This window comes from Pantoea sp. SJZ147, assembly GCF_007828605.1.
GTDB classification, from domain to species: domain Bacteria; phylum Pseudomonadota; class Gammaproteobacteria; order Enterobacterales; family Enterobacteriaceae; genus Pantoea; species Pantoea allii.
In genome coordinates, this window is sequence record NZ_VIVB01000014.1 from 57,672 (window position 1) to 115,342 (window position 57,671).

Consider the following 57,671-nt stretch of genomic DNA (forward strand, 5'->3'; position numbering starts at 1 on the left):
TACCCAACGTATTTTAAATTTTCTTATTGAAAAACAGCTTGAATTGCCAGTGTACGAGACGGGCTATTCAGAAGTATTAGATAAAGCGAATGAGATGATTCGAGCAGGCACAAAAATAATTATTAGTCGTGGCGGGACTGCCGCGCTGCTTCGCAGCAATGTGACCATTCCGGTGATCGAGATAGCCCATGATTTTCATGGCATTTATCGTATTCTTAAGCAGGCAAAAAATAAATCGCAAAAGATCGCTGCGATAGGTTTTCCACAGTTTTGTAACGCGCTTAAGCATTACCAAAACATGACCAATGAAAATTTAAAAATCTGTCAGGTCTATAATCACTATGACATTGAAAGTGTCGTAAAAAATCTTGCAGAAAACAACTACAAAGTGGTCATAGGCGGCCTGACGGTTGCAGAGATGGCAAGGAAATATGACCTTAATGTTGTGATGGGTGACACGGATAATAATTCAATTGAGCAAGCCATCAATGAGGCCTTCAGTTTATTAAAATATATCCATCAGGAAAATCTGAAGCTGGATATGAGCTATTCCGCGATGAATCAGTCTCGTGAGGGCATTATGTGCATTGACCAAATGGGGGAGGTGGTGAGCATTAACAACAGAGGTAAAACCCTTTTTCAGTGTCATGCTGGCGATAAAATTTACCGTAAAGAGGCTTTCAAAGAGATTTATCGCTCAATTATCGACGAGTCAGATGTAAACGAAATGATTGTTGAACTCGACGGTGATTTTATCTGTACCTCAATAAAGCATTATACAAAGCGCCAGGATGGCTATTCCATCGTGACCGGATTCATTCAGAGCAAGAGCCAGTGGCGAAACAGTGCGGACAAAAAGAAAAAACAGCAAGGCTTTTATACCCGCTATGCTTTTGATGACATTATTGGTCATTCAGCAAGCATTAACATCGCGATTAATCAAGCGAAGCTGTGTGCGCGTCATGATGCCCCCGTCCATATTTTAGGTGATACCGGCACCGGCAAAGAACTCTTTGCGCAGAGTATTCATCATCACAGCAGCAGAAAACATGGCCCCTTTATCGCCATCAACTGCGCCGCCATTCCTGAAAACCTGCTGGAAAGCGAGCTGTTCGGCTATGCCGACGGTGCCTTCACGAACGCGCGCAAAGGCGGAAAGCCCGGTGTCTTCGAGATGGCAATGAAGGGCACGGTTTTTATCGATGAGATCAGCGAAGCACCGCTCAATGTCCAGATCAAATTACTGCGCGTCCTGCAGGAAAAGCAGTTTGTCCGTCTGGGGGGAGAGCAGCTCATTGCAGCCGATTTTCGGCTGATTACCGCCAGTAATAAAGATCTGCACAGGTTAGTGGAAAAGGGCGCTTTTCGTCAGGACCTTTACTACCGTATCAATATTCTGGCGCTCAGGCTTCCTGCGCTGGCTGAACGGGACGGCGATATTGAATTACTCGTCCGGCATTTACTCCATCAGCAGGGAAAAAACATCACCTTTACGCCAGATGCGCTGGCGGTCTTAACCCGTTACCCCTGGCCTGGTAATATCCGCGAACTACAGTCGGTCATCTACAGGCTGACCGTTTTTCACGATCGCGATGTGATCGACAAAGACGCACTGCTGCAGATCGCTCGCCTCGGCCATGAGGACGGCCCTGCCAGCCATCAGTCTCTGCCCTGTGAGCCTGTGGCTGATGAAACGGGTCTGTTAAAGAAGCAGGAAAAGCAGCTGATCAGGCGCGTCATGGCGACAACCCAGGGGGATAAGGCCAGAGCCTCAACCATGCTCGGCATCAGCCCGACAACCCTGTGGCGTAAGTTAAAAGAGTACGAGCTTAACGGCTGAACGCGGCTGACGAAGCGGCTTTGATGTAGTCAACAAATGCCCTTAACGCCGAGGACATATAATGGCGGCTGGGATAGTAAAACTGCAGGCTGGGCTGTTCGGGTAACCACGCCTCCAGCACCGGAATCAGACGACCGTCCGCCAGGTAAGGTTTAACCTGTTCGTGATAAAGATAGCCCATTCCCGCGCCGCACAGCACGGCATCAAGCTGAGAGTCCATATCATCCAGTACGATATTACCGCCCGGAAGTATCTCAAGCCTGCCTTCCGGGCCGCCGAATTCCCATTGATAAATGCGACCGCTGCCGTGACGAAACATCACACATTGATGATTAACGATGTCACGTGGGTGCGCCGGGGGCGCATGGCGGGCGAAATAGTCCGGCGTGGCCACCACAACCAACTTAATTTTGGGGCCGACAGGAAGGGCGATCATGTCTTTTTCAACCCTGCTGCTGAGACGAATGCCTGCGTCAAAACCCTCTTTAACGATATCCACCAGCCGGTCTTCTGTGGTGATTTCCACGCGGATATCCGGGTAAAGCCGACTGAATGCGGCCACCAGCGGGATTAACACCATGCGCGAGGCCAGACGCGAGGAATTAATTTTCAGTGAACCCATTGGCGTCTGACGAAAACAGTTAGCCTCATCAAGTATCACATTGATTTCATCAACGGCCGGGCGCAAACGTTCAAACAGATTTGCACCCGCTTCCGTGAGTGCAACGCTTCGCGTCGTACGGTTGAACAACCGAATTTTCAGCCGCTGCTCCAGCTGCTTTATGGCATGGCTAACCGCCGAGGGCGACAGGCCCAGCTCGTCACCGGCCGCGCGGAAGCTTTTGTGGCGGGCGACCGCGATAAAGGTCGCGAAGTCATAAACGTTCAGTTTCATTAGTGAAAATCTCTCATTAACCCATCTCAAATCATAGGTTTCACACAGTAATGTGGCGAGCGTAATGTGAGTGCCTCAACACAAGATGAGGTGAAAGATGAAACCAGCAAACCTGTATATCGTTTGGTCACATCCCCGTGCCGATTCACTCACCGCACAGATGGTGGCGAGCCTGCGCCATCGGGCGGAACAACGGGGTGCGCATGTTAAAACGCTGGATCTCTACCGCAGTGGCTTTGATCCGGCGATGCGGGAAGAGGACGAACCAGAGTGGGAAAATCCCGCTAAATGCTACTCGCCAGAAGTCCATCGCCTGTTCAGCGAGCTTAACGATCGGGATGCCATTATTTTTGTCTTCCCGTTATGGTGGTACAGCTATCCCGCCATGTTAAAAGGCTATCTGGAACGCGTGTGGAACTATGGTCTGGCCTACGGTGAAAACAGCGCGTTGAAAGATAAAAAAATACGCTGGCTGGTGCTGGTCGGCGGTTCTCAGCAAACCTTTATTAAATACGGCTGGGAGAAAAACATCACGGATTACATGATGGGCGTTACGGGCTATCTGGCGATCGGTGACGTGGAGGTCCATTTCCTCTATAACACCCTGGGGGTGGAGGAGACGATTGAGGACAGCCACTCGCATTATGAGCAACTGTTTGCACAAGCGCGGGCGGTCGTAGACAGTACCATTGGATAAAACATGGCAGGGCGAGCGCTGCCCTGCAAAACGGCGTACGTGACAGCCTGGCCTGTATCGGCGGTCGGGCGTCGACAGGAGATGACCAAAATGAAAATAGCCATAGCGGGCCTGTTACTGATATCCGGCTCTGCCATTAGCGCGGTGGGCAGTTGCGATGTTATTGGTGGTGGGGCGCAGTATCAGGATCGTCTTACGCCGGATAACGTCGCCCACTATGTTACTGTCCGCACTTTCGATGCGTTGAAACAGGCTGTCGACAGCAATCATCCCTTCATCTATATCCCGGGTGATGTCACCATCACGGTGCCGAATCAGCCACAGGCTTTGCGCATCAAAGCCGGGCAGACGCTTTTTAGCAATCGTGGTGAAAAAGGCAGTCGGGGCGCTTTATTACAAACGCCGTGGCTCAATGACGGACTTAATCAATATCCTGTGTATGTTGTTGAGGCTAAAGCAAGGATAACCGGGCTGCGTATTGAAGGCCCCTCTGGACAACCGGACACGCCGAATAAAACGATTGGTATCCAGTTTTTACCCGGCACCGATCATATTGATATCGACAACAATGAGATTTATCACTGGCCGTGGGCCGGGATTAGCGTAAAAACGTCCGTCGACAATAAAATTCATCACAACGTTATCCACGATAATATCCGTACCCAACTGGGCTACGGTGTGGTGGTACAAAATGGCCATGCCCAGGCCGATATCTACTGCAATACCTTTAACGCTAATCGTCATGCTATTGCCGGAAAAGGCGATGACGGTGAGGGCTATCACGCTTATAACAACCTTGTGCTCAATGGCGGAGCACGGGGCGCTTACCATCAGTTTGATATGCACAAGGGCGCACAGGGCCACGGCGGGAAAAACATCATCATAAACAATAATCTGTTTGATTATGGGCGCAGCGGGACGTCAAACCGAGGCAGTGTTTATATTCGAGGTGTACCGACCGACGGGCCGGTTAGCGTTAACGACAATCTGTTTACCCAGCCCTGGACGGTAGGCTCGCAAACCGCAGTGGGTGGTGTGCCTGGCTCAATCCCGCCGGTTGAGGAGATTAAACGCCACAATCGTTTCAGTGTGGCGGCACATTACAGCAAAGATGCGGCCGGATTTTGTGTTGTCTCCGTGACAGAGCACAGGATGCCGGTGAACTGTGAGTCGGTTGCCTCTGTGCTTGCGAAATAAGCGATGGCGAGGCAGCACAGAAAACCGGTCATCGGTTGCTGCGGGCCACATTGTGATGTGGCAGATGGAAACGCACTGAACGACTGAACCTCACCACGGGCGTTTCGGGTTCCTCCCCATAATATCCTGCGGAGGAACCTGTCCAGGATCAGTCATAACAGGTTTCGGGGTCAGCGCGCACGGCCATTCATTGTGCTTCAGCCTCGGACGTTTCCGGCACATCGGCGGGGTTTTTTTTGCCTAATAAGGCCAGCGCGTGTTGCTCTCCCCACTGCTTTAACAGCCCAAGCAAGGGCGCAAGCGAAGCGCCTTCTTCGGTCATGCTGTACTCCACCTTCGGCGGAACTTCAGCATACACTTCGCGATGAATTAACCCGACGTTTTCCAGTTCCCGAAGTTGCCGCGTGAGTACCCGCGGCGTGATATCACCCAGCCGTCTTCTTAGCGCATTAAACCGCAGCGTTTCGTTTTGCAGGTGGTAAAGAATCATCCCTTTACCCTTGCCGCCAATCAGTTCCAGCGTGGCTTCAACCGGGCAGGCCACCGCATCGTAATTTTCATATCTGGGGGTTTTTACAGTATCCAAAATGTACCTATATCACCTAAATGACCGTATTTAATAAAATGCACATATGGTCTATGTTTAGCAACTGCTGATTAAGACATCCCTCTTTTAACGGAGAAAAGCATGAAAGCACTTACCCTTAAAGCACCAGGCGGACTCAACAATATCCATGTGTCGGACATCGCCGATCCGGGCCAACCGGGCAAAGGTGAGATTCGGGTCGCTATCAAAGCCGGCTCCCTGAATTTTCACGATCTGATTGTCGCTACCGGGCAGTTTCCAACCGAAGATGGCCGCATCCTGCTGTCTGATGGTGCAGGCGTTGTAGACGCCGTTGGCGAAGGCGTTAACGATTTCCGTGTGGGCGATAGCGTGGTTTCGACGTTCTTTCCTGTCTGGCTGTCCGGCAAACCCACGGCAGACGTCGGTGGCTTCGCCCACACGCCAGGAGACGGCATTGATGGCATGGCCAGCGAATTCGTGGTGCGTTCTGAGAATGCCTTTACCCATGCCCCGAAAGGCTGGACGCACACCGAGTCAGCCACGATCACCACATCTGGCTTGACAGCCTGGCGCGCCCTGATCACCGAAGGCAAACTGCAGGCCAACGATACCGTGCTGGTGCAGGGAACGGGCGGCGTGTCCATTGCCGCCCTGCAGATCGCCAAAGCGATGGGTGCCAGGGTGATCGCCACCTCCTCATCAGATGAAAAGCTTAAGTACGTTAAAGCGTTAGGTGCCGATGAAACCATCAACTATCGGACCACCCCGAACTGGGGCGATAGCGTCCTCGCACTGACCAACGGCGTGGGCGTGGATCATGTTGTTGAGGTGGGCGGCCCGGCGACGCTGGGCGAGTCACTGAAAGCGGTCAAAATCGGTGGGCACATCACCCAAATCGGTATCATTTCCGGCGATGAAGCAACGCTGTCCATTCTGTCTGTTCTGGCGAAGCAGGTCACCATTAAAGGCGTGATCGTTGCCAGTCGTCAGGACCAGATTGACTACGTGAAGGCGCTGGAAAGCATGAACCAGAAACCGGTTATTGACCGGACGTTTAAATATGACGATATTGCCGAGGCCTTCGCCTGGCAGCAGAGCGGCTCGCATCTGGGCAAAATCTGTGTTGAGTGGTGACAGGTAGATAAAGTGGGCAGGTAAGCCATGTCCTAAAGGGCGAAAACCTGCATGTCGTCTGTCAAAAAAGGGTGCATATGCTGTGCACCCTTTTCAACAAAACCCCCTGCACAGCAAGGGGAAATGAGCGGTGTTGTCATCCAACGGCTCGAACCTTGTCTGACTTGCAGGCTCAGCCCCTCTTCATCATCTTTTAGTCATTATCATGAATATAATACGCGGCATCAGCAGGCTGAAAATCGGTCATTTCGCCTGTGGCGATGCCCGTGGCTAATGCCTGCTTGTTGTCCAGCAGCTTATGGTTATCTTCACTGTAGGTGATCTTTTCAATCTGCTCGTCAGTGAGGTGGGTGCAGGACTGATAAATCGTTTTTATCACGTTCCGGTATCTGCTGGTAAATTCGCTTTTCTCGTCCAGCATATTTTCACTGACATTGCTACGCGGCGGGTTTCCAACGGTTGGCGCATGCAGTAAGAAAATGCTGTCACCCATAACCTGCCTCTTTTGTGCGCCGCAGTAGATCATCGTCGCCGCGGATTCCACGGAGGAGGCGTTTACGGTCGTAACGGGAATGGGGGAGTTTTTAACGACCTGATAACCAATTTTCCCGGCATCAATGTCACCACCGGGACTGCTGATATAGAGCAGCACCTGCGTGGCTGATTTATAATTCTGACCGATCTCATCGAGCACGGATGAAAGCGACATCACCTTGTTAAGCGTGACCGCGCCGGTAAAAAACACCTTTACGGATTTAACCGTATTTGGCGGGCGTTTGCCGTCAACGACTCTGTTGATAGCAGCCAAAGAGGGTGCACTAAGGGTAATAAACAGGGCCGCTATCAAAGCGTTATATTTCATTGTTGAATCATCCCTCCGTTTTTTTCATTTCTTATCAGCCACAGGGATTTTATGCAATGCCGATTCGTTTGTTGCAGGGCTTTGTTACCCTTTACTATATTTCTCATTATTATTTATCAGGCATTTTTAATTATTAGGGTGCGAATTGTTTTTCCTCGCGATATTAATAGTAATAGCGTGAATCCCGGAATACCTGATGCTTAACACTGTTTTGAATATCGCGAAACCTGTTATCAGTGAACACCTGCGCCTCTGAACGGAGTGCTGTCACCTGAAAGCAAATGGCGGCGCATGGAGGATAATCCAGCTGTCGGGTGATTGCCGGATAACCGTGAATGCGTTGACCAGGCACGTTCGACGCATGCACTGAAGGCGCTCTCAACACAAAACGCTATCGGTGTCGGTCAGGTCATCGATTCGCGCCTTATCCTGGGTGTATTTTCGCCTGTCTGCGCTCGCGTGCAATGAAAACATGAAGAGACCTTCGCGCGACATCACGTTTTTAGTGGCGGTGTATTGAGGCGCAAAATGAAACTGATAAGATGCCTTTTTTGGATTGTTACTGCTGCGGCAGGCAAAACCTGATTTCCTGGCCTGTGCCGGAAGTCGGGTTTTTTTGTTTCTGGGGTTCTGATGAAAATCGCCAAAATACTTAATAACAATGTGGTGGTTGTTCTGGATGAGCACGGGCGTGAGCAGGTTGTTATGGGCCGGGGGCTGGCGTTTCAGAAACGTGTGGGTGAAGCGCTGGACAAGCAGCGTGTAGAAAAGGTGTTTGCGCTGCAAAACGATGAGCTGGTTCATCGCCTCGGGGAGTTACTCAACCAGATTCCGCTGGAGGTGATGACGACCTGCGACCGCATTATCGAACGGGCAACGCAACAGCTGGGGAAATTGCAGGACAGTTTGTACATCACCCTGACCGATCACTGCTACTTTGCGATTGAGCGACAGAAGAAAGGGCTGGCGATTAAGAACGTTCTGCTGTGGGACATCAAACGGCTTTATCCCAGGGAGTTTGCGTTAGGGCAGGAGGCCAGGCAAATCATTGCCAGCCGTCTTCATACCGCGCTGGACGAGGACGAAGCCGGTTTTATCGCGCTGCATCTGGTTACCGCGCAGCTCAACAGTGAAATGCCAGAAGTGATGCACGTGACGCATGTTATGCAGGAAATCCTGCAACTGGTGAAATATCAACTGAAGCTGGATTACCAGGAAGAGTCGCTGAGTTATCAGCGTTTTGTGACGCACCTGAAATTTTTTGCTCAACGCATGTTAACGCGCACCGTGGTGCCGGATGATGATGTTTCACTGCATTCGGCAGTCAAAGACAACTATGCGAAAGCCTGGAAATGCGCGGAGAAAGTTTCACAGTATCTACAGCAAAGCTATCAGCGCGAACTGACAACGGAAGAGATTATGTTTCTTGCCATTCATATCGAACGGGTAAGAAAAGAGGCGCATTAAGCCTTATTAACACAGGATTGTAACTGCATTGCGCAGGCAAAACCTGAGCGCGGCCCATGACACACAAGGGGGCCGTTCTCAGGTTTTTTTATTTTTAACAGATGCCAGCGGCATCGCTCTGAGGACATCAACATGAAATATCAACCGTTGGCCAGGGATATTCTCAGCCACGTCGGCGGCAAAGAGAACATCATCAGTCTGGTGCATTGCGCCACGCGTCTTCGCTTCCGGCTCAAAGACCATCATCAGGCGGATGTTGAAGGGCTCAGGCAGCATCCCGATATCATCATGGTTCTAGAGAGCGGTGGACAGTTTCAGGTGGTGATCGGCAACCACGTTCACGAGGTCTGGCTGGCGGTATGTGATGAAGCGGGACTCACTGACGAGACGCACGACCACAGCGATGATAAGGCTGAAAAGGGGCATTTTTTTGGCCGCCTGATTGATGTGATCTCCGCTATTTTCACGCCGTTTATCGGCATTCTTGCCGCCTCCGGTATTTTGAAAGGGCTGCTGGCTCTTGCGGTGGTGTGCGGATGGCTGACTACCGACAGCGGCACCTACAAAATCTGGTTTGCCGCCAGCGATGCGTTGTTCTTCTTTTTCCCGTTAGTGCTGGGTTATACGGCCGGTAAGAAGTTTGGCGGTAATCCTTTTATTACCCTGGTCATTGGTGGCGCGCTGACGCATCCGATGATGCTTGAGGCTTTTCACGCCAGTCAGCAAGCCGGGGCGATAAGCGAGTCATTTCTTGGCATCCCGATTACCTGGTTCAACTATAGCTCGTCTGTGATTCCCATTATTCTTGCCGCATGGGTCAGCTGCTGGCTGGAAAAACAGGGCAACAGGCTGTTGCCCTCATCGATGAAAAACTTCTTCGCGCCGCTGATCTGTATTGTGGTGACCGTGCCGCTGACCTTTCTGGTTATTGGCCCGGTGGCGACGTGGCTCAGCCAGTTGCTCGCGAATGGCTATCAATGGATCTACGAACTGGCACCGTGGCTGGCTGGCGCGGCAATGGGCGCGCTATGGCAGGTTTGCGTGATTTTTGGTCTGCACTGGGGCCTGGTACCGTTAATGATCAACAATCTGGCGGTGCTCGGTTATGACTCAATGCTTCCGATGTTACTGCCCGCCGTGATGGGCCAGGTGGGCGCCACGCTGGGGATTTTTTTACGCACCCGAGACGCTCGTCAGAAAATGCTGGCGGGATCGTCGATCATGGCCGGCATCTTCGGCATTACCGAGCCTGCGGTGTATGGGGTGAATCTGCCCTTGCGGCGTCCGTTTATCTTCGGCTGTGTCGCAGGCGCGATTGGCGGAGCCATCGTGGGATTCAGTCATGCGCACGTTTATTCATTTGGCTTTGCCAATATTTTTACCATCGCGCAGATGATCCCGCCTGGTGGCGTCGATATGACGCTGTGGGGCGGCATCGTCGGTGCGCTGGTGGCATTCGTTCTGAGCGGTGTGCTGACCCTTGTGGCTGGCATGCCCAACACGCTGGCGCCCGATCTTCCAGGCGCGCTGTCTGTCGAGAAGAACGAGGTGCTGGCACCGATGACGGGGACGGTGTTAGCTCTCGATCAGGTGCCTGATGCCACGTTCGCCAGCGGCGTGATGGGTAAAGGCGTCGCCATTATTCCAGCCGATAACCAGGTTATTGCGCCCTTTGCGGGCGAAGTCGCCTCGCTTTTCCAGACGAAACACGCCATTGGCCTGCTGAGCGATAGCGGTATTGAAGTGCTTATTCATGTCGGCATCGACACCGTCAAACTCGAAGGGAAACCTTTCACCGCCCACGTAAACGTCGGCGACAAGGTGCAACCTGGGGACATTCTGCTGACGTTTGATCGTCAGGCCATGCTTGCTGCCGGATTTGATCTGGCAACGCCCATCATTATCAGTAACAGCGACAGCTTCGACACGGTGACCGTTTTGTCCTCTTCCGCTGTGGAGGCGGGAATGCCGTTGCTGCGCGTCAGTGACCACTAACAGGAGAGTCAGATGAAAACATTTCCAGAGACATTTTTGTGGGGCGGGGCGCTTGCCGCTAACCAGGTAGAAGGCGCGTATCTCAAGGATGGTAAAGGCTTGTCCACCTCTGATGTACAACCACAAGGGGTTTTTGGCCCGGTTGTCGAACGCGTGGCGGGAGACAGCGGCATCAAAGATATCGCAATCGATTTTTATCACCGCTATCCCCAGGACATCGCGCTGTTTGCCGAAATGGGGTTTAGCTGTTTACGCGTTTCCATCGCCTGGACGCGCATTTTTCCCCATGGCGACGAGGCGCAACCTAACGAGGCGGGCCTGGCTTTTTACGATAAATTGTTTGATGAACTGGCAGCACACAACATTACGCCTCTGGTCACGCTGTCTCATTACGAGATGCCGTGGGGGCTGGTTAAACAATACGGCGGCTGGGGCAATCGCCAGGTCATCGGCTTTTTCGAACGTTATGCCCGTACCGTTTTTACCCGCTATCAACACAAGGTGAAGCTATGGCTGACGTTCAACGAAATCAATATGTCGCTGCATGCGCCGATGACAGGCGTGGGACTGCCGGAAACCAGCAGCAAAGCGCAGGTTTATCAGGCCATTCACCATCAGTTAGTGGCAAGCGCGTTAGCCGTTAAAGCCTGCCACGAGGTCATCGCAGACGGCAAAATTGGCAATATGCTGTTGGGTGGACTGGTGTATCCGCTCTCCAGCAAGCCCGAAGATGTTCTGAAGGCGCTGCAGGAAAACCGCACCTGGCAGTTCTTTGGAGACGTGCAGTGCCGGGGCGCGTATCCCGGCTACATGTTGCGCTATTTTCGTGAAAACGCGATTGAGCTGGATATCACCGACGCAGACCGCGATGCGCTGATGTCGACCGTGGATTTCATCTCCTTCAGTTACTACATGACCGGTTGCGTGACCACCGATGAAGAACTGAACAAGCAGGCGCGGGGCAATATTCTGAGCATGGTGCCCAATCCTCATCTGAAGAGTTCAGAGTGGGGCTGGCAAATCGATCCTGTCGGCTTGCGCACCTTGTTGAATACCTTATGGGATCGCTACCAGAAACCGCTGTTTATTGTGGAAAATGGTCTGGGTGCCAAAGATACGCCGGATGCGAACGGTATGGTTCAGGATGATTACCGCATCAATTACCTCAATGACCATCTGCTGCAGGTCCGTGAGGCGATTGAAGATGGCGTGAATGTGATGGGTTATACCAGTTGGGGGCCGATCGATTTGGTGAGCGCGTCTAAGGCAGAACTGTCTAAACGTTATGGTTTTATCTATGTTGATCGCGATGATTCCGGGGCCGGGACATTGGCACGCAGTCGTAAAAAGAGCTTTTATTGGTATCAGAACGTGATTGCCTCTAAAGGTGCCTCGCTGAAAGCATAACGACCTTCAGGCTGGTTGAGGCTCATCCATCGTGTCGCCTCAACTTGCCTGCCATTCTTCGCGCCGCTGGTGGCGAGCGTTAACCAGTAGGCCATTCTTTCTGTCGTATTATCCCGCGCGGAACCAAACCCCATTTGCGGGAAGGCTCTGCCTGCTTTTTCTCTGCGGCTTATCCCCAAGTAGCCACAAGATCACCGCCTGAAAACTCCTGCAGCGTCACATATCACAACTCGTGCAGCTACCTTTTTGTGACAAATCACACAACCTCATAACATTTGCCTGCACAGGGAAAGGTTTACCCAGATAATGATTGTACTTTGTACACCGTAGTTTTACAGGGTAAAACAGTGATTGTGTCCCGGCGTAAAACCATGACAATTCTGCGAGGAACACCATGTCTGAAAAGATGCCGAATGGCGCTTTAACCTCCGAGATAGAACAGCAGACCGTAAAGCGCGTTATACGACGGATCCTGCCGTTCCTGATCGTCTGTTATCTGATCGCGATTATCGATCGGGGCAACATCGGGATGGCAGCGTTGCAAATGAACGAGGATCTTGGCTTGTCCAGGGCGGTCTTTGGTCTGGCAAGTAGCCTGTTTTTTGTCGGGTATTTCCTGTTCGAAGTGCCCAGCAACTTAGCGATGCAAAAGATTGGCGCAAAGATTTGGATATCACGCATCATGGTGACATGGGGCATCGTGTCCGTCTGCACCGCGTTTGTTTCAAGTGCCGAAATGCTCTATTTCCTGCGCTTTCTGCTGGGGGCTGCCGAAGCAGGGTTCTTTCCCGGCGTTATCCTTTATTTAACCTACTGGATTCCGGGTAAATATCGCGCCCGCGTCATTGCCACCTTTATGGTTGCGATCCCGGCGGCAAACTTTATTGGTTCACCGATCTCGGGCGCAATATTGTCACTGGATGGATGGTTCGGATTACGCGGCTGGCACTGGCTGTTTATTTTAGAAGGCGTTCCCGCCGTGCTTTTAGGTGTCGCCGCCTTTTTCCTGTTAAGCAATCGCCCTGAAAATGCGACCTGGTTAACCGAAGAGCAGCGTAACTGGCTCAGCACCACGCTTGCTGCAGAAAATGCGAAACGCAAAGTGATTGGCCATATTTCGTTGTGGCAGCTTCTGCGCCATAAACACATCTGGGTGATGGCACTGATTTATGCGGGTGCTTCGGCTGCCGGTTCTACATTGAGCGTCTGGTCGCCACAGTTGCTCAAGTCGTTTGGGCTGGACAACTTCACTACCGGTCTGGTTAACGCCATTCCTTATGGCCTGGCGTCGGTGCTGATGATTATCTGGGGACGCAGCTCTGACCGCACCGGTGAACGCCGCTGGCATACTGCGTTGACGCTTTTCCTGATCGCGGGCGGTTTGCTGTCAGCGTTCCTCACGCAGTCGCTGGCGGGAAGTGTGGTCATTCTGTCGCTGGTGCTGATTGGTGCTTACTCCATGAAAGGGCCATTCTGGGCGCTGGCGTCGGGCTGGATGTCTTCCACCACCGCAGCGGCGGGCTTAGCCGCTATCGGCGCAATGGCGAATCTGATTGGTGGTGGCCTGATGGTTAACGTCTACGGCATTATCAATGAGCAAACCGGCAGTCATGCATTGGCGATGGTTCCACTGGCGGTACTCTGCAGTGCGGGAGGCATTGCGGTGCTGATCATGGGCCGCAAAAGCGCGGCGAAAATCGAGGTGGATCAAAGCCTGTCGACCGCAAGCAAATAGTGGGTTCGTCTGAACATCGGTAAAGCGCCTGAGGGCGCTTTTTTTATGCCAGACACGTTTACAGGGCAGATAAAGGGCGAGAGGAGGGCGCAGGAAAGGAAAGAGGCGCCCGGAGCGCCTTGTTTTTCTTATAAAAGATAAGTTGCCGATTGCGCTACGTTTTGCGGTAAGGATCGTTGATTAACGCCACGGTGGCGGCACCTGTCATTAACACAGCGGACACTGCCAGCAGCGCCCACATAAATCCTCCGCTTGTCTGGCGCACATAGCCAACAAGAGAAGGCCCGACAAAGCCGCCCAGATTTCCGACAGAGACAATCATCGCTAAACCCCCTGCGGCGGCGCTTCCTGTGAGAAAACCTGAAGGCAATGCCCAGAACGATGCCTGAAAAGCCAGAATGCCGCTCACGGTAAAGCACAGTGCAAGCATCTTCACCACGGGGTCATCCACCACGGCGCTGCAGGCCAGCGCGATGGCGGCGATCACCAGCGCAGCGCTGATCCAGCGAATGCGGTGGCCGGATGCATTTGCACGCTGCGCCCAGAACAGCATGCTTAACGCGCCGCAGACGTAAGGTAATGCGGTCAGGAAGCCGGTCGCGGTATGGCTAACGCCAATCTGCTTGATGATCTGCGGCATCCACAAGCCGACACCGATAGAACCCACAATGCCGCAAAAGTTAATGAAAGCCAGCAGGTAGAGCAGCGGATTACGCAGTGCATCACGCAGGCTGGAACCGTGCGCCTTTTCTATCTGCTGTTGCTCGTCTGCCAGTCGCCTGCTCAGCAACGTTTTTTCCGTATCGCTTAGCCAGTTTGCTTTTGCTGGGCGGTCATGCAAAAAGAACAAGCATATTATGCCCAGGATAACGGCTGGAAAACCTTCCAGCAGCAACAGCCACTGCCAGTTACGAATATGTTCGTGTCCGGTGATTTGCATCAGCATGCCGGATAGGGGCGCGCCGATGATGTTTGCCACGGGAATCCCGACCAAAAACGCCGCCGTAATTTTTGCGCGCCAGCTTCCGGGAAACCAGTAGGTGAAGAACAGGTAAATACCGGGTGTGAATCCTGCTTCGGCCACGCCCAGACAGAAACGGGCAAAGGCAAAACTGGCTGGGCCAGTGACGAAGGCAGTCGTCATGGAGATGATGCCCCACGAAATCATAATGCGGGCGATCCAGATACGGGCCCCCACTTTTTGCATGATCAGGTTACTGGGCACTTCAAACAGGAAATAGCCGATGAAAAACATCCCGGCTCCAAACCCAAACTGTTCAGCCGTGATGCCCAGATCGGCGTTCATGCCCAGTGCGGCGAAGCTGACATTGGTGCGATCCAGATAACTCACGACATAACAGAGGAAGATAAAGGGCAGGATACGGCGGAACGCTTTACCCGCCGCTAACTCGCTTTGTTCAAAATCTGTTTGATTCATTTCTTCACGAGATGCGGACACGGCTTGCGGCTCAACAGGTGAGCCGGCGCTTGCAGAATGCAGATTCATGGTTGCCTCCGCTGCGTTCAGTAAACGCAGAGTTGTTCTCAGAGAAAAGCAGTGGAAAGGAAGGGCAGTGGGTGGCCTGGTGTTTTCATTGAACAGGTAAGAATGCTGCCGCTGACGGATTCGGTAATAAACAGCTGCTGTAAATTTTCTCCACCAAAACAGAGATTAGTGGTGGAGCGTCCGGCGGGGCTGGTGAGGATTTCTGCAGGCTCAGCCAGATCGTTGAGCAGCCAGACGCGGCCCAGGCCCGGATTGGCAATCAGCAGCTCGCCGCGCGCGTTCATCGCTAACCCGTCGGGACCGCTGGGTCCGTGCGAGGTAAAATATTGACCGACCTTGCTGATCGAACCCTCTCGCTGAAGCGGCACGCGCCAGATTGAGTTACCGCGCGTCATGGCGACATACAGCACCTTTTCATCTGGCGACAGAACCAGCCCGTTTGGGCTGGGGCAGTTATCCAGCAGGATATCCAGTCGGCCGTCCTGGCTGAGTCGGTAAACCCGTCCGGTGGGATCGTGCAGCCCGGTTTGCCCTTGATCGGTGAAGTAAAGATTTCCGCGACTGTCAGGCGTTAAATCGTTAACGCCACGAAAACTCTCGCTATTGCGGCGCGACAGCCAGGGGGTGATCGTTTGCGTTTTAAGACAAAGCTTCATTAACCCGTGACGATAATCCGTAATCAGAAGCGTATCCGGGTCGGTGAGTTTCATGCCGTTGGGTTCGCCGTCGTACTGCACGACGATCTCCCAGTTGCCTGCCATATCGACCCGGAATATCCGGCCAAAGGGGATGTCGGTCAGGTAAAGACAGCCCGAAGGATGCCAGACCGGCCCTTCCAGAAACGAATCGGTAAGCTGGCCGCCGCGATTGGCGGCAGCCCAGGCATTGTTGCTGTCGGGTACGCGGAAACGGTCAGGCAGCCGGGTGAAAATCGTTGTCTGCCTGACTTCCGCTGTTGTCAGGCACATCATACGGTGGCTTCCTTTTGCGCTAAGACCTTGAGCAGATTGGTCACGGAGGCGGTGCCCATTTTCACATAAGAGTTATCGCTTACGCCGCCGATGTGCGGGGTAATGATGACGTTTTCGACAGACTGCCAGATGTGCGGCGCAGTAAGAGGTTCAACGGTGAAACTGTCCAGGGCGGCGCCACGGAGTTTGCCGCTCTTAAGGGCCCGAATCAGGGCATCATCATCAATCAGTCCGCCACGTGCGGTGTTGATCAGAACGGCACCGGGTTTGAACTGGGCCAGCGCCTGTTCATTAATCATCTTGCTGTTTTGCGCGGTAAGGGGACAGTGCAGCGACACAATATCTGCGCGTGCATACAGCGTGGCTAAATCATCCACCTGCTCACAGCCCGCGGGCAAGATTTTCGCCCAGGGATCGTAAGCAATAACCTGCATGCCAAACACGCGACCAATATCCGCCACCCGGCCGCCAATCGCGCCCAGCCCGACGAGCCCGAGCGTCCGACCTTCCAGTTCAAGTGACTTGTGGGTGGATTTATCCCAGTGTCCCTCACGCATCCGGCGATCCAGCGGGAGCAGGGATTTTGTGCAGGCCAGAATCAGTGCCCAGGTATGTTCAGCCACCGCCGCCGCATTGGCGCCTGGCGCAGACTGGACGCTGATGTTGCGTTCGCCCGCCGCATCTTGATCAATGACGTCAATGCCGCTGCCATGCTTGGAGATCACGCGCAGCGCAGGCGCGGCATCCATAATGCGTGCGTTGATTTTTCCATAGCGCACCACGATCCCAACGGGATTATACTGCTGGCACAGCGTGAATAAGTCGTCTTCAGACGGCTTACTGCCCGCAAAAACCACCTCATAATTGTCCAGCATCGCGAGCGCGGCGGGGGCAAGATCTTCGCCAGTCACGATGACGGTGTCCTGTTTGCGCATCAGAGTTCCTCCCCTTCCGCTAACATGCCAGCTGCACGCAGTGCACCGTTCAGCCAGCCCGGTCTTTTGTCCCCCGCTTTGATCGCGGCAATACGACGGGTTTCCATATCCAGCTTTTTCGCCGCGAGTGCTAATACTATTTCAACGTCGTCGCGCGGCACGACCACCACGCCATCGATATCTCCGACCACAAGATCGCCCGCGTTAATCGTGGCACCGGCAACGGAAACGGGATAATTCACGCGCCCGGGAATCGACTTGGTTGGGCCACAAGGGTTAAGGCCTGCGGAAAAAACAGGGTAGGTGTGCGTGCTGAGTGCATCGGCATCCCTGACTGCGCCATCGATGATGATGCCAGCAATGCCGGACGCTTCGGCCTGGGTTGCCATAATCTCGCCCAATAGCGCGCAGCTGATATCACCTTTACCATCAACCACGATGACGTCACCAGGTTTGGCAACCGCCAGCGCAGCATGGATCGCCAGGTTATCACCGGGACGAACCTCGACGGTCACTGCCGGACCCGCCACTTTCATATGTGCACCCAAGGGCTTGATGCGGCCATGAAGTGTGCCCCTTCTGCCTGCCACATCAGCAATAATCGCGGCCTGAAATTCAGCCGCGCGTCTGACATAATCAGCGCTGACTCGCGTAACTTCACGGTTAATCATGGGTTTTTCATTAGCGGACATAGCGTACCTCATAGGTTGTTTTACACAGTAAAACCAGGTTGTACATTATGAAACCACTATATCGGTGATACTGACGATGACGCCAGTGTTGCGAGCTTGTTTGTGATGTAAACAAGATGTGACTCACAGTTTCGGGTACACTCGGTTCCAGCAAAAATCAGGAGAAGCAAAATGGGAAATGAAGGCGTTAATGCTGTAGAGAAGGCACTGGCCTTGCTGGACTGTTTTAAGCCAGGCGAAGAAAGTCTGTCACTCACGGCGTTGTCACAGCTTTCGGGTTACCATAAAACCACCGTTTATCGCCTGATGAATTCGCTGGAACGCATGAGTTATGTGGTCAGAAGGGAGAATGGCATTTATACCCTGGGGCCAAGGTTGCTGTATCTGGGCAAGCTGTATGAACAGTCGTTTCATCTGGCCAGCGTGGTTCAGCCCGAACTGCAGGCGCTGGCCTCGGCAACAAACGAAAGCGCCAGCTGGTATGTGATTGATAACGGCCAGCGTCTTTGTGTCTTCCGTGCGGAATCGTCGGACGGTTTGCGCCATACGCGACTGCCTGGCTCGCTTTATCCGCTGGATAACTCGGCGATTAGCCAGGTGCTGCGTCACTGGGGAATGGGCGAAAGCTTGTTTACTGACGCGCCCGATTTACCGCTCTATACCTCAGGCGCGCGCGATCCGCATACTGCCGCCTTTGCCATCCCGGTGTTTGGCGAAGGGGATAAATTGACGGCGGCCCTTGCGCTGACGGGGCCATCGTCACGATTAACCCTGGATCGTAAAGCGGCAGGGCTGGGCGACCTGATGCGGGACAGTGCGGCCAGACTGTCGGCCCAACTGGGCGCGAGAAAACCTTTCTGTGATTTCGTTTATGCACGTAACGCGTGAAAAGCGTATGGCAAAAAACACGCATTCTGTAGGCCCACATTAACGCAGACCCGGCTGACAGGCGGACGGTTGCCCGGCATGAGCGTGACAGGGCCGGGGAAAACCGTCGGCGGTTATGCTCAGTGCACAGGATTAACGGTAGTAAACCGCAATATGTTGCCCCGCCACGGTTTCAACCGCGACAGGTATTTCAAAAAGGCGTTCGATCAGATCGGGTTTCATCATTTCAGCCGGGGTGCCTCTGAAAAAAACCTCACCCTTTTTCATGGCGATAATATGGTCTGAATAGGTCGAGGCGAAGTTAATATCATGGATGACCAGGATAATGGATTTTCCCAGCTCGTCAGCGGCGCGCCGTAGCTGCTTCATCATGGTCACGCTGTGTTTCATATCAAGATTATTTAGCGGCTCATCCAGCAGAACATATTTGGTATTTTGACACAGCACCATGGCGACAAAGGCGCGCTGCCGCTGTCCTCCGGACAGTTCATCAAGATACCGCTCGGCCAGTGGCAGTAAATCCAGAAAATATAATGCCTGATGAATATGATGCTTATCGTTTTCCGTTATGCGCCCTTTTGAATAGGGATAGCGGCCGAAACTCACCAGATCGTAAACCGTGAGTCGGCTGGTAAAATGATTATCCTGCCGCAGGACTGACATGATTTTCGCCAGCTTCTCGCTGTGCGTTTCATTGACGACCAGCGAGTCGATCCTGACCTCGCCACTGTCGGGCATCATCAGGCGGCTAATGACTGACAGTAATGTGGATTTGCCGGCCCCATTAGGCCCGATGATTGAGGTGATACCGGATGAGGGCAGGGTTTCATTAATGTTTTTAAGGACAGATAAGGGTCCGTACGCTTTATTAACATTTGCAACTTCAATCACGTCGCCACCTTTTTCAGAACCAGATAAATAAAGAGCCCACCGCCAAAGAATTCAATAATGACGGAGAGCGTTCCCGCCATATTGAACAACTGCTCCAGGAGCAACTGTCCGCCCGTCAGCATAATGATGCCAATAAGAATCGCCCCCGGTAGCAAATAACCATGACGCCAGGAGCCCACCACCGGCCAGGCAAGGTTAACCACCAACAGTCCAAGAAACGTCATCGGCCCGACCAGCGCGGTTGAAATCGCCACCAGCAGCGAAATCAGCAGCAGCAGGCCGGTCACATAATGTTGATAGGGCACCCCCAGTGCCGTCGCGCTATTGCGCCCTAGCGCAATGACGTCAAGGCGATGCCGAAGCCGCCAGACGATAACGGTGATCGCAACAATCATCATGGCTGAAATGGCCAGTACCTCAGCATCAGCATGGGTAAAGGTGGCAAACATCCGGCTTTGCAGCACGGCAAATTCGCCAGGTGACAGTAAACGCTGCATCAGACCGGAAAGGCTGCGAAACAGCGTGCCGAACACCAGGCCAGTTAACAATACCCGGTGAAGATCCAACCCACTGCGGTTGAATAACCAGCGGTAGAGCAGCGTGGCAAAGATCATTAACAGCGCCGTTTCGCCAAGAAACTGCACCACGCTGCCCATCTGACTCAGTTGCGAAAGCTGAATAAAAAACACCAACAGGGTTTGGAGAAAGACAAAGAGTGACTCAAGCCCCATCACCGACGGCGACAGAATGCGGTTTTGCGTAATGGTCTGGAAAAGCAGCGTGCTGATTCCGGATGCAAAGGCGACCAGTACGATGGTTAATAAAATCTGCCCTCGGTGTTTCAGTATATAGCTGATATTTCCCTGCAGATTAAGGGTCATAAAGACCAGGGATAATACGACCGCAAGCAGCGCCAATATCCACAACCGCTTCACGGGCGATCGTGCCGCTTTAGGGGCGTGGGACGGTTGCAACAGATCAGTTGGCATAGCGCTTTCCCCTGATAATCAGCACCAGAAAAACGGCTGCGCCCAGCACGCCGAGTAAGGCGCTGACCGGAATTTCAAAGGGATAAATAATCAGCCGTCCCAGGATATCGCAGCTCAATACCAACATGGCGCCTGTCATGGCGACCCAGGGCACGGTTCGTCGCAAATTATCGCCAAAAATCATGCTGACAATATTTGGGACGATCAATCCCAGGAAAGGTAAAACACCGACCACAACGATAACCACGCCGCTGGCGATGGCGATCATGGCCATGCCCGTTAACTGAATCTTGCGGTAGTTAAGCCCGACGTTAACAGAAAAATCATGGCCCAGGCCGGCCACCGTGAACCGATCGGCAATGAAGGCCGCCAGCAGGGTAATCAGCCCGACAATCCAGAGCAGCTCATAGCGCCCCTGCATCACGCTGGAAAAGTCACCGGATTCCCAACTGCCCAGGGATTGCAGGATATCAAACTGCATCCCCAAAAATGTCGTCACGGAACTGAAAACGGCCCCCAGCATGATGCCTGTAAGCGGCACGATAAAAGCGCTTTTCTGACGGATGTGTTGAATGAGCAGCATAAACAGCACCGTGCCAGCCAGGGCAAACAGGGACGCGATGCACATTTTGACGATGACGGGCGCGGCGGGATACCAGACCATCACCAGCAAAAGCCCCAGGCTTGCGGATTGCGTGGTGCCCACGACAGAAGGCTCAACAAAGCGGTTTTGCGTCAGCATCTGCATGATCTGGCCCGCGACACTCATCGCACTACCGGCCAGCACCAGCGCGACGGTACGCGGAAAGCGGCTGATAAACAGAATGTCCCGCATCTCTGCATCTTGCCACAGGTCGATTAATGACACGCGGGTTACGCCCGTCACTAAGCTCAGAATAACCAGCGCAGCCAGCAGGCCCAGGCTGACAAGATAAGCCCCGTATTTCATTCAGGGCTGGTTCCCGGCCGCGATCAGGTGCTGCCTGATCTGCTTCATCATAAGGCTGTAGCTCTGGATTCCACCGGCAATATACAGCGAGGCGGAATCCAGATAGATAATTTGCTGCTTTTTCCAGGCGGTGGTGCGGCGCACCAGCGGATTATCCAGTACCTGGCGGGCCGACAGGCCTTCTTTGCTGCCGATGGCGCTGTCACGATCCAGAACGAACAGCCAGTCGGGGTTGGCCTGCATGATCAGCTCGGGTGAAATGGCATTGCCATGTTTGCTGGCGTTTGGCATAGCGAGTGCAGGTTTGAACTGCAGCACATCAAAAATAAAACCAAAGCGGGAGTGCGGCGTGTAGGCGCTGAGTTTGCCTCCGTTTACCATTAACATCATGGCGCTGCCCGACTGAGCGGCGGCGGTGCGAAGGTCTGCAATTTGTGCATTAAAGGCGGTTAAAACGGCCTTTGCCTGGGCCTGTTTACCAAAGATCTCCCCCAGTTGCGTAGTACGCTGTGTCAGACTTGCCATGACATTGTTCGGGTCAAGATCCAGCGAAACGGTTGGGGCGATATCGCTGAGTTTGTTGTAGGCCGCAAGGGCTCTGCCACCCGCAACGATCACATCCGGCCCGGCAGCGCTTAAGGCTTCATAGTTTGGCTCAAACAGCGTGCCGGCATTGAAATAGTCATGGCTGTTGTATTTAGCCAGATGCGCCGGATAGGTGAAACCGGATTGCGCGACGCCCACAGGGTTAATGCCTAACGCATCGGCAATATCCAGCGTGGCCGGATTCAGGATCACCACGCGTTGGGGATGCAGCGGCAGCGCGGTGGTTCCCTGTAGATGCGTGACGCTGACCGTTTGTGCCGCCTGGACCGAAGCCGGGGGGAAAACGGTCAGTATGCAGGCCAGAGTAAATAAAATCGTCAGAAGAGGGAAACGCATAAGTTCTCCTTGCGCGTTGCTTTTATCCATGGGAAAGCATTCGTAGTCGGTTATAAATAATCGTTAATCTGTGCGTCAGGTCAGATAACCGGCGCGCCTTGCCTGTATGACGCTCAACGTGCCAGCACCGCTTACTCTCAGGCCGCAATAAATAAAACGTGATGCTGGCATCTGTTAACGTTCAGGTTTTATATCGCCATACCGGGCTGGTTTACCTGAATCATCCTTTTCAAAACGCCGTTAATGCAGCGGCCTGATAACAAAGCAGGGCGATTAGAATGAGGCCGTTATTGAGGCATACATGGTGCGACCGGGCACCGCGTAATTGTTGCCTGAATCCCCGCTTGAGGACGGATTGTCAGAGACAGGATTTTTATCAAAAAGATTGTCCAGCCCGACATTAAACTTAAGGTGTTTCGTTGCCCTGTATTGTCCTGACAGACCATAAATCATGTAGGCTTTTCGGATACGTGCTGTCGCGGTATTGCCTCGCGCGGCCTGGTCTGCGCTGCTGTTCAGTCCCAGCATTTTTCCATAGTATTTTGCGGTAAATGAAAGGCTTATGTCGTCATTAACCTGCCAGTCAAGAGAAGACCAGGTGGAGAGTTTTGGCGTTGTCACTAACATCACGCCCAGAGAATCTTCGGCTTTAATCATTCGCGTGAGCGTGTTATTCAGTGACAGACGCTTCATCCAGGGACCCTTTTCTTCTGATATCAAGGGAAGGGTTAAATTGCCCTCCAGGCCCTGGGTTCGCGCAGTGTCAAGATTGACGCGTTCAAGCCAGTAGCGGCCGGAGGTATCGCCCGGAATATAGCCAACAGGTGCCGCGGCAATTTTGTCTTTGAATCGGCTGTCAAAGAAAGTCAGTCCTGCACTCCATCCCTCGTAATCGAAGATTGCGCCAACTTCCCAGTTTTGTGATGTTTCAGGCTTGAGTTGGTCGCTGCCCATCGTGTAACAACCCCCGCCGTTGTAATCGGCATAGCCGTTACATCCCGCGCCTTTTGAGGATTCAATAAAGCCTTTGCTTGCCTGGCGCACGCTGGGTGCTTTAAAACCTTCTGAATATCCGCCTTTTAATGTCCACGCGTCCGTGGCTTGCCAGACCAGATAGGCGCGCGGCGTTGTTCTGTTACCGTAATCGGTATTATCTCTGCGCAGGCCCAGAGTCAGTGAAACATCCTCCAGCAGGTCGATCTGGTCTTCGACGAACAGGCCGGTGCTTTTGGCTTCACCGCTGTGTTTGCCGTAGGTGCTGGAGGCGTCCGCCACCACGCCGATAGAACGAGGATTGTTCAGCTCTTCTTTTTTCCACTGTGCGCCGAATGTCAGGTTGTGCGGTAAGCCGAACTCAAAAGGCAGGTTAATATCGCCTTCCACGATGCTTTCTTTATTCCATAGCGCGACATCCTGGCTGCCCGTTACCGTAGCGCCAGAAATCACCGGGATATCGGACACCCAGTTTTTGAACTTATTTTGATAGGCGTTCAGCTTCACCGTGCCAAAGTCAAAAATACCGCGATAATCCAACGCATAATTTTCACGTTCAAGTTTATCCACGCCACGCAGCGCAATTTCACTGCCGTCACTGGACTCGCCGGGAATCCCTTTTTCGGTTCCCTGCTGAGTGGAAACGGACAGGCGGTGATTAGGGGTAATATCCCAGCCGAGTTCTGCGCCGTAATTTTCATTCTTGCGTCCTTCCTGGCCGCTTCCCCAGCGCAATGCGTCGGTCTCGCTTTTATCCGCTTCGCGCTTATTCCACGAACCGTTAACGCGTAAATCAAATCCATTACCCAGCGGGCCGCCGATGCTGCCTGTCCAGGTTTGGGTGTTTCCCCGGTTACCATCTTGCGGCTGACGGGTGCCTGCCGTTAATGCACCGTGCCAGGCATCATTATTTTTTTTGGTGATAATATTCACCACACCGCCCATCGCATCTGAACCATAGAGCGCGGACATTGGCCCTCTGACCACTTCAATACGTTCAATGGATTCGGTTGGAATCCAGTTAATGTCGTCGAAATAGTTTTGCTGTGTGCTTTTGATGCCGTTACTTGAGCCTATGCGTTTGCCATCCACCAACAACAGCGTATATGCCGCTGGCATTCCGCGCAGTTGAATACCGGAACTCACGTCTGTACCAATCGCTTTTGTTACGCCTGCGACACGTTCGAGAATATCCGCCAGATCCGTGGCCGATTTGCCGATGTCTCTTTCCAGCTGTTCTGCGGTGATGACAGAGATGGATGCGGGTGCATCTTTGAGCCGTTGTTCAATTGCCGATGCCGTTACTACCATCACATCTTCATTGTCGTCGTTAATATCAGGCTCAGCCAGCGCGGGGGAAACCATACCAAAGGCGGGAATGAATAAACTCGTAGTAATATGACGGGTGATTTTTTTTAACGGCAGCATAACGATTAATCCTTTAACGATTGTCATCCAGTTTAGGAAGCCACACTCGAAAGAAATCATAATTCCATATGCAAATGGGAATCAACTCAAGAATCATTATCAATTGTCGAAAAAATAAATCCGTCCGGAAACTGAATAGTTTTTTTAACGGATAAAGGCGAGCGGGAGGAGAGGGCGGCACCACGAATCGCTCGCGAGAGTTTGGCGTTAACTGATTTAATTGAAATGATTTTTACTTGTAATTTTCAGAATTTAACATTGAGTTAACGGTGAGAATAAATAATAAGGTGCCTATAAGTAACTTGCAAAGATTAAATATTCTCTTCTTTATAATCCATAAGCTTTTAAGAGTGAGTAACGATTTTTTATTGAATAGTTAACTCATCATCAACTTTACAGGAACGTTTAAAACATAACATGGCCTTGTCCGGTTTGGTTCCGGCATTGCGTGGATGGCGTGTCATTCAGATTTGTCATGGTTTCATGACAATACAGGGTGCGACAGGCTGAAATGACGGGGAATATCCGGGCATATATCCATCACCGCCACGAAGGTGGTTATCAGGTGGGCGAGGGCTTAGCCTCTGTTTTAAATAGGCCTTTAAGCCCGAAACGCGTTTGACGCCACCTTGCTCGCGTTAGAAAGGAACGCGGAGTTTGGGGGCGTCATTCACTTTTATTTTCCACACAGAACCACTAATGAAACTGAATGTTATGGTTTCGTCATTTACCGACAGCTGTTAGAAAGAACCTGATGAAGACGTATTGCCAGTTTGCAGGCTTTCAATATTCCCTTTGCTCAAGCTGATTAGCGTTACAGTTAAAGAGAATATCGTCTGTCGTGAACAGCAGATATCTGTCGTTATCGACCTTTACCGTTGTGCGTTAATCGTGATACCTGTCGGTTTATTCTGATAACAACTTAAGAAATTGCTGGCTTAACATGCGTGGCTTTATTTTTTTCACGCAGAGTCACCGAAGCGGTTTGCTTCATCATCCTCCAAAACGCTATTTCAAAAGTTCTATGACGGCTTCGCATAATAAATTAGCGTTCTGATTACGTTATACCGTTGTCAGACTAATCAACGGATTTTAATGTGCGTACTGACCAAAAAACGAGGCTAGCGCATGGGCCGTGGCTTCGGGTTGCTCCTCGGGCTGGAAATGTCCGCAATCCGAGAGACGCTGACCCTGTACATCATCGCCGTAGGCTTTCAACGTGGCAGCCATATCAGGAATGGAACCCTGGTCGGCGGACAGTCCCAGTACCGGCATGACCAACCGCCCCTGCCTGACCAGTTCTGCATTTTGCGCAGCGGATTGAGACAGCGCCCTGTAAAATGCCAGCCCGGCGCGTAATCCCCCCGGTGTTTTAAGCAACCGCTCATATTCGGTAAGTTCAGTCTCGCCATAACAGCTGTGATCAGCGGCTTTCTCGCGGAAAAACCATTCCAGATAAATGCGCTCACGTCCTGCCAGTAAGGCTTCAGGAAGATCAGCCACGGCATGGAAGGCAAAATGCCATGTTTTCCAGGATTTGTCGGAGGCCGACGGCAGTTTATCCGGCAGTGATATTCCCGGGATACCGGCATCCATCAGGGTCAGCGCACGTATTTCATCGCCATATAACATTGCATAGGTAAAGGCGACCCAGGCACCGACGTCATGCGCGGCAAGAAAGTACGATCCTAAATCAAGTGAATCGACAAAAGCATGCAGTCGCGTGGCAACCGTTTGAGTGTCGTAACCGGAAAGCGGCTTATCTGTATCCCCCTGTCCCGGCAAATCAACGGCAATGATTCGGTATTTATCAGACAGGGGGCGCATGACATTTCGCCATGCAAACCAGCTTTCGGGGAAACCTGCCAGTAATACCAGGGGAAAGCCATCCTCACGGCCGCCTGTCACATAATGAAAGCGCAGACCATTTACACGCGCAAAGTGGTGACTAAAACCATCGGGTGCAGCGGGGAGCATAAAAGCAGACATAATCTATTCCTGTAGTAAAAGTACAGTACCGGTTAACAGCAGAACTGCTGCCATGGCACGTTGTACTGTAATGGGATGAGGGGGAACACCGAACAGACCGAAACGATCAATCACCAGAGAAAACACCACCTGCCCGGCGATGACCAGGGCGACCATCGCGGCGGCACCCAGACGCGGTAGACTGACCGTGACGCCAGCCAGCGTCATCACACCGCAAATACCGCCTAACCACGCCCATAAAGGCAGAGACTGCAGGGATGAGGTGCGCGGGAAGGTTCCGGTTGTGATAGCCCCGAGTATAAAAAGAACGAGTGCCGAAACCAGTGCCGATACCGCCGCCGCCCAAAGCGGTGAGCCCAGTGCATGGCCCAGGCGAGCATTGAAGACCGCCTGCAACGGCAGCATCGCCCCGGCGAGAACGGCAATAACGATGTAAATAATCATGGCTTATTCCAGTACCTTCAGCGCCTGAGCCACAAAACGCTCAGTATCCTGTGTGAGGGTTGAGGCCTTTCCGATGACGCGCATTCCCTGAAGTAAAGCCAGAATGACCTCGGCCGCGGCGGTTTCGTTGGTAGTCGCGGCAATGGAACCGTCCTGTTTTCCGTTTTTAATCAATTCCGCAATGTTGCTGCGTCGCTTTGCCAGCTGTTTCTCCAGACTACTGGCCGCAGCGCCAAGCTGGTCGAAGCTGGTGACACCGGCCACCACCATGCAGCCCAGCTTGCCGTCTTTTCCCTGACTGAGCTCAACATAGTCCCGCAGCAGTTCCGCAAGCTTGTCTTTACTCGTTGCCGCCTTTTCCAGCCGGGTTTTTATCTGTTCTTCGCGAAGAAACACATAGCGCTCAAGTGCCATGGCAAAGACGCCCTGTTTGTCTTTATACGCCTTGTAAACGCTACCGGTACTGAGGTTGGTGGCCGCGGTGATGTCACTGATGCTGACGCCACTAAAACCGCGATCGCGGAAAAGCCTAATAGCCCCATCCAGAAATTGTGCTTCGTTGAAAGCGCGCGGACGGCCCGCAGAGGATTGCGCACTACCGGTATGGGAAGATGGTTTCATGGCTAACCTCCAATTAGGAAATGATCGTTTCCTTTTTAAGGCATAGAGGGGGAGGTTGTCAAGGGGAAGGATGGGGAGGGGGGTTTTTGGGCGGCCTGGCGGAGTCTGGTTTCGTTATGTAAATTATTATATTTAAAGGATTTTATCTAATTAGGGTTTAGCGGATATACCTACGCGTATACCAATCTTAGAAAACGTTAGCAAAACGACTTATGAATTTTGTCTCAATGCTCCATCAAAGAAATCGCTATTTTGATGTAATCCTGTGGGGGTTTAAACCTCGACATATGCCGAATGCAGATTACCGGGATGCTCCGATCTTTGAACTTAGCGAGAAAGGCGAACGTAGTGTAATAGCCTTTTGGATGCGAATATTTCAGCGTGTTTTTATCCCCGAAATGTTTAAGCAAAAGGCTTGCTGCGGAAAGTGAAGATAGCCCATTACTGTAAGCGATAATCATATCTGGATTGCATAGAGGGAGTGTTACGTTTTCAAAGAAGCCCATCGAATTTTTTACCAGATCTTCAAGTGCTTGATTGAGCTTGAACGCTTCATTTTTTAATGATGCAGCGTTTACAGAGCACATCATTAAGGCATTCGTATAAACGACATCTTGCCAGTTATAACCAAGCTCAACTGGAATCTGTTGCAATCGTTTAGCCAGATGAGTTATTCCCCATGCGCCTTCGGTTCCACTCTGGACATTTGAAACATGAGGGAACTCATAATCATTGATGACGGATAGGTAGTTAGTCATATGGGCGTCTACTGATGAACCATTCAGTCCCATCATGATGAGGCGCTTTCGAGCAGGTGGTGAGGCCAATAGTTCAAACGCACTATCGTAAGGTCTACCTGGTAAGTCGCTCAGGCCAAAGCTTGCAAGTCCGTCCAGAATGAAATTTTTGGTGGCGTCCACTGATAATCCGGATGTGAAATTGATGCCCCATGTTACAGGAAAAAGCTTTTTTGAATTTATCCTTCACACTGTTCACTATTTGTTTTTATTAATAATAAACAGAGGATTAAGCGATGATGGGTAAATGTAGGATGAAAGATACCATTCACCATCGATCAAGTATGGACGTAAGAAACCGGCTTTCGCCGGTTCTGGTTAGTCACGCTGCTGTGGGATCATTGCATTTCGGCAGCCAGTCGCTGCCGATTTTTTACACATTTACGGCGTATGTTCCCATGTGACAGCTCAAGCACTTCAATACTCCATAGTCTTGAGCCTATTTAAACAGAGCCTAGATGACGAGGATTAATATTTGATTGTAAGTCACACTAGATGGACTAACTTCTGAATTTTTCCATGTGCTAAATAAAAGATTATTTCCCAATAGTGGGTTTAAATAACCCGCCATCTTTTAAAATTACAAAATATTTTGTTAATCACATTAAAGTTAAAGGTGATTTAAACGGGGTTTTTAATTTTATTTATATATTCTTTTGCGCCACACAACTGAACCGAAATAGGTCTATCGCCAAAGAATGACTCCCATGTCTCTTTGATTTTATCAGCAACTTTTTGGTTAGGGTTGCTATCATAGCTAACAACCTCAATTTCAACATTCCTTCTAACCATACGAGAAAGAAGTTGTCTCATTTCAAAATCGGCGCTAGGCAAAGAGTAACCTATGAAAACTAATTTTTCAGCTTCAGATAATTCAATCCCCGCATTCTGCCAGATTATTTTATACTGTGGATTTGATAAGTCTTTTATGAAAGTTGGCATTATAAGATTTGATATTAATTTATTCTCGCCTTGTTTTCCCATGTAATTCTTATCACAGTGTCTACAGGTTTTTCCATGGGATGTAACTGTTTTCTCGTTGAACCCGACATACAGACGCATACATCTCGAACATTGAAGCCAATTTAGTGAGCCATGTATCTTCAATAGCTTAACGTTAAATCCGCCAGCTCCAAGCACCTCTAACCCTGGCTTAATTGTTTCATCGTCTTGATCAGTTGAGCTAATATAACAGCAATAATCAACAACTGATTTATTACGATGATATTCTTGAATGTAATTGTAGATTGCGTTATCTAATAAAATATCCCAGTTCGTGCTGATTACACTTACAGGGTCATGAACTCTGTAATTATTATTTGTTCTTTCACTACACTGTGTCACCAAATACTTTGCAAATAAGTCAATGTAGTCTTTATTTTCCATTTTTCGATTGATGATTTCCTTTATTGTCAATCCTATTATATTAAATGTCGCATCTCTAATTTTTAATAATTCCCCTGCCGATAGTCCTTTAAATTGAATGTTGTCAGCTAAGCATCTGTCTAAAGGAGTGAATATATCTTCAAGTTGAATGTTAGGGAAATGTTCCTCTTTGTAATAAAGGTGGTTTACAAGCAGGTTATGAAAAAGTTGAAAATCACTTTTATCGAAGTGATTAGGTTTGTATTTTTGGATTTTAAATATTTCGCCCATGATTTCTGCTTGCGTTGGTGCGCCTGCTTCTTTTGAAAATCCTGCGCCAAGAACATATACAGTTTTCAAATTAATAACCTTAATTGACTTATTTTTGCGTTTGCTATGAAATTACTATTTGTCTTTAATTTCATTGTTATGTCAAGAAAAAACCGACTTTCGCCGGTTTAGGTTTTCATATAATTGTGGAATCGTCGCACTTTGGCAGCCAGTCGGTGCTGCTTTCTTCCGTCAGGTCCAGGTTGGTCTGCACCGCCAGCTTTGTACGCCGCTTCATGTAGTGCTGTCCGTATTCCCGCATGATACTTTCCTGCGACAGGCTAAACATCTTTATGCTGAGCGGATTCTTGTGGCCGCTGGCCTCCATGTAGGCCAGATAAGCGTGATAGAGATAACGTCTGGGCTGAAGCGGCCTGATGCTGGCGTTCCCCATGTATAGCGCGTTTGCCTCCGGTGTAGTGAACAGAAGTACACCATCGGATCTGCGTCGCGCTTGATGCGCATGGCCTCGTCGGAATTCTGCTGCGGCTGAAGTAGCGACCGGGCCTGCTGTGGCTGGCTGAACTGCTGCATCAGTTGGCGCACTATAACGGCCAACTCACCGCTGATTTTTTCCTTCAGCTGCGGGTCGCGCTCGTCTGCCGGGATGATTTCCGGGAAGTGCAGGAGCACCCGGCGGCGCGACACGCCCCCGCTGCGGTCGGTAAAGCGCATCGGGTTATTGTTCACTGCCAGAATCACCGCCGGAATGTGCGTTGAGTAGGCATCATGGTACTTCGGATGCACTGAGACCGCATCGCCGCCGGTGATGGCCTTGATGCCCGCGCCGTCGCCGCTCCACTTTTCCTGATCGGGCAGGATAATCAGCGAATACCCTATCACTGCCGCGCGTTCGCGCGACACCTCACCCCATGCGCCGGGCGTGCTGGAAGGGGCGAAAGATGCAGACACGCTTTACCGTGGCTTTATCATGAATCTGATGCTGCGCTTGACGAGTACAGAACTGCCGCTGATGTTCCGTGATAAAGTTATCAGCCTTGCAGGTTGGGGGGCCGGAACCTACCGGCGTAATCGCAGGCGGTTCCCCGGCCAGAAATAAAACCCCCACAGCCCGGCATGTGCCGGGCTTTTTTACGTCTGCTGCGTAAGTGCATGTCTATGCTGCATGAAAACGCATGAGTCTCAGGCACCCAAAAACGGCAGCAAAGGCCAGCGGCGGCGCGGCCCGGAGCCACTCATGCAGGTGCATGAAAACCACTGCATGAAGTGCGCAGGCGTGGCGGGGCTACGAGCGCGCGCAGAGGGTGGTTGCTAATCACCAATAACTTTTTCAAGGGTGGCTCGAAGTTCTGAGAATGAGGGGCGGTTTGTCGGGGTGTAGCTGGTGCAAGCAGATATAGCTTCATCCAGAAGCCCTACTTTATCTAGCTTACAGTAAGTGGAAAGAAGCGCTTCAGGCCGATCCAAGCGAAGCTCACCTGCAATAGGGTACTTATTACCACTTAATAATGCCCATAGGGATTTCGCATAACTATATATGTCAGCACAAGCATTAGAGCACTCCTCGGAAGTGTTGAGCATTTCAGGTGCATAATAATGTAGTGAACCCATTTTGGTGCCTTCCTTTGTGATTTTTTCTTTATCAGGGAAGGTTGCAATACCAAAATCACTTAAAGCCCATTTGCCTTGATAGATAAGTATGTTATCTGGCTTTATATCACGGTGGTATATATTGTGCTCATGAAGTTTTTCGATTGTTTTGCAAACGTCTAGCATGCCTTTAAGTATGCTCAAAGGTGTTGACGAGTGCCTTTCAAAATATTTATCAAGTGTGATTGCTTCAGGCATCGTGAACCATGCAAATCCGTCGTCATTTAAATCATAGTAACTTTCTATTATAGGGGTTATGTGTATTCCTTTGTTATTGATTTCCTTTATTTTTTTCAAGGTGGATATTTCATCGTTAAATCTGGATAATGCTATACCCTTAGCTCTTTTGGCTATTTTCATTATAAGGGTTTTGTTATGTTTGGTTCTTACTTTCCAAACTATAGCATTACCGCCTTTACCAATTTGGCGAAGTAATAAATGATCTGATATCGAAGTGCCTTGTGTTATTATTCCTTGCCTAATAATGTCGTTAGGTAGGCTCTCAAAGAAAGATATCATTGCATTGAGTGATGAAGGTGATATTTGAATTAATTTACACAGCTTCGACTTTGAGCCTGTCATTGAAATTGCCAACGCAACTTCAGCAAGAGCTCGGGTTTTTCCAGCCATCACTCCCCAGTTTTGAATTTGAACATTTCTTGCCATGCCAGAAGATATTCCTCCAGGCTTATAATGTGAATTTATTTCTTCTAATGCTTGCAAAAAACTCCAGTCCCTATCTAAAAGAAAATAACTACGCATCTTTAAATCCTTTATGAAGAGCGAATATTTCGCAGTGTAACTGGGTTGCTCAGGTTTTCATTTAAAAAAGAAATCCAATCTTTAGTATAGAGATAATTATTGAACCCCAGAACAAAGCCCGAGTAATTACCTTTATATTCTAAGTTGATATCAACAGGTCTGGCTTCGAAAAACTTCCAACATTTAGTATGCAATGCCATGTTAAAGAATTTGTAAGTCTCTTTAACTTTATTAACAACATCGGAAGGTTTATGTATATATGGGCTTCTAACTTCTTTAATGAAAGTAATGCCCTGTTCATATTGTGATTTTTCTTCATCACTAAGTTTTCTGAAGTTGACAAACTCTATAGATAGATCTGATGATGAAGCATGGTTTCCGATTTTTGGAATTAAAAAAGCTTTTATGCGATACTCCTGACTTTCTAAAACCTCTGCGCTTAGTTCTTGGTGTTGAGCGTCCATGAACTCCCTGATTACAGTGTAATTTTGAGATTGAAACTGTTTCAATGCTTCAATTTTTGCTTCGGTGGATGCTCGATTAAGTTGCATTGAGACAGCGAGGTTAACTAACAATGCATGCTCGTCACCAAACTCTTTAGTCATTATATTCTCAAAGTTGGTAAGTGCGGCTTGACACTCTCCACTACACATTAAATCTATTACAGGAAGAAAGCGGTGTTCGATTTTGTTTCTAAGTTCTATGAGAAAATGCAGGTTTGACTTGATTGGGGAGCTAACTCCGTGCCAGTATTTTTCAGTGCATTCTTTTAGTTCCCAGGCTTTTTCCTCACCATCTAAAAATATTGTGTTGCCAGCACCATCTTTATAGAAATAATCTATTCCATTTTTTTCAAAAATAGCATGAAACAAAGAGGTGAATGCAATGTTTATATTGACTATGAACCCGTAGGTCTTGAATTTTATAGTTGGATTGTTATAAGTAGAGACTGCAAGTATTGCAAACTCTTTTGACTTACTTAAAAGGATGCCTTTTCTAGAGTAATTATTTGCCATTGGTGATATTTGGCTTAATGCGGTTCGAAAATCATTTTTACTCAAAAATAAAAGACCGTTAGTGATGTAGTCTTCACCCTCTCTTTGAAAATATGAGCTAAGTTTTTTAGAAATGTGAGTCGTGCATGTTTTTATTGACCAAGTACTGGCTGCAGAAAGCTCGTCTAGTTTGAATGTTACACCTTCTTTTTCTTTCTCTATCAAGAAGTCGTAAGCTTTATCTATTTTTTGGAATTTACTCATATGAAGTCCTTTTAAATTAACTTAAGGGAGTGAATGTATTTTCCCCACCAAATCATAAGCTCAATCCTTTGCTTCAAATAAGTTGTTCTGTTGTAGGCTTTTCTAACCTCATTTCTATCGCTATGCGCCAGTGCAGCTTCAATAATATCAGAGTTAAAATCGTTTTCATTCATAGCTGTACTCGCAATAGAGCGTAAGCCATGTGCCACTAGCTTTCCACCATATCCTATACGTTTTAACGCAGCGTTAGCTGTTTGGCTATCCATTGCTTGTTTTGGGTTATTTCTGCTAGGAAAAATATGCTCCCTATGGCCGTAAGTGACTTCATTCTTTCTAAAATATCTAGCGCCTGAGGCGATAAAGGAACAACATGTTCACGTTTAGCTTTCATCCTGCCAGCAGGTATAATCCAAAGTTTAGCATCGAAATCTATCCCTTCCCAACGAGTACCAGATGCCTCGGAGGGACGAACAAGAGTAAGAAGTTGCCATTCAATCAGGCAGCGAGTTGGGAGGGAAAGATTCGAGATCACCAGCGAATGCATAAGCTTAGTCAATTCCTCAGGCCGCAGCGTTGGCATGTTCTGCTTTTTAGGTTTTTCAAACGCAATTTCAATGCCCGAGGCAGGATTAGCATCAATCAGCCCTGTGTTTCCTGCCTGAATTGGTATACGTTATTGGCACACATTCTAAAGTATACCAATTCGTGTACCAATCATCTCTGGATTCAGGCGGATCGCCTCTGAAGGTTACAGACACAAAAAAACCCGCAAAGCTTTCACCTTGCGGGTTTTCAGGACTTCAGCGGACAATTCTGGTATCGCCGCGAAAGAATTTTGGTGGAGCTGGCGGGAGTTGAACCCGCGTCCGAAATTACTACACCGTCGGCACTACATGCTTAGTACAGTCTTTACATTCGCCGGTCAGCTGCGGACAGACACGCCACTGACAGACTAGCCTGATTCAGTTTAACGCTTCAACCCCAGGCAAGGCATCCGCGCGATCTCTTTTGGGTTTGACCTCTCTTGATCCCCGTCCTAAGAGCGGAGGCTAGGGAGAGAGGGCTCTAAGCAGGTTATTAAGCTGCTAGTGCGTAGTTTTCGTCGTTTGCGACTATTTTTTTGCGGCTTTTTACGAGGCCAACCGCCCCTCGGCATGCTCCTAAGGCTTCACAATCCCGTCGAATCCAGAATCAGCCCCAGAACTTCAAATACTAGCAAAAAAGCGTATCGAATTCCAGTGTTTAACGATTGGCATTCTTCATAATGCGTGCTTTATCCATTTGCCATTCGCGATCTTTGATGTCGTTGCGCTTGTCGTGCTCTTTCTTACCGCGTGCAACGCCAATCTTTAACTTACACCAGGCGTTTTTCCAGTAGAGCGACAGCGCAACGACGGTATAGCCTTCGCGGTTGACACGACCGTAGAGTGAGTCCAGCTCACGCTGCTTTAACAGCAGTTTACGGCTGCGGGTGGGATCGCAGACCACGTGCGATGAGGCCACCGCCAGCGGCTGAAAAGTGGAACCGAACAGATAAGCTTCACCGTCGCGCAGCAGAATATAGCTGTCGCTGATGTTAGCTTTACCTGCACGGAGTGATTTAACTTCCCATCCCTGTAGCGACAGGCCAGCTTCGAATTCTTCTTCAATGAAGTATTCATGGCGAGCGCGCTTGTTCATGGCAATGGTGGCAGAACCGGATTTGTGTGTTTTTTTCTTTGTCATAATGCCGCGTATTTTACATCACTTGGTCGGTTATCGCATCCCCAGTCCAGCGGGGCAGCAGGAAACAGGCTATTCTAGCACACCATGACAATGAGGAATTTTTGTTTAATCGCTGAAAATGCTATTATTTAGCGGTTTTGTGACGAACAGGAACCATTATGGCTCAGATTAGTCGTTCGGCGCTGGTCCCCTTTAGCGCCGGACAAATGTACCAACTTGTAAATGATGTGGATGCTTACCCGCAATTCCTGCCGGGCTGCACCGGAAGCCGCGTACTGGATGCCTCAGAAAACCAAATGACGGCTTCAGTCGACGTGTCGAAAGCGGGCATCAGCAAAACATTTACCACCCGAAATACGCTGACTGACAACCAGAGCATTCATATGCAACTGGTCGATGGGCCGTTCCGTAAACTCACCGGTGGCTGGCGCTTTATCGATCTTGGGGAGGATGCCTGCAAGGTTGAGCTAAGCCTGGAGTTTGAATTCACCAACATGCTGGTTGAGATGGCATTTGGTCGAATCTTTAAAGAACTGGCTAATAGCATGGTGCAGGCATTCACCCAGCGCGCCAAAGAGGTTTACAGTGCCTGATATCTCTGTCGAGGTGGTGTACGCCCTGCCCGAAAAACAGTATCAGCACTATGTAAAACTGGAAGAGGGCAGCACGGTTGAGCAGGCTATCCGCAAATCAGGCTTACTGGAACTGCGGCCTGAAATCGATTTGGCCAGCAACAAGGTGGGGATTTACAGCCATCCGGTAAAACTGAGCGACAGCGTGCAGGAAGGCGATCGGGTAGAGATCTATCGTCCGCTTATCGCCGATCCTAAAGAGCTTCGTCGTCAACGTGCGGAGCGCGCGGCGAGCAGTAAAAAATAACCTGTTGGTTCAAACTCCAGTCATTAAAAAAGGCGCTTATCAGCGCCTTTTTACATTCTGTGATACAAGGTCGTTTGTCGGTAACGACCTTTGCCTCTTCGATTAGTTATCCTGCGAAGACAGCGCTGGCTTGTTGTCGATGTTGGTCAGTACGCCGCTGCGGTCAAAGGTCAGCGTCAGCGTTTGCTGTTTCACTTTCTCGTGACCTGGCTCCTGACGGAACACGTAGTACCAGACATTGCTGCCAAAGGGATCTTTCATCATTGGCGTACCCAGCGTATAGGCCACCTGTTGCTGTGTCATACCGTTATGAAGCTTGGCAACATCATTGGCAACCAGATAGTTACCCTGATTGATATCGGGGCGATAAACAACGCGCTCTAAAGTGGAACATCCGGCGGTCATCATTAACATTACTACTGCCGCGGCAGTCAGCGTTTTACAGCGCATCTATACATTCCTTTTCCGGGGCGAAACGCCTTTTACAGGCTGTTCTTCTGCCATCAAATTCTGAACTCTGCCTGCGGCAGGCTTTATTATTCAGGCGACATTAGCTGTCGATGATAATAAACCTTTTCGCTATTGGAAACCTCTACAGAGCATGCATATGACCACGCTGTGGTAAAAAAGTGCATATCAGGCCGCTAAAAGTTCTTTCGCGTTAGCCAGTGTGTTGCGGGTGACCTCGCTGCCGCCCAGTAAGCGCGCCAGTTCCTGCAGGCGTGCGCGCTTATCCAGAGGCTGCATGTGCGTTTCCGTCATTTCGCCATCGGTTTCCTTGCTGACATAGAAATGCTGATGCCCACAACCCGCCACCTGCGGCAGATGGGTTACACACATGACCTGGGTGGATTCCCCAAGCTGGCGCAACATTTTACCCACTACCGCCGCCGTCGGACCGCTAATCCCCACATCAACTTCGTCGAAAATCATCGCCGGCGTTTCCATTTTCTTAGCGGTGATAACCTGAATCGCCAGCGCGATACGCGACAGTTCACCCCCAGAGGCGACTTTACCCAGCGGCTGTAATGGCTGTCCGGGGTTGGTGGTCACCTGAAAATCAATGCGGCTGGCACCGTCGGCGGTCAGTTGCTCAGGGTTGAAAATCAGCTCAATGGCAAAGCGACCGTGCGGCATAGAGAGCAAATGCATGCTTTGGGTAATCAACTGCTGTAACTCGGTTGCATAACGGCTGCGCTGAGCGTGCAGTTGCTCTGCACACTGGAGGGCTGCGTTGTAGTGCTCGGTTACCAACGTCTGCAGGCTTTCCTGATCGCTTTCCTGCTGTGACAGCAGTTCCGCTTCATCCAGCAGTTGCTGGTGCACGGCGGGCAGGCCTTCTGGCGCCACATGATGCTTGCGGGCCAGGGTGATTTGTCGGGAGATACGCTGTTCCAGCTCATAGAGGCGGTTCGGGTCCAGATCCAGACTGTCGCAGTAGTGGCGCAGTTCGTCACTGGCTTCGCTCAACTGAATCGCCGCTTCTTCCAGCAGGTTATAAACGCCGCTCACCTTGTCATCCAGCGCGCTGAGTTCAGACAGCATCTGACGCGCGCTGTACAGCATGCTGTTCAGGTTGGTGTCATCGCTGTCGGCTAACAGCTGAAGCGCCTGCTGACTGGTCGACAACAGCTGGCCGCTGTTGGCCAGACGTTTGTACTCTTCGTCAATCTGCTCAAACTCGCCTGCCACCGGGGCAAAATCGTTCAGCTCTTTGAGCTGATACTGTAACAGCTCACGGCGGGATTCACGCTCCTGCGCCTGCTGCTGATGCTGCGCCAGCGTACGGCAGCTCTGGTGCCACGTCTGGTAGGACGCACGCATTGCAACAAGCAAGTCGTCATGACCGGCGTAGGCATCCAGCAGGTGCTTCTGATGATCGGACTTGAGCAGCAACTGATGGGCATGCTGTCCGTGAATCTGAATCAGTAACTGGCCCAGGTCGCGTAACTGAGAGAGGGGAACGGCTGTGCCATTGATAAAGCCGCGTGAACGACCATCGGCGCTAATAACACGGCGCAGCAGGCACTCGCTACCGTCATCCAGATGATTGTCAGTCAGCCAGCGCTGTGCCGACGGCGAGGCTTTGATTTGAAAACGCGCACACAAGTCCGCGCGACTGGCGCCCTGACGCACCATATCCGCATCGGCACGGCCGCCAAGGCACAACCCAAGCGCATCGATAGCAATAGATTTACCTGCACCGGTTTCACCGGTGATGGCGGTCATACCGCGTTGAAAATCAATGTCGAGCTCACGAACGATAGCGAAATTGCTGATGGTCAGTTGTGCCAGCATAGCGTCACCTGTATGAATAAACACATATGGTTTTTCATACAGTATAAACTGGTTTTTTATACAGTAAAGAGGGCGCGGTCATTTTCAGAACAATTTTTTTGACCAGCCCAGTTTCGAACTCAGCGTATTGAAATAACTGTAATTTTTAGGATGGATAAGATTGAGATGATTTTCGCTGCGGCGAATCAGCACATCTTCCCCTTCCTGGATAGGCAGCGCAATCTGGCTGTCACAGCTGATCTCAAGGTCGTTACGACGTGCCGAAAAACGGAGCCGAATCGTACTGCTGCTGTTGATCACCAGCGGGCGCGCGGACAAGGTGTGCGGGAACATGGGCACAATGGTAATGGCGTCCAGAGAGGGCGTTAAAATCGGGCCGCCGGCGGAAAGCGAATAGGCGGTCGATCCGGTGGGCGTAGAAATAATCAGGCCGTCCGAACGCTGCGAGAAGGCAAAAACTTCGTCGATATAAACTTCAAACTCAATCATGTGGGCGACTTTGCCCGGATGCAGCACTACTTCATTGATAGCGCTGCCGATACGCGGCGAGCAATCCGACTTGCACACCTGCGCTTCCAGCAGGAAGCGGCTTTCAACAAAATAGTTGCCGTTCAGCACTTCATCGAGCTGGTGATGCGCGTTATCGGGGTCAAGATCGGTTAAAAACCCCAAATTGCCGCGGTTAATGCCAATCACTTTAATGTCATAACGCGCCAGCACTCTGGCCGCGCCTAACATATTACCGTCACCTCCCACCACAACGGCCAGATCGGCTTTTTGACCGATTTCAGCCAGCGTACCGGTCTGGACATCGCCAAGCGACAGTTCCTGCGCAATCTGCTGTTCAACAATAACGGGATAGCCTTTGGCGGTCAGCCAGCGACACAGCATTTCATGCGTCGTGAGTGCGGTAGGATGGCGTGGATGGCCCACAATACCAATACAGTTAAAGTGTTTGTTCATCGAGTGGGTGTTCCTCATAAGCCAAATCGGCACGATGATGTGACGTGTTCCCTTGAAACCGTCAAACCAATCCCCATAATAAGCCAACCAGCGAAGTGAATGTGCAAAACGCGGAGAAATTCATGAGTAGTAAAGAACAGAACACCCCAAACGAGCAAGTCTCAGACGAAATTCAACAGGATCAACATCAACCTCAGGACGCGGAGACAGCAGTAGAGGTGGATCCGCGTGATGAGCGCATCGCTCAGCTTGAAGCTGAGTTAGCCCAGTTGCAGACGGGCGTACGTGATGCTCAACTGCGTGCGCAGGCCGAAATTGAAAACGTTCGCCGCCGCACCGAAATGGATATTGAAAAAGCGCACAAGTTTGCGCTGGAGAAGTTTGCCAATGAGCTGCTTCCGGTGATTGATAGCCTGGAACGTGCGCTGGAACTGGCAAACAAAGAAGACGAGAAGTCTGCCTCTATGGTTGAAGGCATTGAGCTGACGCTGAAATCCCTGCTGGGCGCGGTGCGTAAATTCGGTGTTGAAGTGGTCGGTGAAACCGGTGTGCCGTTTAACCCGGAAGTGCACCAGGCGATGTCGATGATGGAATCTGAGGATTTCGAGCCGAACCACGTGATGATGGTGATGCAACCTGGTTATACGCTGAATGGCCGCCTGCTGCGTCCGGCCATGGTTGCCGTGGCGAAAGCGAAAGCCTGATTATTGCTTTATCCTGCAACGGCCGCGCACTGACGCGGCCGTTTGTGTTTATGGCGTTTGCTCAGGTAAGACCGGCGTCCAGTTAATTGGCGTTTTACCGGCATCGCGTAACAACGCATTGGTTTTGGAAAAATGCTGGCAGCCAAAGAAGCCACGATGTGCAGAAAGCGGGGAAGGGTGCGGTGCCTGCAGAACGTGATGGCGCTGGCGATCGATAATGCTGCCTTTCTTCTGCGCGTGTGAGCCCCAAAGTAGAAATATCACGCCTTCACGCTGCTCATTGATAGCCTTGATCACCGTATCGGTAAAGGTTTCCCATCCCAGTCGGGCATGAGAATGCGCTTTACCGGCTTCAACGGTCAGTACGGTGTTCAGTAACATCACGCCCTGTTCCGCCCAACTTGCCAGATAACCATGATTGGGTTTCTCAAAGCCCGGAATATCCTGCTGCAACTCTTTGTACATGTTTTGCAATGACGGCGGCGTCTGCACGCCCGGCAGTACAGAGAAAGCCAGCCCGTGGGCCTGGTGCGGGCCGTGATAAGGGTCCTGTCCCAGAATCACCACGTTCACATCGCCTAATTCGGTTAAGCGAAACGCGTTAAACACATCTTTCTGCGGCGGATAAACCGTTACGCCTGCAGCCCGCTGGTTAGCGACATGCTTCAGGGTTTCGATAAAGTAGGGTTTTTCTTTCTCTTCAGCCAGCACGTCATGCCAGGTCAGCTTTTCAGCCATGATCAACTCCCTTGTATTTCGAACCTTAAGCTTAGCGGTTCACTCTGCAGACATGAAGCCCAAAATTTTTTTAAAAATTAAACGAAATTTTCTTAGGGCGCGTTTTTAAAATCAAAAGCTTACCAGCGTGAGGATAAAACGCCCGATTGTAATTGATACAGGTCAAAGTCATGGCCGCTATCGGGTGATATACCAACAGCTCAAATTGACTGATTCACGGTGTTGGCAACCGTCAGCACGTTGTTGGAGGGATTGAAATGATCACAGGTATTCAGATTACCCAATCGAGTAATCCGGCTTTAATTAACTCGTTTTGGCTGCTGGACGAGGAAAAAGCGCAGGCGCGCTGTCTCTGTGCCGTCGCAGGCTATCAGGAGGATCAGATTGTGACGATTGGGGAACTCGGCGACGTCGCTTACCGTGAAGTGCCTGTCGAGGTGAAACCTCAGGTGCGCGTCGAGGGTGGACAGCATTTAAACGTCAACGTATTGCGCCGGGAAACGCTGGAAGATGCCGTGAAACATCCCGAGAAGTACCCACAGCTGACTATCCGCGTGTCGGGCTATGCCGTACGTTTTAACTCACTTACCGCTGAACAGCAGCGCGACGTGATTACCCGCACCTTTACAGAAAGTTTGTAACGGCTCTGGTGTCGAAATAAAACGCAACGCCTTATCCGGGAATTTATTTCTATTAACAAGGAGATAACTTTTCGGGCAGGCGCGTCACGCCTGACTGTGAGGCCGGAGTAACCTGTTGGGCGTTAAAATGGCACTAAAGCGGTATTTACTGGCCTTATAAAATAAAAATCGCCTCATAAAGAGGCGATTTTTTTGAGCGGGTGTTGAATTATTCCGCACTCTCGCTGCCCGGCGTGCTGCCGCTTGGCTTGCGGCGCTTACCGACATTTTTGAGATCGCGATGACGTTTTTTAACCCGTGGTTTCTCTTCGTCTTTCGCTTTTTTCTCTGCACGCTTCACAAGCACCTTTTTCGACGGTTTTCCCGTGGATTTCGGTGATGGCGCACGGGTCACAGGACGCAGCTCATCAATGACGCGCGCCTTAAGTGGCTCATCCACATAACGGCTGACTTTACCCAACAGCAGATAATCGTGCGCTTCGACCAGCGAAATCGCAATGCCTTTACGACCGGCACGACCGGTGCGTCCAATGCGGTGCAGATAGGTGTCCGCCGTACGTGGCATATCGAAGTTAATCACGTGGCTCACGTCGTCAACGTCGATACCGCGCGCAGCGATGTCCGTTGCTACCAGAATATTTACGCGTCCCTCAATCAGACGCTTAATCGCCTCATTGCGTTTCGCCTGCACCATCTCACCTTCAAGGTAACTGGTGCGAATGCCGGCATCGTGAAGCCAGCCTACCAGTTCATGCAGACGTTCACGCTTACGCACAAACACAATGGTGCGGGTGACTTCAGGCTGTTTTAACAGGTGAACCAGCAGTTTGGTTTTGTGCTCCAGATCATCGGCCCGGTAATACCACTGCTGAATCTTTTTACGCTCGCGACGGCTGGGATCGGCTTCCAGTTCGACCGGATCATTGAGCAGGCGCTCGGCAAAATCTTTGATGTGTTCGCCTTCCAGCGTGGCTGAAAACAGCAACGTCTGTTTGCGCCAGCGCGTTTCACCCGCGATGGTTTCAATATCCTGGGCAAAGCCCATATCCAGCATGCGGTCAGCTTCATCCAGAATCAGGGTTTCAACGGCGCGGCAATCAAAGTTTTCTTCTTTAATGTACTGCAGCAGACGTCCGGTGGTCGCTACCACCACGTCCTGATTCTCGCTAAACACTTCGGCGTGGTTCATATAGGCTACGCCGCCCGTGATCGTCGCAATATCCAGATGCGTATGCTTAGCCAGTTCACGCGCCTGGTCGGCAACCTGCATCGCCAGTTCGCGGGTTGGCGTTAAAATTAAAATGCGTGGCGGACCAGACTTTTTGCGTGGAAAATCGAGCAGGTGCTGCAACGCCGGTAATAAATACGCAGCGGTTTTCCCGGTCCCGGTAGGTGCCGAACCCAGAACGTCGCGGCCCTCCAGCGCGGGGGGAATGGCAGCAGCCTGAATTGCTGTAGGGCGCGTATAGCCTTTCTCCTGCAGCGCTTCAAGCAGGCTTTCGTCGAGTTCAAGTTCGGAAAATGTGGTTACGGTCATGTTCTACCTCAGTTTGGGGCGCTGATTATAGACAGATCGGACGTAATCTTCATCTGTTTATCGGTATTGACTGCGCCAGATTACGTCAACGACGTGAATTCCCCAACCCACCACGTTACACTGACCCCTTGCCGTACGGCAGGTAAAAAGGTGAATGGTCGCTGAGTATGATGCAGGACAAGCCGCAGACGCGGCCACAATTAAAAAAGAATGGTTTTACCTTCAAGCAGTTTTTTGTTGCCCACGACCGCTGTGCGATGAAGGTCGGTACAGATGGTATTTTGCTGGGCGCATGGGCGCCGGTGGCCGGGGTTAAGCGGATTCTTGATATCGGTGCTGGTTCGGGGCTGATTGCTCTGATGCTGGCCCAGCGTACTCCGTCAGCGGTTGACATTGATGCGGTAGAGTTAGATCCCGATGCCGCACAGCAGGCGCGCGAAAATATCCAGCACTCTCCATGGGCAACGCGGATTCATGTCCATCAGCAGGACATCGCCCAGTGGGCTGAAAACTGCGAAGCACGCTACTCGCTTATCGTCAGTAATCCTCCTTATTTTGAGCCCGGTGTGGCCTGCGCGACGTCCGCAAGAGACAGCGCGCGCGCCACCGGTTCGTTAGATCACCAAACATTATTACGTTGTGCGGCCTCGCTGATTGAAGAAGAGGGGTTTTTCTGCGTGATCTTACCCGAAGCGACAGGGCAGCAGGTTATCGCCCAGGCGCAGGCTGACGGCTGGCATTTACGCTTTCGCTTTGACGTTGCGGAATACGCGCATCGCCCACCTCATCGGGTGCTGCTGGGGTTTTCCCCCAGCGCGGGCGAAACCCTGTTTGAACGGCTGGCTATTCGCGACGCGGACAGACAATACTCTGAAGCCTGGCAAAGCCTGACGCGCGACTTCTATTTATTTATGTCATGACCGGGTTGCAGCACGGTAGGTTGTGCCTCGGGTAACAAATCAGGATAGTCGCGGATAAAATGCAACCCGCGACTCTCTTTCCTCTGCAGCGCACAGCGCACCATCAGTTCTGCCACCTGCACCAGGTTACGCAGCTCCAGCAGGTTATTAGACAGGCGGAAGTGACGGTAATACTCGTCAATTTCCTGTTGCAACAGCGTGATGCGGCGCAATGCCCGCTCCAGCCGCTTGGTGGTGCGGACAATCCCCACGTAGTCCCACATAAACAGCCGCAGTTCATGCCAGTTATGCTGAATCACCACCCGTTCATCGGCATCGTCCACCTGGCTGTCGTCCCAGGCCGGTAAGCTGTCTACAGCGTCAACCTCGGGTAAAATACGCAGCAGATCTTCCGCCGCCGACCAGCCATAAACAAGGCATTCGAGCAGTGAATTTGACGCCATGCGATTGGCACCGTGTAGGCCGGTATAGCTGACTTCACCTATCGCGTACAAGCCGTTGATATCGGTGCGGCCTTGCTCGTTCACCATCACGCCGCCGCAGGTGTAATGGGCAGCGGGCACCACCGGGATCTTATCCGTCGTCAGGTCAAAGCCAAAGGTGAGCAGTTTTTCGTAAATCATGGGGAAGTGCGAACGCACAAACGCTTCAGGCTGATGACTGATGTCCAGATACATACAGTCCACGCCCAGGCGTTTCATTTCATGATCGATGGCGCGGGCGACAATATCGCGCGGTGCCAGCTCAGCGCGTGCATCAAAGTCGGGCATAAAACGCGAACCATCAGGCCGCACCAGCCACGCACCTTCGCCGCGCAGCGCTTCGGTGAGCAGAAAGTTTTGTGCCTGGGGATGAAACAGGCAAGTGGGGTGAAACTGATTAAACTCCAGGTTAGCCACACGGCAACCTGCCCGCCATGCCATCGCAATGCCATCGCCCGATGCGACATCCGGATTCGTGGTGTACTGATACACTTTGGCTGCACCGCCTGTGGCCAGTACGACGGCACGTGCGCGGCAGGTTTCAACCCGTTCGCGGTTACGGTTCCAGATCCAGGCACCGGTAACACGACGCGGGCCCGGCAGGCCGAGCTTATCTGAAAGAATAAGATCCACCGCGTTGGTGCGTTCAAGAATGCGGATATTCGGATGATGTAACGCCTGACCTACCAGCGTGGTTTCTACCTCGCGGCCCGTCGCGTCCGCGCTGTGCAGAATACGGCGATGACTGTGGCCGCCTTCTCGCGTCAGGTGATAGCGCATCTCTCCCGCAGCCTGTGGATCGGTATCAAAGGCCACCCCGTTATCAATCAACCACTGTACGCAGTGACGCGCATTGCTGGCGACGAACGAGACGGCAGCGCGATCGCATAAACCCGCCCCCGCGACCAGCGTGTCTTCAACATGCGAATCAATGCTGTCGGTTTCATCAAAGACCGCCGCAATGCCGCCCTGCGCATACAGCGTCGAGCCTTCATTCACCTGCGCTTTGCTTAATACGGTGACCTGATAATGCTCTGCCAGACGCAATGCCAGCGACAATCCTGCCGCACCGCTGCCCACAATGAGTACATCGCACTGATAATCTGAGGGAGAGAAAGTTGTCATGGTGTTTAATTTACTAAACAAGAATGGACCGAGCATAAGCGTTTGGTCGTTTTTTGTGAAGTATTTTGAACACAAATGGCGCAGGATTCGCGCCTTTAAATTAATTTATCAGATATATCAAAAGGTTAATGTATAACGGCTTTAAGCCGGGTTTTTTATACCAAACTTAATCGATTACAAGGATTTAAAGATGAAAAAGCTGTTGTCATAGGTTACTCTGCCTGCGATTTGCGCGCTTTACACTGAACGAAAACCAACAAACTGTGTAATTCTGCCGTAAAGTGGCTAAAAAGAGGCTGAGAGTGAACTTTTCGCCACGCAAAGACTCAAAGCGCATGCTTGCTCAATAGCGGTGTGCTGGCAGTTCCTTAACGCATAAGAAAGTATTTGGGGAGACATTACCTCGGATGAGCGAGCAGTTAGCGGACCAGGTTCTTGTTGAACGGGTTCAGAAGGGGGATCAGAAGGCTTTCAACTTACTGGTAATTCGTTACCAGCATAAAGTGGCGAGCCTGGTCTCACGATATGTCCCTTCAGGCGATGTGCCTGATGTCGTTCAGGAATCATTCATTAAGGCTTATCGCGCACTGGATTCGTTCCGTGGCGATAGCGCGTTTTACACATGGCTGTATCGGATAGCAGTGAATACAGCAAAAAATTATTTGGTCGCTCAGGGACGGCGTCCGCCTTCCAGTGACGTTGATGCAATTGATGCTGAAAACTTCGAAAGTGCGGGCGCATTGAAAGAAATTTCGAACCCTGAGAACTTAATGTTGTCAGATGAACTGAAACAAATCGTCTTTCGTACCATCGAGGCGCTTCCTGAGGACTTGCGAATGGCAATTACCCTCAGGGAACTTGACGGTCTGAGCTATGAAGAGATCGCCGTCATTATGGATTGCCCGGTGGGCACGGTGAGGTCGCGTATCTTCCGTGCACGTGAGGCCATTGATAATAAAGTTCAACCGCTTATCCAACGTCAGTGATAACGGCTACTGGAAGGGTATTAGGCATGCAGAAAGAAAAACTTTCCGCTTTAATGGATGGTGAGGCTTTAGATAACGAGCTGTTTTCAGCGCTGTCTAAAGATGCAGATCTACAAAAAAGCTGGGAACGCTACCATCTCATCCGCGATACCATGCGCGGTGATGTTGGTGAGCACCTGCATTTTGATATTGCTGCACGCGTCGCTGCTGCTATTGAAAAAGAGCCACAGCGCAACGTTACAACCTTGATCCCCGAAGCACAGCCCGAACCTTCTCGCTGGGAAAAAATGCCGTTCTGGCATAAAGTTCGCCCGTGGGCGGCACAGATTACCCAGGTTGGCGTCGCCGCCTGTGTTTCCCTGGCTGTTATCGTTGGCGTCCAGCATTACAACCAACCGGCCGGCGGCGGCGTCGAAAGTTCCGACTCGCCGGTGTTTAATACCTTACCTGTTATGGGTAAAGCCTCACCTGTGAGCCTGGGCGTGCCGTCTGATGCCTTTGGCGGCGGTAATGTCACGCAACAGGTGCAGGACCAGCGTCGCCGCGTCAATGCCATGCTGCAGGACTATGAACTCCAGCGTCGCCTCCATGCGGACCAGCTGCAGTTTGAAACCAATGCGCCTAAACAAGCGCAGGCCAATGTCCCTGGTAATCAGTCATTAGGAATGCAGCAGCAGTAATGAAGCCGCTATGGTATGCCGTCAGCCTTCTGGCAGGCAGCCTGTTGTGGTCATCTGCCGCCCCAGCGCAGGTTTCTGCGTCTGGGGCGTTATTGCAGCAGATGGAGCAGGCAAGCCAGACCCTCAACTACGAATTCGCCTATATCAATGTGTCCCGCCTTGGCATGGAATCGCTGCGCTATCGTCATGCGGTTATTGACGATCGCGTGTATGCGCAGGTGCTGCAGATGGACGGCCCGCGTCGTGAAGTGATTCAGCGCGGCAACGATATCAGCTATTTTGAACCCGGCATTGAGCCTTTCTCTCTGCCGGGCAATCACATTGTGGACGCGCTACCGTCCATTATTTATGCCGATTTCGCCAAGCTGGATGTCGCCTATGACTTTATTACCGTAGGCCGCTCGCGCATTGCCGACCAGATGTGCGACGTGGTGCGCATCGTTTCACGCGATGGCACGCGCTACAGCTACGTTGTATGGCTGGACGTGGATACCAAGCTTCCTCTTCGCGTCGATTTGCTCGACCGCGATGGCGAAACGATGGAGCAATTCCGTGTTATCAGCTTTGCGGTCGATGATGGCGTACGTAATCTGATGCAGGGGCTGGAGAAAGCTAATCTGCCGCCGTCGTTGTCATTAACTAAAGCCGATAACGTCTCGTTAGACTGGCAGCCCGACTGGCTTCCCGCTGGAATGACGCTGGTGTCTCAAAGCCGTCGAATGATTCCCACATTAAATAAATCGCTAGAGTCACGGCTTTACAGCGATGGGTTGTTTAGCTTTGCCGTCAATGTGACGCCAGCAGATAAAAACAGCACCGCACAGACATTGCGCACGGGACGTCGTACGGTGCAGACCGTAATACGCGATAATAACGAGATTACGGTCGTCGGCGAGCTACCGCCCGTGACGGCAAAACGTATCGCAGACAGCGTCGAGCTCGGGGCAAAAAAATGATGAGAGAATGGGCCACCGTTGTGGCATGGCAGGATGGCATCGCCACGCTGCACACAGAAGCAAAAACGTCCTGCAACAGCTGCCAGGCTCGTAAAGGCTGTGGCAGCCATATGCTAAATAAGCTGGGTCCTAAGAATGCGCACGTGATGCAGATAGCCAGCAGCAAGCCGCTGGAGCCAGGTCAGCGCGTTGAACTGGGCATCAAAGAGAGCAGCCTGCTGGGTTCTGCGCTGCTGGTTTATATGACGCCACTGTTCGGCCTGTTCCTGTTTGCCGGCCTGTTTCAGGCGCTGTTTGGCAGCGACCTGGCGGCAGCCAGCGGTGCGCTGTTAGGCGGTGTGGGCGGGTTTATCGTTGCTAAAGGCATTTCCATGAAATTTGGCGATCGTGAAGCCTTCCAGCCCGTTATTTTGAACATCGCTTTGCCGCCTGATGCGCTGCGCGTTGAAAGCGAAGCCTGATCCTCACTCAAGCCGCACTTGCTGCGGCTTTTGCCATTATGACTCCTCGCAAAAAACTGTTTCGTTTCCACAACGTTCCATTCTTTTATGCGCGGCCTTAACAGTGTAATATGCGTCGTCATTAATGAGGCTGACAGGATTGTGGGTTAAGAGCGATCTTCCTGAATGTGTCTGTGCTCAGGTTCCTAACTGATTCTCTACGTGAAGATATTCCTATAAATGAAGCACATAAGAAATTTCTCCATCATCGCCCACATTGACCATGGTAAATCCACGCTCTCTGACCGCTTGATTCAGATTTGCGGCGGATTAACTGCTCGCGAGATGGCCGCACAGGTTCTTGACTCTATGGACCTGGAGCGTGAACGTGGCATTACGATTAAAGCGCAGAGCGTAACGCTCGATTACAAAGCGAAAGACGGCGAAACTTACCAGCTCAATTTCATCGACACACCGGGACACGTTGACTTCTCATATGAAGTTTCCCGCTCACTGGCAGCCTGTGAAGGCGCATTGCTGGTGGTTGATGCCGGACAGGGCGTAGAAGCACAAACCCTGGCCAACTGCTATACCGCACTTGAGATGGATCTGGAAGTCGTGCCGGTGCTGAATAAAATCGATTTGCCCGCTGCCGATCCCGATCGTGTTGCTCAGGAAATCGAAGACATCGTCGGAATTGATGCGACCGACGCTGTGCGTTGCTCGGCCAAAACTGGCGTGGGCGTTCCTGAAGTCCTGGAGCGTTTAGTCCGCGACATTCCGCCGCCAGAAGGTGATCCAGAAGCCCCGCTGCAGGCGCTGATTATCGACTCCTGGTTTGATAACTATCTTGGCGTCGTATCATTGGTGCGCGTAAAAAACGGCACCATGCGTAAAGGCGATAAAATTAAGGTACTGAGCACCGGTCAGGTCTACAATGCTGACCGACTGGGCATCTTCACGCCGAAGCGGGTTGATCGCAATGAACTCAACTGCGGCGAAGTTGGCTGGCTGGTCTGCGCCATCAAAGATATTCTTGGCGCGCCAGTGGGCGATACCCTGACAACCGCACGTAATCCGGCTGATAAAGCCTTACCGGGCTTTAAAAAAGTGAAGCCGCAGGTTTATGCCGGTCTGTTCCCTATCAGCTCTGATGATTATGAAGCCTTCCGTGATGCGCTGGGCAAGCTGAGTCTGAATGATGCCTCACTGTTCTACGAACCCGAAAGTTCAACGGCACTGGGCTTTGGTTTCCGCTGCGGCTTCCTGGGTCTGCTGCATATGGAGATCATTCAGGAGCGTCTGGAACGTGAATACGATCTCGATCTGATCACAACCGCACCGACAGTGGTATACGAAGTGCAAACCACGAGCGGCGAAGTGGTCTATGTCGATAGCCCGTCAAAGCTTCCACCGCTCAATAATATCGAAGAGTTACGTGAACCCATTGCCGAATGTCATATGTTGCTGCCTCAGGAGTACCTGGGCAACGTCATCACGCTGTGCATCGAGAAACGTGGCTTCCAGACCAACATGGTTTACCACGGCAATCAGGTGGCACTGACCTATGAAATTCCGATGGCCGAAGTGGTGCTCGACTTCTTTGACCGTCTGAAATCAACGTCACGTGGTTATGCCTCACTGGACTACAATTTTAAACGTTTTCAGACCTCTGACATGGTGCGCGTCGACGTTCTGATTAACTCAGAACGTGTTGATGCGCTGGCGCTGATTACCCACCGTGAAAACGCACCTTATCGTGGACGTGATCTGGTTGAGAAAATGAAAGAACTCATCCCACGTCAGCAGTTTGATATTGCGATTCAGGCGGCCATCGGCAACCACATTATCGCTCGCTCGACCGTTAAACAGCTGCGTAAGAACGTTCTCGCCAAATGTTATGGCGGTGACGTCAGTCGTAAGAAAAAGCTGTTGCAGAAGCAGAAAGATGGTAAGAAGCGAATGAAGCAGGTCGGTAACGTTGAGCTGCCGCAGGAAGCATTCCTCGCCATTCTGCATGTCGGAAAAGACAGCAAATAAGGATCTCAAATGGCTAATATGTTCGCCCTGATACTGGCGATAGCGACATTGATTACCGGTATTCTTTGGGTAATTGATCGTATTAAGTGGGCACCACAGCGGCGTGCGGTGCAGGCGGCGGCTCAGGCGCAGGCCGGGGATTCACTCGACAGCAAAGCGTTGGCGAAGATGGCACCTAAGCCGGGCTGGATTGAAACCGCAGCATCGGTATTTCCGGTGCTGGCCGTGGTGTTCTTTGTGCGCTCTTTTGTTTATGAGCCATTCCAGATCCCGTCCGGTTCCATGATGCCAACCATGCTGATTGGTGACTTTATACTGGTCGAGAAGTTTGCCTACGGGATTAAAGACCCGATTACGCAAACGACGCTGATCCCGACCGGGCATCCAAAACGCGGTGATATCGCGGTATTTAAATACCCGAAAGATCCCAGCCTGGATTACATCAAACGCGTAATCGGTTTGCCTGGCGATCGGGTCACGTACGATCCGTACAGTAAAACGCTGACCATTAACCCGGCCTGCGATAACGGCAAACCTTGTAGCAAAGCGCTGCCTGTGACATACAGCAATATCGAACCCAGCAAATTTGTTCAGACGTTCAGCGGGTTTGACGGCAATGAAGCGGGTAATGGTTTCTATCAGTTACCGCTGAATGACAGCATGCAGGGCGGATTACGTCTGGCAACGCGCAAAGAAACGCTGGGCGATGTGACGCATGACATTCTGTTAGTAACCGAAGCACAAAGCCAGGCGAGCATGTATTATCAGCAGCCGGGTCAGCCGCAGGCTAGCTGGGTTGTGCCGCAGGGACAATATTTCATGATGGGCGATAACCGTGATAACAGCGCCGATAGCCGCTACTGGGGCTTTGTGCCCGAGCGCAATCTGGTGGGTAAAGCGGTCGCCATCTGGATGAGTTTCGAAAAACAAGAAGGTCAGTGGCCAACCGGCGTACGACTCAGTCGTATTGGTGGTATCCACTAACCGTAGCCTGACCGTCAGGCAAATAGGGTGGCCTCCATTTGGGGGCCACTGCACACCAAACAGAATGTGTTGGTTTTCCAGCCCTGTTTGGTATGCAGAGTGACAGACGCAAAACAGAACTGGAATCGCATGAACCCCATCTTGATTAACAAGCTTCAGCGTAAACTGGGCTACACTTTTACACATTCTGAACTTTTACAGCAGGCCCTGACGCATCGAAGCGCCAGCAGTAAACACAATGAACGTCTCGAATTTTTAGGCGATTCCATCCTCAGCTATGTGATCGCTAACGCGCTTTATCACCGTTTTCCACGCGTGGATGAAGGGGATATGAGCCGTATGCGTGCCACGCTGGTGCGGGGTAACACTCTGGCAGAGATGGCGCGTGAGTTCGATTTGGGTGAATGCCTGCGTTTAGGCCCTGGCGAATTAAAAAGCGGGGGCTTCCGCCGTGAATCCATTCTGGCGGACACCGTAGAGGCGCTGATTGGTGGCGTGTTCCTCGACAGTGATATTCAGACGGTGGAGAAACTGATCCTCGACTGGTATCAGACGCGCCTGGACGAAATCAGTCCGGGTGACAAACAAAAAGATCCCAAAACGCGCCTGCAGGAGTATCTGCAAGGGCGGCATCTGCCACTGCCAAGTTATTTAGTGGTGCAGGTACGTGGCGAAGCCCACGATCAGGAATTCACCATTCACTGTCAGGTGAGTGGCATGGCAGAGCCGGTGGTGGGCGTAGGTTCCAGCCGCCGTAAAGCTGAACAAGCAGCAGCCGAACAGGCGCTGATTAAACTTGGTCTGGAATAGTTTTATCCCGGCGCCGCAACCGGCGCTGAAAACCTCAGGATTCGAATGAGCGAAAACGTTACATACAGCGGCTTTGTCGCGATAGTTGGCCGACCAAACGTCGGCAAATCCACCTTACTGAACCAGTTGCTGGGGCAGAAGGTCTCGATTACATCGCGTAAGCCGCAAACCACTCGTCACCGCATTATGGGCATCCATACTGAAGGCGCCTATCAGGCGATCTATGTGGATACGCCAGGGTTGCACATGGAAGAGAAGCGGGCGATTAACCGCCTGATGAACCGTGCGGCCAGCAGTTCTATCGGTGACGTTGAACTCATCATCTTTGTGGTGGACGGCACGCGCTGGACGCCCGATGACGAAATGGTATTAAACAAGCTGCGCGATGGCAAAGTGCCCGTGCTGCTGGCAATTAATAAAATCGACAATATTCAGGATAAAAGCATTCTGCTGCCGCATTTGCAGTTCCTTAGCCAGCAGATGAACTTTATCGATATTGTGCCGATCTCCGCAGAAAACGGTAAAAATGTTGACACCATTGCGGCTATTGCCCGTAAGCATCTGCCGGCGTCTGACCATCATTTCCCGGAAGATTACATCACCGATCGCTCTCAGCGCTTTATGGCCTCAGAGATCATCCGTGAAAAGCTGATGCGTTTTCTGGGCGCGGAACTGCCTTACTCGGTCACGGTTGAAATCGAACAGTTCGTGTCGAATGCGCGCGGCGGTTACGACATCAACGGTTTGATCCTGGTGGAGCGTGAAGGGCAGAAGAAAATGGTGATTGGTAACAAAGGTGCCAAAATCAAAACCATTGGTATTGAAGCGCGTAAAGACATGGAAGAGATGTTCGACGCGAAAGTGCATCTTGAACTGTGGGTTAAAGTTAAATCCGGCTGGGCGGACGACGAACGTGCGTTGCGCAGCCTGGGTTACACAGACGATCTCTGATTAAATGGAAGGCTGGCAACGCGCCTTTGTGCTGCATAGTCGCCCTTTCAGCGAGACCAGCCTGCTGCTTGACCTGTTTAGTGAAAGTGAAGGCCGCGTTCGTGTTCTGGCAAAAGGGGCACGTTCACGGCGTTCGCAGTTAAAAGGCACGTTACAGCCTTTTACGCCTTTACTGGTGCGCTGGAGCGGGCGCGGGGACGTAAAAACCCTGCGCAACGCTGAAGCGGTCTCCCTGGCCTTACCTCTCAGCGGTATCACGCTTTATTGCGGCCTGTACGTCAACGAGCTGTTGTCTCGGGTACTGGAACAGCACATTCCCTTCTCTGAACTGTTTTTTGACTACCTGCAATGCATCCAGATGCTGGCAGGGGCCGAAGGTTCACCCGAACCGGCGCTGCGTCGCTTTGAGCTGGCGCTGCTGGGACACCTTGGCTACGGCGTGGACTTCCTGCACTGCGCGGGCAGCGGCGAACCGGTCAGCGAAACCATGACCTACAGCTACCGTGAAGAGAAGGGCTTTATTGCCAGCCTGGTGCTGAACCAGCGTAGTTTCACCGGTCGCGAGCTGCAGGCGCTGTTTACCCGAGAATTCCCCGACGCAGAAACCCTGCGTGCAGCCAAGCGTTTCACCCGCATGGCGCTCAAACCCTATCTGGGCGGTAAACCGCTAAAAAGCCAGGAGCTTTTTCGCCAGTTTACCCCGAAAAAAAAGCCGACTATTTCTGACGAGACAGAGCACTGACCGTAGCCTGGCCTTATCTCGGCGCGGTACACTCAGCACAATGACCATAATGAACCGAGGATTGTCATGGCTGAGTTACTGTTAGGCGTGAATATTGACCACATCGCTACCGTCCGCAACGCACGTGGAACCCATTATCCCGATCCGGTACAGGCAGCGTTTATCGCTGAACAGGCGGGAGCGGACGGCATCACTGTGCACCTGCGCGAAGATCGTCGCCACATTACCGACAGAGATGTCCGCATCCTGCGCGATACCATTGAAACGCGTATGAATCTTGAAATGGCAGTGACCGAGGAGATGCTGGCTATCGCCTGTGAAATCAAACCGCATTTTTGCTGCCTGGTGCCGGAAAAGCGTCAGGAAGTCACCACAGAAGGCGGGCTGGACGTGGCAGGACAGCAGGAAAAACTCAACGCGGCGGTGAAACAACTCAGCGAAGCGGGCATTTTGGTGTCTCTGTTTATCGATGCCGATCATCGCCAAATCGAGGCGGCGGTGACCAGCGGTGCGCCCTATATTGAAATTCATACCGGTGCCTACGCAGAAGCGCCTGAAGGCCCGGCCCGCGAGGCTGAACTGGCACGTATCCGTCAGGCCGCGACCTTTGCGGCCAGCCGTGGCTTGAAAGTCAACGCCGGACATGGCCTGACCTATCACAATGTGCTGCCGATTGCCGCACTGCCGGAAATGCATGAGCTGAACATCGGTCATGCGATTATTGGACGCGCCGTCATGAGCGGCCTGCCTGAGGCGGTGAAAGTGATGAAACAGCTGCTGCGGGAAGCGCGTCGTTAATGGCTATCTTAGGACTGGGTAGCGATATCGTCGAAATAGCGCGTATTGCCGACGTGATTTCACGCTCAGGTGACCGTCTGGCACGCCGCGTGCTCAGTGATGCCGAATGGCAACAGTACCAGCAGCACCTTCAGCCGGTGCGCTTTCTGGCTAAGCGTTTTGCGGTCAAAGAGGCGGCAGCAAAAGCGTTCGGCACCGGCATTCGTGGCGGGCTGGCTTTCAACCAGTTTGAAGTTTATAACGATGCCCTGGGTAAACCGCTGCTGCGCTTCTTCGATCATGCTGCCGAGATGGCGCAACGGCTGGGCGTGCAACATGTGCATGTCACCCTGGCGGACGAGCGTCACTATGCCTGCGCCACGGTAATTATCGAAAGTTAGCCATCTAGCTGCACAAACTTATCCCACAGCGCATCGCGTGATTCGATGTGCTGTGGATCAATGATGATCGTGTTATCGATAGGGCAAACGCTCTGGCAGGTTGGCACATCGTAATGACCAACACATTCGGTACAGCGACTCACATCAATCTCATATATCGACTCACCCATTGAGATCGCCTGGTTCGGGCACTCAGGTTCACACATGTCACAGTTAATACAGCGTTCGGTAATCAGTAAAGCCATTGTGGTTTCTTAATTGATAAATTATGTTGGTCTTTTATGCCATTATCGGCAGTAAAATACGCCAAAATGTCTCAGCGCAACTTTCGCTATTAGCGCTACAGGAATAAGTCCGAAATCAATGGCCATGAGCCTTTGTTTGCCGCCCTAAGCCCGCCAGACAGTATCATATTCTGTTTAACGCAAAAATGATGCTGATAGGTAAAATCCTGAAAGACCAAAATAAAATCAATAAAACATTGATTTATATGGTTCTTATCGCGTTCGGTATGCTCAGAGCTAAAGAAATTAACTTGCTTTAGTTGAAGTTTTAGACGTCAGGATAAGCAAAGGCTTTAGAACCGCTGGAAGTTATCTCCGCAGGTTTTGTAAGGTTTACACAAAAAATGCGCTCAGTAGAAATATCTTGTCATAAAATGAGTGAGAACAGATGCGTGATTAGGATTTTTCCGATAAAATCCACTCATCAAAAATATCGATGGATTGTGTCAGGTGAAAAAAAGAATTCTTTTAATAGCAGGCGTGGCTGTTCTGGCTGCAACAACAGCTTATGCAAGCCTCTCAGCAGGCGGATCTCGGCCAGATTTCGTTGCGTCGGCGGAAAATAAAACGAATAACTTCCTGCAGTACACCTATGGAAAGGGTAAATGTAAAGCAACGCAAGGAACAACGATAAGCTGGGATATGGAATGCAAGTATGAAGGTGGAAAGAAAGTCGTAAAATTTGCCCTTTATTCTGCGGATCACGCTCAGCAACCTACGGCTGAAACCTTCTATCTGGTAGCAAAAAACAAGGCAGCAGTCGAATCAGCTACTACAGGGATGGGCCAGTATTTACCAATCTCTACGCAAGATCTGAGTCGTAGCTAGTCTTTTAAGGTTTGGTTAGTATTCACAGCATTGCTAGAAGCCAGCGTTATCGCTGGCTTCTTGCATTATATGCTTAGCATATTATCTACGCTTAGTGAGCCTGGCTTTCTGCCTAAATCAGCTTCTTAACCAGCGCCTCACTGTGACGAATATGGCTGGATGCGCGCTCAGGATCGTTCTGCACCAGCGCCATAAAAAGCAGGTCGGTTAACGCCAACTGAGCGGTGGTGGACGAGATGGCGGCGCTGCGTGTGCTCTGCTCTTCTGCCACGGTGTACAGGCAATGCGTAGCGCACTGCTGAAGTGTATTCGGCGTAAAGCCGGTAAATGCCAGCACATCCGCGCCCACACGAACGGCTTCCTGCGCGGCAAGATTAATCTCGCGCCGTTCGCCGGTATAGGAAATCGCCAGCAGCACATCGCCGGCTGACATCGCCTGCACGCTGGCCAGCAGCGCGTGCATATCCTGTTCCGCCACCGCGTTGATACCGATTTTCATCAGCTTCCATGAAAAATCCTTTGCCACCAGGCCTGAGGCACCAATCCCGACCAGCAAGATACGGCGCGCGCGTTTAAGCAACTGCAGGACGGCATTTAATTTCTCTTCACTGTTGATATCC

54 protein-coding genes, 1 other RNA gene and 2 pseudogenes (2 of these 57 cut by a window edge) are annotated in these 57,671 nt (G+C 51.3%); 26 read left to right on the forward strand and 31 right to left on the reverse strand.

Annotation, left to right across the window (positions count from 1 at the left end; translation table 11 throughout):
• Positions 1–1,840, forward strand: the 3' portion of a protein-coding gene (locus FBY13_RS19135; RefSeq protein WP_145394898.1) for a sigma 54-interacting transcriptional regulator. 44 nt of this gene lie to the left of the window's left edge; only the last 1,840 of its 1,884 coding nucleotides appear in the window; its start codon lies off the left edge, out of view; it ends in the stop codon at positions 1,838–1,840.
• Here FBY13_RS19135 and FBY13_RS19140 read toward each other — a convergent pair.
• Complete coding sequence (locus FBY13_RS19140; RefSeq protein WP_063880643.1) at positions 1,830–2,735, reverse strand: LysR family transcriptional regulator; 906 nt, start codon at positions 2,733–2,735, stop codon at positions 1,830–1,832. The two genes, FBY13_RS19135 and FBY13_RS19140, sit on opposite strands and share 11 nt — an antisense overlap.
• Before the next feature lie 97 nt (positions 2,736–2,832).
• Between FBY13_RS19140 and FBY13_RS19145 the strand changes: the two genes are divergently transcribed.
• Both FBY13_RS19145 and FBY13_RS19150 read left to right on the forward strand, forming a co-directional pair.
• A complete protein-coding gene (locus FBY13_RS19145; protein ID WP_145394899.1) occupies positions 2,833–3,432 on the forward strand; it encodes an NAD(P)H oxidoreductase in 600 nt (199 codons plus the stop codon).
• 90 nt (positions 3,433–3,522) lie between these two features.
• A complete protein-coding gene (locus tag FBY13_RS19150) occupies positions 3,523–4,629 on the forward strand; it encodes a right-handed parallel beta-helix repeat-containing protein (protein ID WP_255474509.1) in 1,107 nt (368 codons plus the stop codon).
• Between the two features lie 187 nt (positions 4,630–4,816).
• On the opposite strand, the gene FBY13_RS19155 is transcribed toward FBY13_RS19150, so the two are convergent.
• Entirely contained in the window at positions 4,817–5,215 is a 399-nt protein-coding gene (locus tag FBY13_RS19155) for a helix-turn-helix domain-containing protein (RefSeq protein WP_145394901.1), read from the reverse strand.
• Between the two features lie 102 nt (positions 5,216–5,317).
• On the opposite strand from FBY13_RS19155, the gene FBY13_RS19160 reads away from it, so the two are divergent.
• Positions 5,318–6,331, forward strand: a complete 1,014-nt coding sequence (locus FBY13_RS19160) for an NAD(P)-dependent alcohol dehydrogenase (RefSeq protein WP_096012765.1) — start codon at positions 5,318–5,320, stop codon at positions 6,329–6,331.
• Positions 6,332–6,524: 193 nt separating this feature from the next.
• On the opposite strand, the gene FBY13_RS19165 is transcribed toward FBY13_RS19160, so the two are convergent.
• The gene (locus FBY13_RS19165; RefSeq protein WP_145394902.1) at positions 6,525–7,193 is read right to left on the reverse strand and encodes an ATP-dependent Clp protease proteolytic subunit; all 669 of its coding nucleotides are present in this window, start codon (positions 7,191–7,193) and stop codon (positions 6,525–6,527) included.
• 633 nt (positions 7,194–7,826) lie between these two features.
• Here FBY13_RS19165 and licT point away from each other — a divergent pair.
• From licT to FBY13_RS19185, 4 genes are all read left to right on the forward strand, one after another.
• Positions 7,827–8,660: a BglG family transcription antiterminator LicT gene (gene licT / locus FBY13_RS19170; protein WP_145394903.1), complete on the forward strand. Its 834-nt coding sequence runs from the start codon at positions 7,827–7,829 to the stop codon at positions 8,658–8,660.
• Positions 8,661–8,792: 132 nt separating this feature from the next.
• Complete coding sequence (gene bglF / locus FBY13_RS19175; protein ID WP_145394904.1) at positions 8,793–10,655, forward strand: PTS beta-glucoside transporter subunit IIABC; 1,863 nt, start codon at positions 8,793–8,795, stop codon at positions 10,653–10,655.
• 12 nt (positions 10,656–10,667) lie between these two features.
• The gene (locus FBY13_RS19180) at positions 10,668–12,062 is read left to right on the forward strand and encodes a glycoside hydrolase family 1 protein (protein ID WP_145394905.1); all 1,395 of its coding nucleotides are present in this window, start codon (positions 10,668–10,670) and stop codon (positions 12,060–12,062) included.
• A 394-nt stretch (positions 12,063–12,456) separates the two neighbouring features.
• On the forward strand, positions 12,457–13,797 hold the full coding sequence (locus FBY13_RS19185; RefSeq protein ID WP_063880634.1) for an MFS transporter: 1,341 nt from the start codon (positions 12,457–12,459) through the stop codon (positions 13,795–13,797).
• A 154-nt stretch (positions 13,798–13,951) separates the two neighbouring features.
• Here the strand turns inward: FBY13_RS19185 and FBY13_RS19190 are convergent, their stop codons facing one another.
• Genes FBY13_RS19190 through FBY13_RS19205 form a run of 4 tightly spaced genes read right to left on the reverse strand, consistent with a single transcriptional unit; the run spans position 13,952 to position 17,902 of the window.
• On the reverse strand, positions 13,952–15,304 hold the full coding sequence (locus FBY13_RS19190; RefSeq protein ID WP_145394906.1) for an MFS transporter: 1,353 nt from the start codon (positions 15,302–15,304) through the stop codon (positions 13,952–13,954).
• Between the two features lie 38 nt (positions 15,305–15,342).
• On the reverse strand, positions 15,343–16,275 hold the full coding sequence (locus FBY13_RS19195; RefSeq protein WP_109717485.1) for an SMP-30/gluconolactonase/LRE family protein: 933 nt from the start codon (positions 16,273–16,275) through the stop codon (positions 15,343–15,345).
• Entirely contained in the window at positions 16,272–17,210 is a 939-nt protein-coding gene (locus tag FBY13_RS19200) for a hydroxyacid dehydrogenase (RefSeq protein ID WP_145394907.1), read from the reverse strand. Before FBY13_RS19200 ends, FBY13_RS19195 begins: the two co-directional genes overlap by 4 nt.
• Positions 17,210–17,902, reverse strand: coding sequence for a methyltransferase (locus FBY13_RS19205; protein WP_096012779.1), 693 nt, complete (start codon positions 17,900–17,902; stop codon positions 17,210–17,212). The genes FBY13_RS19200 and FBY13_RS19205 overlap by 1 nt, the downstream gene beginning before the upstream one ends.
• A 171-nt stretch (positions 17,903–18,073) precedes the next feature.
• Here FBY13_RS19205 and FBY13_RS19210 point away from each other — a divergent pair, with 171 nt between their 5' ends.
• Positions 18,074–18,790, forward strand: coding sequence for an IclR family transcriptional regulator (locus tag FBY13_RS19210; protein ID WP_145394908.1), 717 nt, complete (start codon positions 18,074–18,076; stop codon positions 18,788–18,790).
• Positions 18,791–18,922: 132 nt separating this feature from the next.
• On the opposite strand, the gene FBY13_RS19215 is transcribed toward FBY13_RS19210, so the two are convergent.
• From FBY13_RS19215 to smpB, 16 genes and pseudogenes are all read right to left on the reverse strand, one after another.
• Positions 18,923–19,681, reverse strand: coding sequence for an ABC transporter ATP-binding protein (locus tag FBY13_RS19215; protein WP_096012781.1), 759 nt, complete (start codon positions 19,679–19,681; stop codon positions 18,923–18,925).
• On the reverse strand, positions 19,678–20,670 hold the full coding sequence (locus FBY13_RS19220) for an iron chelate uptake ABC transporter family permease subunit (protein WP_145394909.1): 993 nt from the start codon (positions 20,668–20,670) through the stop codon (positions 19,678–19,680). Before FBY13_RS19220 ends, FBY13_RS19215 begins: the two co-directional genes overlap by 4 nt.
• Entirely contained in the window at positions 20,660–21,619 is a 960-nt protein-coding gene (locus FBY13_RS19225) for an ABC transporter permease (protein ID WP_063880626.1), read from the reverse strand. The genes FBY13_RS19220 and FBY13_RS19225 overlap by 11 nt, the downstream gene beginning before the upstream one ends.
• Positions 21,620–22,561 (reverse strand): siderophore ABC transporter substrate-binding protein, encoded by a 942-nt coding sequence (locus FBY13_RS19230; RefSeq protein WP_145394910.1) that lies wholly within the window; start codon positions 22,559–22,561, stop codon positions 21,620–21,622. It lies immediately after the preceding gene.
• A gap of 273 nt (positions 22,562–22,834) precedes the next feature.
• Positions 22,835–24,982, reverse strand: a complete 2,148-nt coding sequence (locus FBY13_RS19235; protein WP_255474510.1) for a TonB-dependent receptor domain-containing protein — start codon at positions 24,980–24,982, stop codon at positions 22,835–22,837.
• A 1,092-nt stretch (positions 24,983–26,074) separates the two neighbouring features.
• The gene (locus FBY13_RS19245; RefSeq protein ID WP_145394911.1) at positions 26,075–26,971 is read right to left on the reverse strand and encodes an alpha/beta fold hydrolase; all 897 of its coding nucleotides are present in this window, start codon (positions 26,969–26,971) and stop codon (positions 26,075–26,077) included.
• A 3-nt stretch (positions 26,972–26,974) separates the two neighbouring features.
• A complete protein-coding gene (locus FBY13_RS19250) occupies positions 26,975–27,415 on the reverse strand; it encodes a DMT family transporter (RefSeq protein WP_145394912.1) in 441 nt (146 codons plus the stop codon).
• A 3-nt stretch (positions 27,416–27,418) separates the two neighbouring features.
• Positions 27,419–28,036: a TetR/AcrR family transcriptional regulator gene (locus tag FBY13_RS19255; RefSeq protein ID WP_145394913.1), complete on the reverse strand. Its 618-nt coding sequence runs from the start codon at positions 28,034–28,036 to the stop codon at positions 27,419–27,421.
• A gap of 224 nt (positions 28,037–28,260) precedes the next feature.
• Positions 28,261–28,956, reverse strand: coding sequence for a hypothetical protein (locus tag FBY13_RS19260; protein ID WP_145394914.1), 696 nt, complete (start codon positions 28,954–28,956; stop codon positions 28,261–28,263).
• A 498-nt stretch (positions 28,957–29,454) separates the two neighbouring features.
• Complete coding sequence (locus FBY13_RS19265; protein WP_145394915.1) at positions 29,455–30,558, reverse strand: hypothetical protein; 1,104 nt, start codon at positions 30,556–30,558, stop codon at positions 29,455–29,457.
• A 106-nt stretch (positions 30,559–30,664) separates the two neighbouring features.
• A pseudogene (locus FBY13_RS19270) lies at positions 30,665–31,395 on the reverse strand (primase-like DNA-binding domain-containing protein); the annotation flags it as partial.
• Positions 31,396–31,800: 405 nt separating this feature from the next.
• Positions 31,801–32,901, reverse strand: coding sequence for a protein kinase (locus FBY13_RS19280; protein ID WP_145394916.1), 1,101 nt, complete (start codon positions 32,899–32,901; stop codon positions 31,801–31,803).
• A gap of 11 nt (positions 32,902–32,912) precedes the next feature.
• The gene (locus FBY13_RS19285) at positions 32,913–34,160 is read right to left on the reverse strand and encodes a DUF3644 domain-containing protein (protein ID WP_145394917.1); all 1,248 of its coding nucleotides are present in this window, start codon (positions 34,158–34,160) and stop codon (positions 32,913–32,915) included.
• Between the two features lie 11 nt (positions 34,161–34,171).
• A pseudogene (locus FBY13_RS19290) lies at positions 34,172–34,830 on the reverse strand (tyrosine-type recombinase/integrase); the annotation flags it as partial.
• 166 nt (positions 34,831–34,996) lie between these two features.
• Positions 34,997–35,359, reverse strand: a transfer-messenger RNA (tmRNA) gene (ssrA, locus tag FBY13_RS19295).
• A 43-nt stretch (positions 35,360–35,402) separates the two neighbouring features.
• A complete protein-coding gene (smpB, locus tag FBY13_RS19300; RefSeq protein WP_063880613.1) occupies positions 35,403–35,885 on the reverse strand; it encodes an SsrA-binding protein SmpB in 483 nt (160 codons plus the stop codon).
• 158 nt (positions 35,886–36,043) lie between these two features.
• Here smpB and FBY13_RS19305 point away from each other — a divergent pair, with 158 nt between their 5' ends.
• Together FBY13_RS19305 and FBY13_RS19310 are read left to right on the forward strand one after the other, a co-directional pair.
• Positions 36,044–36,478, forward strand: coding sequence for a type II toxin-antitoxin system RatA family toxin (locus tag FBY13_RS19305; protein ID WP_063880612.1), 435 nt, complete (start codon positions 36,044–36,046; stop codon positions 36,476–36,478).
• Positions 36,471–36,764: an RnfH family protein gene (locus tag FBY13_RS19310; RefSeq protein ID WP_063880611.1), complete on the forward strand. Its 294-nt coding sequence runs from the start codon at positions 36,471–36,473 to the stop codon at positions 36,762–36,764. The genes FBY13_RS19305 and FBY13_RS19310 overlap by 8 nt, the downstream gene beginning before the upstream one ends.
• A 102-nt stretch (positions 36,765–36,866) precedes the next feature.
• Here FBY13_RS19310 and bamE read toward each other — a convergent pair whose 3' ends face one another.
• The 3 genes from bamE to nadK form a co-directional block, all read right to left on the reverse strand.
• Entirely contained in the window at positions 36,867–37,214 is a 348-nt protein-coding gene (gene bamE, locus FBY13_RS19315) for an outer membrane protein assembly factor BamE (RefSeq protein WP_063880610.1), read from the reverse strand.
• Positions 37,215–37,400: 186 nt separating this feature from the next.
• On the reverse strand, positions 37,401–39,062 hold the full coding sequence (recN, locus tag FBY13_RS19320; RefSeq protein ID WP_145394918.1) for a DNA repair protein RecN: 1,662 nt from the start codon (positions 39,060–39,062) through the stop codon (positions 37,401–37,403).
• Positions 39,063–39,146: 84 nt separating this feature from the next.
• Positions 39,147–40,025: an NAD(+) kinase gene (gene nadK / locus FBY13_RS19325; protein WP_063880608.1), complete on the reverse strand. Its 879-nt coding sequence runs from the start codon at positions 40,023–40,025 to the stop codon at positions 39,147–39,149.
• A gap of 122 nt (positions 40,026–40,147) precedes the next feature.
• On the opposite strand from nadK, the gene grpE reads away from it, so the two are divergent.
• Positions 40,148–40,729, forward strand: coding sequence for a nucleotide exchange factor GrpE (gene grpE / locus FBY13_RS19330; protein WP_063880607.1), 582 nt, complete (start codon positions 40,148–40,150; stop codon positions 40,727–40,729).
• 48 nt (positions 40,730–40,777) lie between these two features.
• Here grpE and ung read toward each other — a convergent pair whose 3' ends face one another.
• Positions 40,778–41,467: a uracil-DNA glycosylase gene (ung, locus tag FBY13_RS19335; protein WP_145394919.1), complete on the reverse strand. Its 690-nt coding sequence runs from the start codon at positions 41,465–41,467 to the stop codon at positions 40,778–40,780.
• Positions 41,468–41,724: 257 nt separating this feature from the next.
• On the opposite strand from ung, the gene grcA reads away from it, so the two are divergent.
• Entirely contained in the window at positions 41,725–42,108 is a 384-nt protein-coding gene (gene grcA, locus FBY13_RS19340) for an autonomous glycyl radical cofactor GrcA (RefSeq protein WP_063880605.1), read from the forward strand.
• A 208-nt stretch (positions 42,109–42,316) separates the two neighbouring features.
• On the opposite strand, the gene srmB is transcribed toward grcA, so the two are convergent.
• Positions 42,317–43,645 carry an ATP-dependent RNA helicase SrmB gene (gene srmB / locus FBY13_RS19345; RefSeq protein WP_063880604.1) on the reverse strand — a complete coding sequence of 443 codons (1,329 nt, stop codon included), beginning with the start codon at positions 43,643–43,645 and terminating at the stop codon, positions 42,317–42,319.
• A gap of 167 nt (positions 43,646–43,812) precedes the next feature.
• On the opposite strand from srmB, the gene FBY13_RS19350 reads away from it, so the two are divergent.
• A complete protein-coding gene (locus tag FBY13_RS19350) occupies positions 43,813–44,565 on the forward strand; it encodes a tRNA1(Val) (adenine(37)-N6)-methyltransferase (RefSeq protein WP_063880603.1) in 753 nt (250 codons plus the stop codon).
• On the opposite strand, the gene nadB is transcribed toward FBY13_RS19350, so the two are convergent.
• The gene (gene nadB / locus FBY13_RS19355; RefSeq protein ID WP_145394920.1) at positions 44,547–46,208 is read right to left on the reverse strand and encodes an L-aspartate oxidase; all 1,662 of its coding nucleotides are present in this window, start codon (positions 46,206–46,208) and stop codon (positions 44,547–44,549) included. The two genes, FBY13_RS19350 and nadB, sit on opposite strands and share 19 nt — an antisense overlap.
• 371 nt (positions 46,209–46,579) lie before the next feature.
• On the opposite strand from nadB, the gene rpoE reads away from it, so the two are divergent.
• The 11 genes from rpoE (at position 46,580) to acpS (ending at position 55,939) form a co-directional block, all read left to right on the forward strand.
• Complete coding sequence (gene rpoE, locus FBY13_RS19360; RefSeq protein WP_006120509.1) at positions 46,580–47,158, forward strand: RNA polymerase sigma factor RpoE; 579 nt, start codon at positions 46,580–46,582, stop codon at positions 47,156–47,158.
• Between the two features lie 26 nt (positions 47,159–47,184).
• Positions 47,185–47,838, forward strand: a complete 654-nt coding sequence (gene rseA, locus FBY13_RS19365) for an anti-sigma-E factor RseA (protein ID WP_109717518.1) — start codon at positions 47,185–47,187, stop codon at positions 47,836–47,838.
• Entirely contained in the window at positions 47,838–48,794 is a 957-nt protein-coding gene (gene rseB / locus FBY13_RS19370; protein ID WP_109717519.1) for a sigma-E factor regulatory protein RseB, read from the forward strand. Before rseA ends, rseB begins: the two co-directional genes overlap by 1 nt.
• Positions 48,791–49,255: a SoxR-reducing system protein RseC gene (rseC, locus tag FBY13_RS19375; protein ID WP_063880600.1), complete on the forward strand. Its 465-nt coding sequence runs from the start codon at positions 48,791–48,793 to the stop codon at positions 49,253–49,255. Before rseB ends, rseC begins: the two co-directional genes overlap by 4 nt.
• A 219-nt stretch (positions 49,256–49,474) precedes the next feature.
• On the forward strand, positions 49,475–51,274 hold the full coding sequence (gene lepA / locus FBY13_RS19380) for a translation elongation factor 4 (RefSeq protein ID WP_063880599.1): 1,800 nt from the start codon (positions 49,475–49,477) through the stop codon (positions 51,272–51,274).
• Positions 51,275–51,283: 9 nt separating this feature from the next.
• Entirely contained in the window at positions 51,284–52,258 is a 975-nt protein-coding gene (lepB, locus tag FBY13_RS19385) for a signal peptidase I (RefSeq protein ID WP_096012800.1), read from the forward strand.
• A 129-nt stretch (positions 52,259–52,387) separates the two neighbouring features.
• A complete protein-coding gene (rnc, locus tag FBY13_RS19390; protein WP_014594336.1) occupies positions 52,388–53,068 on the forward strand; it encodes a ribonuclease III in 681 nt (226 codons plus the stop codon).
• 45 nt (positions 53,069–53,113) lie between these two features.
• Positions 53,114–54,019 (forward strand): GTPase Era, encoded by a 906-nt coding sequence (gene era, locus FBY13_RS19395; RefSeq protein ID WP_063880597.1) that lies wholly within the window; start codon positions 53,114–53,116, stop codon positions 54,017–54,019.
• Between the two features lie 4 nt (positions 54,020–54,023).
• Positions 54,024–54,761: a DNA repair protein RecO gene (gene recO / locus FBY13_RS19400; protein ID WP_145394921.1), complete on the forward strand. Its 738-nt coding sequence runs from the start codon at positions 54,024–54,026 to the stop codon at positions 54,759–54,761.
• A 66-nt stretch (positions 54,762–54,827) separates the two neighbouring features.
• Positions 54,828–55,559, forward strand: a complete 732-nt coding sequence (gene pdxJ, locus FBY13_RS19405; RefSeq protein WP_145394922.1) for a pyridoxine 5'-phosphate synthase — start codon at positions 54,828–54,830, stop codon at positions 55,557–55,559.
• Entirely contained in the window at positions 55,559–55,939 is a 381-nt protein-coding gene (gene acpS / locus FBY13_RS19410) for a holo-ACP synthase (RefSeq protein WP_063880594.1), read from the forward strand. The genes pdxJ and acpS overlap by 1 nt, the downstream gene beginning before the upstream one ends.
• On the opposite strand, the gene FBY13_RS19415 is transcribed toward acpS, so the two are convergent.
• Entirely contained in the window at positions 55,936–56,184 is a 249-nt protein-coding gene (locus tag FBY13_RS19415) for a YfhL family 4Fe-4S dicluster ferredoxin (RefSeq protein WP_063880593.1), read from the reverse strand. The two genes, acpS and FBY13_RS19415, sit on opposite strands and share 4 nt — an antisense overlap.
• Before the next feature lie 489 nt (positions 56,185–56,673).
• On the opposite strand from FBY13_RS19415, the gene FBY13_RS19420 reads away from it, so the two are divergent.
• The gene (locus tag FBY13_RS19420; protein ID WP_145394923.1) at positions 56,674–57,051 is read left to right on the forward strand and encodes a hypothetical protein; all 378 of its coding nucleotides are present in this window, start codon (positions 56,674–56,676) and stop codon (positions 57,049–57,051) included.
• A 112-nt stretch (positions 57,052–57,163) separates the two neighbouring features.
• On the opposite strand, the gene FBY13_RS19425 is transcribed toward FBY13_RS19420, so the two are convergent.
• On the reverse strand, positions 57,164–57,671 hold the 3' portion of the coding sequence (locus tag FBY13_RS19425; protein WP_063880591.1) for a MurR/RpiR family transcriptional regulator. It continues 332 nt past the right edge of the window; 508 of the gene's 840 nt are visible here — the last part of the coding sequence; the start codon falls outside the window, past its right edge; it ends in the stop codon at positions 57,164–57,166.

Bases quoted from the DNA above. Each gene is read 5' to 3' on its own strand.
- FBY13_RS19350 (WP_063880603.1), top strand. From the start codon at position 43,813: ATGATGCAGGACAAGCCGCAGACGCGGCCACAATTAAAAAAGAATGGT.
- lepB (WP_096012800.1), top strand. From the start codon at position 51,284: ATGGCTAATATGTTCGCCCTGATACTGGCGATAGCGACATTGATTACC.
- recO (WP_145394921.1), top strand. From the start codon at position 54,024: ATGGAAGGCTGGCAACGCGCCTTTGTGCTGCATAGTCGCCCTTTCAGC.
- FBY13_RS19230 (WP_145394910.1), bottom strand. From the start codon at position 22,561: ATGCGTTTCCCTCTTCTGACGATTTTATTTACTCTGGCCTGCATACTG.
- ung (WP_145394919.1), bottom strand. From the start codon at position 41,467: ATGGCTGAAAAGCTGACCTGGCATGACGTGCTGGCTGAAGAGAAAGAA.
- lepA (WP_063880599.1), top strand. From the start codon at position 49,475: ATGAAGCACATAAGAAATTTCTCCATCATCGCCCACATTGACCATGGT.
- pdxJ (WP_145394922.1), top strand. From the start codon at position 54,828: ATGGCTGAGTTACTGTTAGGCGTGAATATTGACCACATCGCTACCGTC.
- FBY13_RS19245 (WP_145394911.1), bottom strand. From the start codon at position 26,971: ATGTCTGCTTTTATGCTCCCCGCTGCACCCGATGGTTTTAGTCACCAC.
- FBY13_RS19165 (WP_145394902.1), bottom strand. From the start codon at position 7,193: ATGAAATATAACGCTTTGATAGCGGCCCTGTTTATTACCCTTAGTGCA.
- recN (WP_145394918.1), bottom strand. From the start codon at position 39,062: ATGCTGGCACAACTGACCATCAGCAATTTCGCTATCGTTCGTGAGCTC.
- bamE (WP_063880610.1), bottom strand. From the start codon at position 37,214: ATGCGCTGTAAAACGCTGACTGCCGCGGCAGTAGTAATGTTAATGATG.
- grcA (WP_063880605.1), top strand. From the start codon at position 41,725: ATGATCACAGGTATTCAGATTACCCAATCGAGTAATCCGGCTTTAATT.
- FBY13_RS19250 (WP_145394912.1), bottom strand. From the start codon at position 27,415: ATGATTATTTACATCGTTATTGCCGTTCTCGCCGGGGCGATGCTGCCG.
- FBY13_RS19205 (WP_096012779.1), bottom strand. From the start codon at position 17,902: ATGTCCGCTAATGAAAAACCCATGATTAACCGTGAAGTTACGCGAGTC.
- nadK (WP_063880608.1), bottom strand. From the start codon at position 40,025: ATGAACAAACACTTTAACTGTATTGGTATTGTGGGCCATCCACGCCAT.
- bglF (WP_145394904.1), top strand. From the start codon at position 8,793: ATGAAATATCAACCGTTGGCCAGGGATATTCTCAGCCACGTCGGCGGC.
- srmB (WP_063880604.1), bottom strand. From the start codon at position 43,645: ATGACCGTAACCACATTTTCCGAACTTGAACTCGACGAAAGCCTGCTT.
- FBY13_RS19220 (WP_145394909.1), bottom strand. From the start codon at position 20,670: ATGCCAACTGATCTGTTGCAACCGTCCCACGCCCCTAAAGCGGCACGA.
- FBY13_RS19255 (WP_145394913.1), bottom strand. From the start codon at position 28,036: ATGAAACCATCTTCCCATACCGGTAGTGCGCAATCCTCTGCGGGCCGT.
- FBY13_RS19225 (WP_063880626.1), bottom strand. From the start codon at position 21,619: ATGAAATACGGGGCTTATCTTGTCAGCCTGGGCCTGCTGGCTGCGCTG.
- FBY13_RS19415 (WP_063880593.1), bottom strand. From the start codon at position 56,184: ATGGCTTTACTGATTACCGAACGCTGTATTAACTGTGACATGTGTGAA.
- FBY13_RS19160 (WP_096012765.1), top strand. From the start codon at position 5,318: ATGAAAGCACTTACCCTTAAAGCACCAGGCGGACTCAACAATATCCAT.
- rseA (WP_109717518.1), top strand. From the start codon at position 47,185: ATGCAGAAAGAAAAACTTTCCGCTTTAATGGATGGTGAGGCTTTAGAT.
- nadB (WP_145394920.1), bottom strand. From the start codon at position 46,208: ATGCTCGGTCCATTCTTGTTTAGTAAATTAAACACCATGACAACTTTC.
- era (WP_063880597.1), top strand. From the start codon at position 53,114: ATGAGCGAAAACGTTACATACAGCGGCTTTGTCGCGATAGTTGGCCGA.
- rseC (WP_063880600.1), top strand. From the start codon at position 48,791: ATGATGAGAGAATGGGCCACCGTTGTGGCATGGCAGGATGGCATCGCC.
- FBY13_RS19280 (WP_145394916.1), bottom strand. From the start codon at position 32,901: ATGCGTAGTTATTTTCTTTTAGATAGGGACTGGAGTTTTTTGCAAGCA.
- FBY13_RS19180 (WP_145394905.1), top strand. From the start codon at position 10,668: ATGAAAACATTTCCAGAGACATTTTTGTGGGGCGGGGCGCTTGCCGCT.
- rseB (WP_109717519.1), top strand. From the start codon at position 47,838: ATGAAGCCGCTATGGTATGCCGTCAGCCTTCTGGCAGGCAGCCTGTTG.
- FBY13_RS19190 (WP_145394906.1), bottom strand. From the start codon at position 15,304: ATGAATCTGCATTCTGCAAGCGCCGGCTCACCTGTTGAGCCGCAAGCC.
- rnc (WP_014594336.1), top strand. From the start codon at position 52,388: ATGAACCCCATCTTGATTAACAAGCTTCAGCGTAAACTGGGCTACACT.
- FBY13_RS19210 (WP_145394908.1), top strand. From the start codon at position 18,074: ATGGGAAATGAAGGCGTTAATGCTGTAGAGAAGGCACTGGCCTTGCTG.
- FBY13_RS19285 (WP_145394917.1), bottom strand. From the start codon at position 34,160: ATGAGTAAATTCCAAAAAATAGATAAAGCTTACGACTTCTTGATAGAG.
- smpB (WP_063880613.1), bottom strand. From the start codon at position 35,885: ATGACAAAGAAAAAAACACACAAATCCGGTTCTGCCACCATTGCCATG.
- FBY13_RS19305 (WP_063880612.1), top strand. From the start codon at position 36,044: ATGGCTCAGATTAGTCGTTCGGCGCTGGTCCCCTTTAGCGCCGGACAA.
- acpS (WP_063880594.1), top strand. From the start codon at position 55,559: ATGGCTATCTTAGGACTGGGTAGCGATATCGTCGAAATAGCGCGTATT.
- FBY13_RS19185 (WP_063880634.1), top strand. From the start codon at position 12,457: ATGTCTGAAAAGATGCCGAATGGCGCTTTAACCTCCGAGATAGAACAG.
- FBY13_RS19195 (WP_109717485.1), bottom strand. From the start codon at position 16,275: ATGATGTGCCTGACAACAGCGGAAGTCAGGCAGACAACGATTTTCACC.
- FBY13_RS19145 (WP_145394899.1), top strand. From the start codon at position 2,833: ATGAAACCAGCAAACCTGTATATCGTTTGGTCACATCCCCGTGCCGAT.
- FBY13_RS19150 (WP_255474509.1), top strand. From the start codon at position 3,523: ATGAAAATAGCCATAGCGGGCCTGTTACTGATATCCGGCTCTGCCATT.
- rpoE (WP_006120509.1), top strand. From the start codon at position 46,580: ATGAGCGAGCAGTTAGCGGACCAGGTTCTTGTTGAACGGGTTCAGAAG.
- FBY13_RS19140 (WP_063880643.1), bottom strand. From the start codon at position 2,735: ATGAAACTGAACGTTTATGACTTCGCGACCTTTATCGCGGTCGCCCGC.
- licT (WP_145394903.1), top strand. From the start codon at position 7,827: ATGAAAATCGCCAAAATACTTAATAACAATGTGGTGGTTGTTCTGGAT.
- FBY13_RS19235 (WP_255474510.1), bottom strand. From the start codon at position 24,982: ATGCTGCCGTTAAAAAAAATCACCCGTCATATTACTACGAGTTTATTC.
- grpE (WP_063880607.1), top strand. From the start codon at position 40,148: ATGAGTAGTAAAGAACAGAACACCCCAAACGAGCAAGTCTCAGACGAA.
- FBY13_RS19200 (WP_145394907.1), bottom strand. From the start codon at position 17,210: ATGCGCAAACAGGACACCGTCATCGTGACTGGCGAAGATCTTGCCCCC.